We start from the raw sequence: 57,123 nt of genomic DNA, 5'->3' as shown, positions 1-57,123 counted from the left end.
CTTATTTTTCGTGCTCATGCCCGCAGCGTAGCGCCTAGCGGTTGTTGTGTGGCAGGAAGCCTCCCTTGTTCTGCCACACAACCCAACCCTTATTTATCGGTCAAAAATCTACTCTTCCCAAGCTCTTTTTATGCCTCACCGCTCGCCACAACCTGAGACAAACGACAACAGCGACCTCTTACCCGGACAGAAGCTCATTCTAGACGCCGGCTTCATGGAAAGTGGGCAATCCTGGCTACTCGAAATGCCGACTGGATCAGGGAAGACTTGGCTGTCTGAGCAAGCGATTAACCATGTGCTGCAGCAAGGACGGAAAGCGATTTACGTTGCGCCCATTAAAGCGCTGACCCAGAATCAGTACACCGATTGGGCGTACCGTTTTGGGGCAGACAACGTTGGCATTTTAGACAGTGACCATGAACTCAACGCGGAAGCGATCGCCGCGGTACAGTTGCTGGTCACCACGCCAGAAAGCTTGGAGTCCTGCCTACGGCAACCACAAGCACATTTAACGTGGCTACGGCAACTATCGCTCTTAGTCATAGACGAAATCGACCTGATCAACGACGGGTGGCGGGGTGCCCGCTTGGAAGGGGCAATCCTCCAGTTGCAGCTACTTAACCCCCTGCTGCGGGTGATCGGCATTACAGCCACATTGGGCGACGAGAGAGCCTTAAGGACATGGTTAGGAGCTGCATTTGTCCGCACCACCCACAGAGCCGTACCACTGGACTGGCAACAGATCCGCTTTTGGACAGCGGCAGAAAAGCAGTTACGAGCAATCCAGTACGTGCTGAACGCAGTCCAACAGCAACACCAATGCCTAATCTTCTGCCAGTCCCGTCAACGGACGGAGCTTTTGGGTCAAGTGCTGCTTGCAAAGGGCATACCGACGCTGTGGCATCATGCAGGACTTGCACCAGTCGAACGAGCCGAAGCAGAAGACGCCTTTCAATTTGGGAAAGTGCAAGTGCTGTGTGCCACAACCACATTGGCGATGGGGGTCAACCTACCAGCACGGGAAGTCCTCATTTACGACACCCAACGTCCAGATGGTAACGGAGACTTTGTGCCTATGCCTAAACGCGAACTCATTCAAATGGCCGGACGGGCGGGACGACCAGGTTTTGACGAACGGGGTACTGTCACGCTGCTCGTACATGAGAAAGAAGTAGGGCACTGGCGGGACGTGCACCAAAGCCTACTCCTGCCAATACGTTCAGCTTTAGCTGATCCGGCATTGCTCACTGAACGCGTCCTGACAGCCATTAATGGGCAATATGTTCGGACAAGTGCGCAACTACAGCGCTTCTTAAACTGCACGCTAGCAGCTCAGCAGGGGTTGTTGCCAGACGTTCCCGAGCTGCTTAAGGACATGCAAACGTCTGGCATGATTGCTGCCGTTGATGGGAAGTTTACGACCACTAGCTTGAGTGACTTAGCCGTACGGTACTACCTGCAACCGTCTACAGCCAGCCATTTCCAACGGCTGCTTCAAGTTGAGGAGCTGTGGTTGTTTGACCTACTTCTGGTCGTCTGCAGCTGTCCTGACTTTGCACCACTGCTGCCGGTGAGGCAAGAGCAGGTCAGCCAGAGTGAAGTGTGTTTAGCGTCCATTGCCACAGTGTTCTTGCAGTCCCAGGAAACATTGGAAGAGTACCTGCGGCTCCCTCAAGAGGCGCTGTTGAAGGTTGTCTACACAGCCTGTGCTTTAGACACCTGGACCGTGTGCGGTGACGTAGAAGAGACGGCTAGCACCTTGTATTGTGCCTACCCTCAAGACTTGCTGAAGGCGATCGCCTCCGCTCAACGGTTGCTCGCAGCATTCCTGGAACTCTGTACCGTCTTAGAGCTGCCAACCACAACAGTGAACCGAACAGAAGGCACAACACCAATCCGCCTGGAAGCGTTGTTGAAAATGGTAACGCACGGCTTCAACCCCGAAGAGGTCACACTGCTGTCAGTGCCGGGTGTCACTCCTGCTAAGGCCAAACAGCTGATCCGGCTTGGTATTCGTAGCGCCAAGCAGCTAGGGCAGACAGACCCACAGGCGCTCGTCCACTTGCAAGGGGTTGGCGCGAAGACTCGCACTAACTTAGTGCGGTACGCCAGAGCCGTCGCCAAGCAATTGCCCAACTTTAGTGAACCGCGCACCGTTGACAATTGCCAGCACAGCGTTAAGACCCTGAGACGACTGTGGATCAAGGCCCAGACTAACTGGAACCGTTAAGCCAATCTCCTTACAAAGCAACAATGATGAAAACGTTGGCACCGACAGCGCTGACACAAGCACGCCGTTCAACCGGCAGCAGTCCTTAGATTGAGAACCGAGTTTTAGCGACGTAACAACCAACTGGATCGAAGACTGCCGCTCAACCACTCCTCTCCCATGCCTTCCTAAGACCTCTCGCATTCAGACAAGGTCGCCTTTTATGGGAAATCGCCTTGCCTAGCCCCACAGAGCCTATAACACCCACAGAGTTGGTCACACGTAAAGGAACGGTACCGTTACCGCTCTACCTGCCAACCCTGTCACTTGGTCGGTTTGTACTGGACAAACACGTCCTACCGTACCTGCTGCCAGACCTGGCACCGGGTGTCATGGTCTCCCAGCGATACGTTGCCTACCTGGAAGCGCCGTTTGCCCAAAGTTTGTGGTTAGACAGTGGTGCTTATGCCCTGCTGTCAGTAGAGCAAGCAACTTGGTCGACTGGCCTACAGGGTCTGGGCCAAATCAGCCTGCCGCCGTCCCAGTATAAACACGCGGGATGCGATCAACTGCACCCCAAACAAGTGCTGGATGCTCAAGAAGCACTTGCAGAAGTAGGGTTTACACTCGACATTCCGATACCGCCGGAGTGCTCAGCCCAAGAAGCAAGTCAGCGGTTAGCAGTCACGCTTAAGAATGCAGCCTGGGCACTCCGCCATAAGCAGCGAAAGGACCTGAAGCTCTTTGCTTCACTACCGTTTTACAACTTGCAGCAAGCCCAACAGACAGCCAAAACCTACGCTCAAATGCACCTGAACGGCAAGCAGTTCGACGGCATTGCCGTAGGTGGGTTAGTGCCTCATCTAGCTGACGAAGCGCTGCTTCTAGCTATTGTCAAGACAGTGCGCGAAAACGCTTCCGGTTTGCCGATCCATCTCTTTGGTGTCGGTGAGCCAGCTTTGTGCCACCAGTTGTTTGCTGCGGGCGCGACCAGTACAGACTCAGATACCTTCCTGACGAGAGCGGCAAGGGGACAACGGTGGGGTAGTGAAGCTGCCATGTCTGAACCCAGTTTGTATGAGAAAGTGCATTTAGCACTGATGAACCTGGCCGAAGGGCAGCAGTCTACCTTGCCATTCAGTCCCTTTCTCCTGTCTCTAGCAACGTGGTACATGAGACCAGAAGTAAAGCGAAAAAGTAAAAGCTGAAAACGGTAAGCTGCTTCCCCTTCTACCGCTCAGCCCTCCTACCACTTTGTTACCAGGGTGAACGCTCACTTGTGCAACGCTATGCCAAACACTGACCCGCCACCGAAAGCGAGACGCAGCAATGGTGGTACTCAGACTCAAGCCCAAAAGACTACCAGCAAGGTCGCTACCAAAGCTGCTGCTGGGGCTACGATAGCTGACCAACCAGAAACGCCGACCCGCAGAGACACAGGTGCAGCCGAAGCAGCAGTGACAGCAGACACGCTCACCACAGCTGTTGAACCCGCTAAACCAGGCGACGACGCTGAAGCTCAAACACCTCAAGCCGCACTACCGCAGCCTGTTGACCCATTTAACTACGAAGAGTCGGTACTGACGCTCAGCTTGAGTTTCCTACCACTTGCAGAAGGCGCTGCCGGACGACAGGTGATTGTTAGCGTCCACAGCAAGAACGGCACTGGCAAAAGCGTTCTGCCTGAGTTCATCGCGCCTTTGCATGAGGGTGCTTTGCAACTTCCCAAGTCAGTCCTAGCACTCATAGAGCGTTACCGAACCGTTACCTTGCCAAAACGTAAGGCTGAAGCTGAAGCAAAAGCTGCCGCTCTGGCTGCTAAACGCCCTGTCACCCATAAAAAAGGGAAAGACTCACGACCCGAACATGTGACAGCCAGTGCCACCACCAAACGGATTCAAAGTACAACAAGCGTGAAGACACAACTCAAACTTAGTTTCCCCAAAGGAGCCAGCAAAACGTTATGACTAGCGAAACGACCGCGAATACAGGACAAGAGACAACTACAGAGACAGGTGTTGTTCTAGAACGGCTTATTGAAGGCGACGTTAACGTCACCATTGTCTCGCCGACTGGTGAAGAAAGCATTGCGGTACCGGCCGCGATCGCGGCTCAAGACGACTTACTCCGCTCCGTACTGACAGAGCATGGTGTGAGCATGGCTGCCAATGCGCTGCTAGAACGGGGCACAGACGGCGCGGTCAAACTCACGAAACAGGCAGATCGCAATGGCTGAGCTAGAGTCTCCCAACCCTTCAATTACGGTACCCATGACCAGAGCGAAACAGCTTTCCCTGGTTGTGGCAGCTCTGATTGCTACACCAGAAACGATTAACCCTTGTACCAGGTTGTACTACGAACTGTACCTGCAGTACACGTTTGGCAACCTGGACATTGGCACCTTATTCCTGCATAAGGACAGCTTGACAGCAACCATTGAGGCGGGCAAGGAGAGTCAGCAGACTGTCAAAGATAGCATCCAAAAGCTTCGAGACCTACCCAGTCGTAGCAGCCTGTATGCACCACTCTAAGCCTAGCCAGCTTCACTGCCTCAGCCAAGGTCTAAGCGGGCTGACTGAAGGCACAAAGTTCCACTCTGAACGACTCGAGTGGTTAGCACAGGCTCAAAACCAGTACCAGGCTACAAGTCCAGATTGGCTTTTTAGTCACATCAAGCTCCGCCTAACACTCTTGGAACTCTATCAGGACTACTTTCCCTACCAGTGGCAGCACAGCACCAAGTCTACAGAAGTAGTGAGCTTGGAATCTCACACGGAGCGTGAACTGGAGTTTTTTGACCTCTTGGACGAGTTTCGGTTTCCCTGTGAGCGTGCTTGTGAAGAGTTTTACGACAGCCTGGTAGTGTATGCCATCAAGCCTGACTGGACAGAATTGTCCTGGGACGAGTTAGACTGCCTCCTGCACTGTTATCTCGCCTTGACAGACGAGTTTTGTTGGGAGCAGCTTGTTAAGGTCTACCAACTAGAAGGTAGTGACCTGCAAAGGTCCGCGTCAGTGAAAAAAGTGACAGCTGAACGGTTGAAAAATGAGTGTGACAAACTAAACAGCCCACTCCGATACTTAGCCGAGGCGTTTAATCTCATCGAGTACAACTCAGATAATGTCTGGATCGACAGCAACGATATGGACCCATTCAATTGTGAGTGGTGCCATGAAAACATTGAGCATCTGACGCAAGAGTACGAAACGGCAAAAGTCGCTGTAGAGCATTTCAACGCACTTAATGACTGGCTGTCTACCAACCCTGAGCGGATCAAAGCGCTGGTGCGAGTCTGGAACGCCGCTGCAAATGACCCAGATAACCCGTACCAGCAGCTAGAACTACCGCTTGTCACCACAATCAACAGCACTGACTTTGTCCGCGGTGAAAGGCTCCGCGAGTTTCGCGAGACCCGGCGTCACTACGAACAACTGGTCTACGGGTAGTAACACGAAGTGACCACAAGGCGGGGTGATCGCTCGTCCCTAGCAAGCTCTTTTCTTTCCCCTTTCCCTTCACGCTTGACCACAGCAGTGATCAGGGGGACATTTACACTGCTGCTTTCGACTTATGACTGAAACTGAGACGACTTCAATGTCAACACCGCAGCTCATGCCGCCAGGGCTGCTGCAAGAAGTGCTAAGGCCACCACCACATGCACTTAAGGACGCAGTGGCTGAGCTGATCTTTCTAGAAGACGGGCAGCTACTGTTCTGTAGCCGTGAAAAGCATGTCCACACGTCGAAGTTCGTCAGCCCCGAAGATGTGAAAAGCGCCTTTAACGCGATCTTCAGTGACAGCGGGTGGCTACCGGCTAACGTTGTGCGTTGGGGGCACGGGCACGGCAAAGAGTGGGTTGTTCTCTTCAAACCAGCACAGGTCTACACTCTGAGCCTGGCAGAGCCCCAGCCGCAACAGAGCGTCCTACGCGTACCGTTACCCAGTCTGGTCATCCTAGTCGTTGACCACAACCTCTATGTCTGGGCAGTGAAGACAGCGGCGTTCAAGCCGGACACGTACGTCTTTCACGCACCACTCCCAAACGTGGCCCAAAATGGACGCGTTTGTTTTGGCGCCAACCAGCACCCGCCCGCAAGCCTGCAAACTGCTAATAGCAGTTGGGAAACCTGGATCAACGGTGCCTTTACAGCTGAGTCCTGTACAAACAGGTCTAAGGCGTACGCTGACGACGTGCGGTTACAGTTACGGGCAGTGGACGGTAAAGCAAAGTACCCTCAAGCCGACCTGGTGCGCTACAACAGCTATTTTGACAGCAGTGTTGAGGGCGTGATCAAGAAAACACTGGAGGAGAAGTAAATGCCACCCACAACGAAGCTTACGGCTGCTAAAACGACTCAGTCAGTACCGATACGCCTACGAGACGACTACCAGCAGCTCAAAATTGTTCTGGTGGGGTGCGGTGGTAACGGTTCACACATGGCGGAAGCGATTGCGCGCGTAGGCAGTCTGCTAACCCAGCAAGGTCAAAAAGTCGACCTCCTCTTTATTGACCCTGACCACGTTGAAAAGGGCAATATCCCACGGCAGAATTTTTCAGCGGCCGAAATCGGGCTCAACAAAGCGCAAACGCTAGCGCTTCGGTATAGCGCCAAGTGGGGCGTCACGATTAAGGCCATACCAGCAAGCTTTGAGAGTAACATGCTGCATTACTACAGTGAGTTGACCATACTCCTTGGGTGCGTTGACAACCCGGCAGGCAGAGCAGCACTTGCCCAGTGTTTAGAGCAGAACAACCAGGAACGCAGCCCTCGGGTCTGGTGGTTGGACTTAGGCAACGGCTTGGATACCGGGCAAGTTGTCCTGGGCAGCGCTAATCAAGTCGAGAGACTCAAGACCGCGTTCTACCTGAGTAGCGTTTGTACGATCACTCCGTCTGCTGCTTGTATACACCCGGAACTCGTCACGGAGCAGTCAAGTCAGTTAAAGACTAAAACAGTAGGAGAGCAGAGCTGTGCTCAACTGGCCATGACGAATGCACAAATGCCAGCCGTTAACCAAATGACCGCAGCGATCGGTGCTGCTATGCTCACCAAATTACTGGTCACCTGCGACCTGAAGTACTGGGCCAGTTACTTCGACCTGAGTACAGGGAAACAAGTGAGCTATGCCACTTCACCTGCAGCTATAGAAGACGCCTTAGTTAACGTCAAAAGCACCTGAAAGCTAAGCGAGTAGTGGTGTCTCGACACCACGTTGAAGTTGGGCTAGTCATTTCTTTTTTCTTGTTCCTTTCCCCTACCTCTGCCCACCGCTCGACTCGCTATCGCAGCTCAGGGCACAATTTACGATCGCACCGCTCATGACAGACGATTACAGCAACCTCATACAGTCAATCAGCAAGGCTCAAACCCCAAAACCAGACTGGCTCAAGCAGCATAGCGTTGTTTTCAGTCCGACCTACGGTAGAGGCGTGGTCAAAGTTCTGCTAGGCAACTTTGCCACAATCCTGTTTGATCATCAACCAGAGGCCTTTGACATTGATGACTGTTTAGAAGCCGTCAGCGCTGGCACATTACTGCCACCGCAGTCCAATCCAGCACTCACCACCAGTCGAGACATTGAAGCCATTCCCTATGCGCCATACCAGATGCTAGCGCAGGAGTGGGAGACTCAGTTACGCCATCTTAACGTTGCTCCACCCCGAGACGGTCAATACGTCTCAATCCCGGAGACTTTAGCAGCCCCACTCAAAACAGCTTTAGCAGCTAAAGGCATTAACAGATTGTTCTCCCACCAGGTAATAGCTTATAACGCCTTGAGAGACGGAGAAGACCTCGTACTCTCAACGGACACGAACAGCGGTAAAACATTGGCCTTCAGCTTGCCCATCCTGGAAGGAGCGCTAACTTATGGTCATACAACGCTCATGATCGTGCCGTCTAATCAACTGATGGATGACCAGTTTGAGAAAATGGCAACCCTCATGGAGCTGACTGGCGACGACAGCCTTGTCTGTGGCAAAATTCATGGCGGCATTGAACAGGAGCACCGCTTAAGCATGTTCAATGATCAGCCCCAGGTGGTTTTGATCAATCCAGACTGTCTCAATGGGCTCATCCGGCGGGCTAGAGACCCTAAATATGCGAAGTACACAGAGTTCCTGAGCCGTCTCAAGTACATTGTGATTGACGAAGGTCACGAAGAAGTAGGCGTCATGGGTGCCCATTTGGCGGGCATGCTCATGCGGTTGAGACTGAGCCTCAGCCAAGTTGGTGGTGACCCGTGGTCGTTACAGTATATTGTCTGCTCCGCAACGGTGTCTAACCAGGCAGAGTTAGCCAACACCCTCACTCAACGCAACCACCCACTGGAGCGGCCCCCAGTCCGCGTCATTGACGATGCTCAGAACGGTGCGCCGAGCCCAGGACGAGTCACACTGATCTTCAATCACCAGTCCAACTCTGCGAGCACTGTTGCTCGTTTGGTCGAGAAGCTACTCATCGATACGGATCTAGTTGGTATTGTCTTCTTTAACTCTCGCAACGGGAGCAAGAAGCTTATGGAAACCGTGGGTAGAGGACTCAAGCGACTGGGTCAAAGTGGGCTGTTGAACACAGTGAAATTGTTCAATAGCTCAGTCAACAATGACCTGAAGCGTCAAGTCATTCAAGGGATCAAAGATGGCGGCGTCCGCTTGGTGTTCTCCACCTCTAGCCTTCAAGCAGGCGTTGATATGCCTGAACTGGACTGTTCAATTGTCTGGGGCTTTCCAAAACTCTCAGACCTTCGTCAGCGGTGGGGACGTGCTGGAAGGGGACAAGTGCCAGGACTCTGTATCTTCGTCCCTAGCAACAACACGAACCTCGATTACTACTATGTAAGGCACCCTCAAGCGTTAATCAACGGTCAAGTCGAAGCGGCCCTTCTCGACCCACATTACCCCATTAGACTAGCGCAGCACCTCCTGTCAGCGGCAGCTGAAAGCGGTCTCAAGTCGGAAGAAGTTAGTCTCTTCTTTGGCGAAGCAGGCGAAGTGATTGCCGGGGAGTTGTTAAGACAAGGCAAGCTGCTACAGAGCCAAAATTTGGCCTATATGTATGCGAAAGGTCGTCCCTACTACGACATTCCTGTGCGCGGTAATCGACCCAACTCCATTAAGTTGATTAACACAACCAATGGCGAAGTACTGGAAACGCTAGCCTTTAACAACGCCATGCGGGAAGTCTTTCCTGGTGCAATTTATAAAGTGCAAGACGGCACCGGGAAACTGAACCAGTTTCGTTCACAAGGGCTCAGACCCGAAACTAATGCAGTTAAACTGGATCCGATTCAAGGCGTAAACCGCTTCACGCAGGCCATTGAGGAGTCTGACTTAACCGTGGCACGGAAGATCGCTCAGAAAGTGCTGAACTTAGGCGCTTTCGGTGCGCTCACGTTGCGGCTTGACTGGTCTAAAGTAGACTCGCGTGTCGTTGGAGCGCAGGAGTGGGAGGCCATTCAAGTCCTAAGCTGTGAGACCAACGGTTGCAAAAAGCGTGCCGTTGACCTGACTAGCAGTAGAGTTTCACGCTGTGAAGGTTGCCGACAAAGCTTAAAGCTCAAGTTGGTTAAGCAAGACTTACTGGCAGAAGTGCTGTTTGAACCAGAGGCAATCATTGGGTACAGCATTGAATGTCCCACCATGACCTTGGCGGCTAGCGAGTCACTCAAAGCACACTTGCGGCAATGGGTGAAGCAGCACAACCGGGGCGTAAAGCTTCAACATGGCGGCAAACTGCCATTACATGAACAAGTCTTGGGCGAAACCGACCCGATCGCACTCGGGCTGCACTCCTTCCTCCACGCGCTGATCATTGCGTTGCCGCTCGGTGATCGCTATTCAACCCAGGACATTGAAGATAGCCTCCAAACAAAAGGTCCCGGCATGGACGTAGAAAGCGTTCTAATGGACACGGTTGACGCGGGTACGGGGGCGACTGAATATATGTTTGAGCATATACAAACAGTCGCTCGCAATGCACTCCAACTCTCACAAGAATGCGACTGTCAGAACGTAGGCTGTCCTCGTTGCTTGACTCACACAAGTTGCCTGGATGACAATGAAGCGCTTTACAAACCGCTGGGTGTAGCGTTGCTTAAAGCATTCCTGGAAACAGAACAAACAGAAACGTTGGTCACTGTACCTGACAAGGCCAAGCCAGAAGCGGAAGCACAAGGCACAGCGGAAGCACAAACAGCTAGCCTAGAGGCAGTCTGAGCTTTAGCTAAGCCCTCTGGCTGCTTCAGCAACCAAGTCGTTTGCTAACCTGCGGACGGCAATAATTGGTACAAAGACGGGCTCTCGCCTGTTTTCTGCCACGCATTACGCCTTAGACCATGAGTCAGGTTGTTAGCCACCAGACGCGTTAGTTTTTTCTCCAACGTCTCGTCTTTCAGTAACGTTGCGCCATACAAAGTTTTCGTGATTTCCTTGGAAGTTAATGCCTTTGTCGGTTGGTCTTCAAGCACCTGCAAAATGGCTTCTGGGATTGACTTACCCTTAAACTGCTTCAGCAGTTTCGGTTGGTCGGCTAAAACTTCTGGTGCCGCTGACGGTGCAACCTCTGCTACAGGCGGAGCAACCTCAGCAGGCTCCGTTGTCTCTTGCGCTTGTGGCTGATCGTCCACGACCGTAGCTTTAGCTGTGGCCTTGCCGACTGACCGTTTGGATTCAGCTTTGTTGGTAGTCTTGGCTGTGGTCTTGCCACCTGTCCGTTTGGGTATTGTTCGAGCCGGTGGCGCTGCATCAGTAGAAGCATCATTACTTGCTTCTGTAAGCAAGACAGCAGCGCTAGTACCGTTTGTTTCTGGCGTTGACGCTGTCCCGTTTGGTGCGTCATTCGTTGTTTCCACAGATAACGACACGAGTGCCGCCAACGCTGCAAGCTGTTGTTGGTAGCAATTCAGCCGCTCTTGAGCAGCGCTAATCGTGGCTTCTTCCTGAGCAATTGCGTTTTGTAAGACCGTCCTCACGTCCGCAAGCGTGGAAGTTGGTGAAAGACCTAATTGAGTAACCATGCTTAAAACCCGTCAACGTAAGACTCTATGAATTGATTGTGGCACAAGCTACAAGCAACACCAAACAATTTACAGCGTGCGGAACGTTCGCTACAGCGGTATGAAAGACAGCCTGTGAAAGCACTAGCCACAACAGTTTGTCACTACTCCTTCCTCTCCCCTCATGTCACTTGCTGTCGCAGAGGGAAAAGACGCGACGCTCCGACGCTTAGAGTTTCGAGTATAGCCACCGTTTGAAGAACCTGGTCAGGTAAGGCATGATCAGGTAAGTGAGCAGGGCGACGACCAGTCCGGTAGTGATTAATTGATTGAGCAATATTGGTAGGTTGGACAGCAGCGGAGCGAGTAAGCGACTGACGACAGCCAGAGTGACAAACACACCCAGCCAAGTCACCAGTGCCATCTTGTATTTCGGTGGAGGAGCCTTGATGGTTTTGTTTGGGAGGGTAAACCAGGTTTCCAAGCCAGTTAGGGTTTGAATAGCCTCCGGTTCTTCAATCAGGGGTTGTAATCGTTCAAGCCATTCGTGCCGAACACCGGACTCTAGCCAGGCTTTGAGGTTGTCATAGCGATCAAACTTGAGGATCACCACATACTCAGGGTGGGAATGATCCTGCGGTCGAATGGTGCTGACACCCAAATGTCCTTTAAACTGTCGGGCATCGGCGGCGATGCCATGAAACCATGCTTCCATAGCCTTGTTCCCGCCCAGGACGCACGACATGAGAGATAATTGCCGTGACTGGAGCGTCTTCCTCTGTGCTAAGGGTTAGCGGTTCTTCCACCATCGAATTTATCCCTCCTGATGACCATGTTCAAAACAGAAAAACAGTTCTCACTGTACCAGTGACGATCGTGCCATTTGCATCTTGATTCCCGGCCTTTGTGATCACCTGAATCGTAGGTGTGATGCGAATATTGCCATTGAGAGGAAAGTTATAAAATGCTTCAAAATTGGTTTGAGTCGCGTTACCAATCGCAGAGGCAATGAGCGGTTGACCGGCGGCAATGCCCGCGATCGCCCCTTGCTTAAACAGGTTGGGGAAGGCAACACCAGCCATCCAGTAAGCTAAAGTGACATCGTCAAATACTGTGTTGTGATAGGTGCCCACACCATATCTGCTAAAGAGAGCGATTCCAGGCGTGAGGCGAGCTTCTACATTCACGCCAAAGACATTAAAGCGACGGTCAAACACTTCTCCACCGCTGTACTGCAAGCGAATCGCCAGATGGCGGGAGGGGGCGTATTCAACTTCCACCGTGCTTTGATGGGTAGATCCAAACAAGCCACGTTCACCTTGTGTCTCCAAAGGAGAATCGCCCAGTGCTGCTGGATTTGTCACACTGGTGGGATATAAAACTCGCGTGAAAGAAGACGTGCCTCGAAGGGGTTGTCCAGTACCAGGATTGGCAGCATCGGCGGCAGCATACAAAGCACGCAGGCTGAAGTCCCCCAGTTTCCAGTCGATCGCCGCCCCGGCACTGGGGCCATTGACTGGAAACAGAATGAAATTGTTGACTAGTGCTAACGTGCTGAAGTCTCGAAAACTAGCGTTGGCGTAGCTGTTGCGATCGACATAATCAGTAGTGCGAATATCGGGACCGATGGAGACACTCAAATGCCGCAGCGGTTGAAAGGTGTAGTACAGCCGCCCAAGGCCAACGTTGCCATCGCTGGGCGGTTTAACCGAGTAATCTAACACGCTGCCAAAGCTTGGCTCTAAAACCCCTGACACGTTGTCGTTCGCGCCATTGCTGCCTGTATCAATCCGAATTTTGAGTAAGTCGGTGCCAGTGAAACTGGTGTTTAGATCGAGGGCAACTCGATAGAGGGCTGTTGGATGCAAGTCCTGATCCGCCAATACTCTCCCAGTTGGATCAATGATGCTTTCCCCAGCAAAATCGCCGCCATTGACTGAGAAGAGAACCTGTCCAGTAAGTTTGGTAGTGGTCGAAAATTGTTGAGCTTCTAAAGTTGCAGTTCGAGCTTCAAGAGTGTCTACGCGTCCCCGCAGTGTTGTCAGTTCAGCAGCAAATTCTGCTTGAAGTCGTTGCAAGGTTGGTAGAGCGTCTGTTTCAACTAACTCTGCTGTGGCGCTGGCGAGTCGCTGATTCAGTTGAGCGAGACAGGCATTTAACCCGGCGGCAAACTCATAACGCGTCAGCGATCGCTGCCCACCAAAGGCTGGGTCGGGATAGCCAGCCATACAACCGTAGCGTTCCATCAACGATCGCAAGGCCTGAAACGCCCAATCGGTTGGTTGTACATCGGCAAGCTGGCTCACCGGTAGCATCTGACTACTCATTGTCTCCTGAGCCGCGGCAGACCCTAGTAGAGTTTGTGGTATGAGAGACATTCCAATCATTAAAGAAGGTAGGATCAACCGAGAGAAACGTTTCATCTGGAACAACCATCATAGAGACAGCAAATGGTTAGGCAACTTTAGGCAGCACACCTTGAATGAGCCATCAGTGCGATTGCAGGCAAACGACTAACGAGACACCAACACTTTTAAGGCCGATTGAGCCTTGGCGATCGCCGGCTGACGAGCCTCATCTCCACCCAGCAGATGATCGGCGTGAATCACTTCAACATCAGTGATGCCAAGGAAGCCAAAGATGAGTCGCAAATAGGGTTCCTGCATATCGTAGGGATAGTAAGGCATATCTTTGGGATAGGAACCGCCCCGCGCCGTAATAAGCAACAGCTTTTTGCCCGTAACCAAGCTTTTGTAACTGCCATCGGCTGCAATGCTAAAGGTACGACCGACGCGCACAATTTGGTTAAGGTAGGCCTTAAAACCTGCGGGAATGCTGAAGTTAGACATGGGGGCGCTGAAGACATAGCGATCGACTGCCAAGAATTCATCCATGCAAGAATTCATCCACGAGTGCATTGGAGGAACGAATGGCGGCGGCTTGTTCGGGCGTGTGTTGGTCAGGTGCAGAGTAAGCGGCAGCGATCCAAGGTTCATCAACCAGGGGAACGGGATGATACCCTAAATCACGATAAGTTACTGTGTCATGAGGATGTGCTACTTTCCAATTAGCGACGAACGCTTTTGAGAGCTGGCATGAGATGGATCTTTCACCACGCAGACTAGCATCAAGCTGAAGCATGTGAGTCATGTCTAAAAGCGCTCCTAGTAAAGATCAAAGAAGAACAATTTCTCATTCACAGTTGTTCAGAGCCGGAAAACAGAGCAATTAAGGCCTGAGAGGGTACCTGGTTGCCCCGTGCCATCAAGTCTTTGCCCTGGAGTGCCACCGCTACCCGCGCTACATTCGCACCATGATGATAAGCACACTGAAGCATCTCATTGGTGATGCCGACTGGCTCCATATTGGGTCCGCCGCTTCTGCCGTGTGCACCCCAGTGACTGCCAGCAACACCGGCTCCAGGTGTAGTTTTAGGCAAGGGGACTAAAAGCATGCCTGCCGCTGCCATGGCTGCCAGCAAGCCCAGTTGGGCAATTTCTACACCCGCCCCGGCATTGCCATAGCCGCCGCCCACGGAGAACACACCGCCCACTTTACCCACCAGGTCATCAGTGAGCCAAAGAACTTCGATCGTGTTCTCAATAAACTGTTTTACCCGGGCATCCGCCGACCGATGCCGTAGGGGCGTACCCAACAACAGTGCGTCACACACCCGGACTTCTTCTCTCGTTGCCTCGGTTGCTTCCCGCAGAAGCACGCTTGTGCTTTCGAGCGATCGTGCACCAGCGGCAACGGCCTCAGCCATTTTTTGGGTGTTCCCCAGTGTTGAGGTGTAAACGACCAGGATATTTGTCGTCGAGGTCATCTTTATACCTCAACTAACTTGGCAAGAATTTCTTGATACATGATGGTCTGGATGGTCTGTCCAATCCCTTCGGACCAGAAGTTCGCCAGTTCTGCCATCACTTGATTGGTGGAAGTTAGAGTGACCCCGTGCTTTTCCATACGTCTCAGAGCCGTTTCGTCCGCCAATGTTGTCGGTGAACCGCCCGCATCCACCACCACCTGCACTTCAAACCCATCCTCGATCGCGCTCATAGCGGGATAGACGATGCAAACATCATTCGTCAACCCTGCCATAATGAGCTTTTGCCGACCTGTGGCAATAACTGCACTTTTGTACTCATCATATTCCCAGGCATCCACCACACCAGGACGTTTAACGCGATGTTTGTAGGCTTCAGGGGCCAGTTCCTGTAAATCATTCAACAACAAGCCCTGAAAGTGGTCTTCCATGCTGATGGTCAACACCAATGGCATTTCACTTTCGACTGCCGTGCGTGCTAGAGCACGAGTGTTTTGTACAATTTCTGCGTAAGGCAAGTTACGGGCAAGCTTGATCGTGCCCTGTTGGTGGTCAATCAACAGCATTGCCGCATTCTCGACGGTAAACTTGTTCTTCACTGGATGCTCCTAAAGTTTAAAGTGGTTCTACGGCAGTATTTGATTAGAAGCAAGGAGGAAGACGGAACTATTTTCCTTCCCCCTCTCCTAAAGCTTAGGCATGAGCTATTGCACGCGTTTTCTCATTGCTTGGTGGCGCACCATGTACCATCGTGTAGGCATACTCAACGCCCACACCGTAAGCACCAGAGTGTTCCTTGACCAGACCAATGACAGCATCATAGGTTTCCTTGCATGCCCAATCGCGCTGGTACTCTAGCAGCACTTGTTGCCAGGTGACAGGCACAGCATCCGCCCTACCGTGTCTCTGGGGCGGGACTAGCACCCAGCTGTGCCTCTGGAAACGCTTCAGCTTGGTAAAGTAAGATGGCTTCCGCTTCGGTTAACACCCGTCCACTCGCTTCAATCAAGGTAGGGACTTTTCCCGCCGGATTGACGGCTAGAAACTCCGGTTCACGAGTTTTGCCACGCTCGACCCAGGTCAAAGCGTTTACCAATCCATTCCATCACAATATGAGGGGCAAGAAAACAGTCTCCGGGCATGTAAAACAGTTTCATTAAGGTTTCCTGGGGACAATGGTGAGTTTAATGGACTGAGCGGGAAAAGGGCAGGGGAAAGGCAAGAACAGTGTGATGTTAAATTCTCCTTTCTTCTTTCTCCTACCGCCCAACTACTTAGGCCGCCATGTCAAACAACAGGACTTCACTATCATTCGATGCACCTTCCAGAGTGATCTGTGCTTCTTGGGTAATTGCTGCCCCATCACCAGCCGTCAGTATTTGATCATTCAACTGCACGGCCCCTCGCGCCACCTGCAACCAGGCAACTCGTCCCTTGACGAAGGGATGAATGACGGTATCGCCTTCCTGCAATGCGGCAGCGTAAAGGTCAACATTTTGGTGAATTGTAATGGAGTCATCTCGTCCATCATGCGACCCAACGAGGCGCAATTTGCCGCGCTTTTCTGCCTCGGTGAATGTTTTCTGCTCGTAACCGGGTTTAATCCCTTTCTGTTCTGGCAGAATCCAGATTTGCAGAAAGTGAACTGGCTCGGTTTTCGAGGCATTGTATTCGCTGTGCTGGATGCCTGTGCCGGCAGACATCCGCTGCACATCTCCCGGACGAATCACTGAGCCAGTGCCGATGCTGTCTTTATGCTCTAATGCGCCTTCTAACACATAGGAAATGATTTCCATATCCCGGTGCCCGTGCGTACTGAAACCTTGTCCAGGCGCTACTTTGTCTTCATTAATCACACGCAAATCAGCAAAGCCCATGTGCTTGGGGTCGTAATACTCACCAAAAGAGAAGGTGTGACGACTATCGAGCCAACCAAAATTAGCAGCGCCACGGTCTTGAGCGGGTCGAATTGTAATCATTTTTGGTGCCTCCGAATGGTTAAGAGTTGTTTGTTTAACCACACTGTTATTATGAGATGAATCCAAATAAAAGACAATACGTTATTTTAGAGGCAGACTGTCTCTGAAATAGCTACAATAACTGCACGATGGATAAGTTTGAAAGTATGCGGGCGTTTACTCAAGTGGTTAACTCTGGAGGCTTTGCGGCGGCAGCAAGAGCGATGGGAATGTCTCGATCGCAAGTTAACAAGCTCGTCATTGCCCTGGAAAATGAACTGGGTATACAACTGCTGCATCGCAGTACGCGAGTGGTAACTCCCACTGAGACAGGGTTGGCGTTTCATGAGCGCTGTGTCGAGATCTTGGCAAGTTTGGAAGAGGCGGAGCGATCGCTGATCCAACTGCAAGCGGAACCAAGAGGCCGGCTGAAAGTGAATGCGCCGATGACCTTTGGCACGATGCACTTAGCTCCTGCTCTTGCCGATTTCATGGTGCAGTATCCCGATTTACAGGTGCAGCTAACGCTGAACGATCGCTTTATTGACCCGATCGAAGAAGGTTTTGATGTCACGGTACGAATTGCCAAACCTCAAGAGAGTGCAAGCTTGATTGTGCATCCGTTGGCTGCGGCACCCCGAGTGTTGTGTGCGGCTCCAAACTATCTGAAGGCTCACGGCACTCCGACTTACCCAGAGGAATTGCGTCACCATTCCTGTTTACACTATGGTCAATTAGTAGTGGAACATCAGTGGACACTGATCGGAGCCGAGGGAGAACAGACGATTGCGGTGAAGGGGGTGTTGTGCTCTAACAATGGCGAAGTGCTCAGGGATGCGGCAGTGCAAGGGTTAGGGATTGCGCTACTGCCGATATTTATTGTCAAGCAGGAATTGCAGCATGGGGTGCTGCGAATGGTGTTGCCCAACTATCATCCACCTGAACTTTCGATTTCGGTGATTTATCCGGTCAATCGTCATCTATCAACCAAGGTAAGCTTACTAGTTGATTTTCTCCAGGAGCGATTTGGGGCAATGTCAACTTAACCGAGTGTGTCCAAAATTAAGCACAATCATCCTTAGCTTTCAGCGTTGCCCAATTTGACGCAGCAACTTTTAAGCAAGTGCTTTCTCGCCAATCCTCCAAGTGCTGGCGCCGCTGTTCTCGGTAGCGTTTTGCACTGAGTTCATGTTGCTTTGGGTGAAAGTGCCCTCGCATCGGGTCAAAGGCAGCTCAAAAGCGTGGCGCTTGCCTTGGCGCTTTGCATCGCCGCATGTGCCTTGCTCTGACTCGTGTCGGTTGCTGTAAGTTTTCGGCACGGTTGTGCCATCCCTGCTGCTGTCGCTGCTCCACACGCTTCATCACCTGTTGCTTTGCCGCTTCGTAGCACTTCCGTTTAGCGATGATGCTGCCCTGTGGCACGAAACCTTGTTGCTTCAGGAGTTGGCGGAAAACTGGGACTGCTTTCAGCAAACTGAAGGTCACTATCCTGGTTCACTGGCAATCTCACGGTCTGGGAAAATTATGCATGCGGGCTTGAATGCCTGTCGCAATATTGCGCTCAAGTTCTGTGAGCGCTATTACTCAAAGCCGCTCCTAGTAACAGGACGGTGTGTTAAGCGTTCTATACAAATAGCAAGCGGCTAACTTGCTTGAACGCTAATACAAGGGCAGTGTAACCCCCTATGCCTTTCCTACTTCACTACGTCCTGTCAGTGTGAGCAACGCTCTAAGTGCTGACAGAAGCGACTACAGAGGAGAGGCAGTGAGAGCAGATTCCGGTTTACTCCGTTTTCTCGCTACACAGAGGCACTGGAGCGACTACAAGTACTAGCTGCAGAACATGGGCTGAGTGTGGAGCGATCGGACTACGCCTACCGTGTTTGGGTGCAGAAACGCGCTGAGACAGGCATTTGCACAGAAACTATGCTGGTCGTTTGCCCAGCCGTTGTAAACGAGTACCACAGACCAGGCTTTGAAGCGAGGTGGTCGGAAGTGACGCTGGCACTGAAGCAGCAACGATTACCACAGAGCAAAGCCACAGTTCCCGCACCACAAAGCGAACCGCTAGTGCATATTGTGCGACCTGAAAGCAGAGGCAAGGATGGATAGCACGCTCTTCGCCCTTGCCCTTACCTTTCGCCCCTTTCGCTGTTAGCAGCAGGACGCTTTCCAAGAGACCAACCTTATGATCTGTTGCTTCTATGGCAGTGACGAGTATAGTCTGCAGCTTGCAGTACGGGTGCTGATGGCAGACCAGACCTGCCAAAAAATACCGCATACTACAGATGACGATCTGAAAACAGTTATGGCAGCGCTCAGGCAGTACACGCTGACACATGGGCAGTGGCTCTGGTTACAGGACACCACAGTTCTGCAGCTAGGCAAAGTCGCGAAGCCACTGCAAGACGAGTTTAAAGCCGCATTGCAGAGCATGAGACCAGAAAAACGACTGCTGCTAACTTGTTTGCAGAAACCGAATGGCACGTTGGGTCTTACTAAGTGGCTACAGCAAAACGGCACAGTGCAGGAGTTTCCACTCACACCGTCTTGGGACAGCACCCGACTGACCCAGGAGACCGACCAAGACACGCGGGACTATGGAGTCAGACTACAACCCAATGCCCTCGCTTACCTAGTCGAAGCCGTGGGGAACCAGCGACGAGAGCGCTTTCAAGCCCTCGAACGTCTCCTGCTCTACCAGGGCGAACGACCAGCATCACTCACTACCACCGAAGTAGAGGCGATTGTCCAAACTACTGCGTCTACAGCGCTACGGTTAGCCAGTCAGATCAGAGAACGGCAGACCCAGGCAGCGCTAGGAACGCTGCACCAACTGCTTGATCGCAACGAAGCGCCACTACGCATACTGCAAAGCCTGGTCACGCAGTTTCGTACCTGGCTTTGGGTCAAGTCCATGCTGCAAGAACGACGACACTCTGACCTAGTAATCGCTCAAGCTTCGGGTCTTGGCAACCCCAAGCGGCTGTATTACCTAAAGCAGGAATTGCAAGGGTGGCAAGCACCGCAGTTAGCAGCGGTCATGGAATGCCTGCTGCAAGCAGAGTGGTCAATCAAGCAAGGTGTTGACGCGCTCAGTACCTTGAAAACACTGCTGTTTCAGCTCGGGGCAGTATGAACACAGTTTTTCTAGAAAGCCCCTTCGGCGCAGTCTGCATCACCTTTCATAGTGAGACAAGCTGTGTTGCCAACCTGTGGGAAGCGCCAAACCTCATTATGAACCAAGTTGCCGTCGAGGGCTTGTTGCAGTTCCGCCGTATAAGCCATACCTGGCAATGAAACGATTCGTTTACCCGAAATGTTTCTTTATCCTGGGAAGTTAACCCTCGTAAGTTTGCTCTGCAAGGACTCCTCACTCACTATCCCAACCATCCCATAACGCTTGAACTTCTAAACGACAAAGCCGTCAATGACCAAGATGAACAACTGCGAGAATGGGCGCAGCAACAGCTTGAGACCCTGGAAACAGCGGATCTAAATCAGGCAATTTGAGCGATCGATTGATTCACCCGTGGCTTGCCAAACCGCTCCCAGGCATTACCACCCCGCAAAAAGAGTTCCATCCAGCGTAGGGGTTCTCCCCCATCAGGGGATGACCAGCCAGAGCTACCGGGGGCAAATGCCAGTGTTCCTTCAGACACTTTGAAGCTGCCATCGGAATAAACGGCATCGCTAACCACATCGCCAATGCGGATCACAATCTTGCTTTCAGGCTCCAGGCTGAGGGTACCTGCCGCAATGGTAGTCTTGATATTCCCATAGCCATCAATCCAGGCAACCCGACCCTGCGGCACATCCGGGATTTGCTTCAAACTTAGGTTGTCGCCTAGGAGACTAAAGTTATCCTGCATGATGGCAGCAGCAGCGGGAGGGAACACATCCCGTGAACGAAACTGGGATCCACCCTTGGAGACGTTGACCACTTGCAAGACTTTGGCATGGTGCTTAATAAAGGAAAGGGTATAGCCTGCATTCACCCCTACAACCTTGACTCCATTGGGCAGTAGGGCATAGGTCAGCCCTTCCCCTTCATTGTTGCGGCGGGCTTCCGGGTCATCCTGGCGCGGGGCGCAATTGTGATAGATCAGGCGATCACTCGGACCAAAGTTCAGTCCCAATTGAGCAATCCAGAAACCTGTTGCAAGCGTGCTGAAGGGAGGCACTGAAAGGGTATGAAGTTGAGCATCAGGCAGCGCTGCCAGCAATCGTTGAGTCACTTCAGCGAAAGCAGGGTCGCCCGTCCCGTAATCTGCAATGATGCTGATAAACATACTGCCTCCACATGAGCAAATGAGCTAGCAATCGAACAGGGAGCGGTTCGGTGTCAAAGGTTACTGAACAAACTGGTTCATCAGCAGTTTAGGTGCGATCTAAGTCATTCACAATGTTCTAGGATACTTAATCGATCCCGCCATGAGCCTGATGCGTTTCAGCATCCTGTCGCTCGCTCTCTATCATGCCCCCTCAACCTGTTCAATCGGATGGCATGGCGACGATGCCCAAGCACTGTGCGCTCGCCACCAGATAGTGGCTAGGAGCAGCGGCGCGGTGCCCAGATAGCAAAAGTGACTTGGTGCCACCCTACCAGAAGCGCCTAACACACTCCGCGAGCTGACTGGCACGAAGCCACACCGCTCAATAAAGTAATTCGACGAGCAGCTTGCTAAACGGAGCTTTGAATCGGGAGTGAAGCGAACGCCCCCACTCTCAGTAGACTCACAAACCGAGCGATCGTCAGGTTCTACCCATTGACCGACTCACACCTTATAGCGATACGTTAAGTTATATTTACAAAAGTTTATTTTATGGGTCGGTGACGATGATGCCTAACCTGTTTGAGGCAACCAACACTTACTGGCGCGAATTAGACAAGCTGGAAGCCGCTTATCAGCGGCATGAGCTTTCCCTTCAGGAAGTTGATGCCAAAGTTACCGAGTTAATGATCGCATTGGGTCAAGAGCGTCGAGCCGCTTTCGCTTCGTTTCGTGATGGTTTGCGTCACCTATGGCAGAAGCAACAAGAACCGCTCTTGGGCATGAGCCTCTTAGGGGTTCTGACTTATGCTTGGGTGACATTTAACCATTTGTCTTAAGACTACCCTGTTCCGGCTTCGCTTTAAGTTGAGCAAGCAAGTGAAGAACCTAGCCCTAGTGCGAGAGTTTGGATTCTGACCGCTCTCATTAGTTAAAGTAATGTGCAAGCCTTAGCATAATTGGGTAGGTACTCTAAGTCAGTCTCACCCGGTCTTAGAGCTGGGCTTTTTGCTAGGGAAGATTTCACTACCACGGCTATCGCCCGTGACGCTGGATACTACCAGAGACACTTTGAAGGCTTGCCGTTGGTTGTGCTGGCAATCGCACTCATTTCTGTACTGTACTGGGCATTAAGAAGCAGTCAGAAGTCAGGGTAGGTATAGGCTCTCATCAGTGTATGAACTATGCAGCTACTCAACTATTTGCTGTACTACAAAACACTCTGTAACTGACCTACAGGACACAGGACATGAAAAAGCGATCGCGTATGAGGGCGATCGCTTACTGTCCTCGATTACACGACAGAGCCAGACCTTTGCTTCACGGAAGGCGATTACAGCATTGTCGATCACCACACGCAGTACGGTGGTGTGCCCCAGTATGCCAACGGTCATGTCTGCGCGATTAAGTTCAAAGGGGAGGTACTACAGGCGTTCAAGCAACAACTCTTTGGCGATCGCTTAGTCGTGTCGCTCATACAGTACAACGCAGACGAACTGAAGCGACTGGATAAAGCACGAGAATATGGCGGCAACCACCCCAATATGGTCACGCGCTTCCCACCGGTGGAAAGGAGACTGGGACGGGCTGACACTGAACGCATAGCGTCTACAGTAGCAGGCGAACCGTATGAACGCTCTGCTTGCCTCATTAGTCCCGTTTGGGGTGTCGGCAGACAGCCGGGCAGAAACGCTCCAGCGTCACTGGGACGATACTGAAGCCAGTGCTGAAGCGTTGCTCATGGAGTACATGGCGCTCGCAATGAGCCCCCGACAGTCCCTTTTTAAGCGACACATGCTGCGATCGCTGCTAGAGCTAGACAAGAACACAATCGCCCTGACGTTATACGAACAAACCCTGAACGCCCAAGCATGGGCTATTTACCGAGTCCGCAGACTGAAGCTCGGTAAAAACCAGTACTGGTGGAGTCTTGCTGTTGTGAGTACAGGTAGTCGTGTTGAATGCGAACAAACCATACACGCTATGAACGGACAAACAGCTTCTACCGCAACGCATGCCCGTCATGTCCTGGAAAGCCGTTGGAACGGAGACTTACCGTGGCGAGAACATTTCCTTGTTGCTGCCCCGCACCTGGTAGCTGCCAAAGAGTGACCGTCGTTCGCAGAGCGCTGGTTCCAGAGTTACCAATTGAGGCTGAACTTCAAACGTTGACAGGGGCAGGAAACAAACCCCTTCCTTCCTGCCCTCTCACAAGCTCCTGCAAGCAGTATGACCTTCAGAGCAACCCCAATGGCAACCCGGACTTATACGTTCACGGACGACGAAAGCGCCCAGTTCGATCGATTAGTAACGCTTGGTTTCGAGAGACAAGACCATTTCGAGGGCATAGACAACTCACAAGTGGTGTTTTTGCACAAGCAAGAAGGCGTTGAGCTTACCTTCCACCCAGAATCGTATGTAGACGACGCAGGCAGAGAATACTGCTGGGCAGTTGAAGTACACGGTAAAACAGCCGGTGGCTTTGATTGCATAACGAGTGACGCTTGGCTAACCATGACGGAGTTCAGCTTCGTGATTGAGCCGGATCAATGGGGTGACATGCTGTCAGCCCTGAAGAGTTTGAAAACCCTAAAAGACTGGCAAAACATTATGCACCCACGACTGCAAGCAGCCGTTCACACTAACCCTAGACTTTCCGCTCAGTAGAACGTCTCTCTTGGTTCTGACGAACCAGGAGACAAACTTCACTTCAAACTATAATGTGCCAGATCTCCAAGACAGCCAAAAGCAGCTCCAGAATACAATTCAGCGATCGCAAAGACTACGACCTGCCAGACGACTTTCCCACAATCGAGACCATGACTAGTACATGCTTCCTTACAGTAGAGTCAGACCCTGACGCGGAGGAAGCATGGAAGCGGTTTAGCTGCAACGACACAGTGAGGCTCACCAGTCCCGACTTTCGCAAGTCCTTGCAGCAAATGTTCGCTCATAAGCCTGCTGGGCAATACCTGGTCAAGGTTACAGCAACGCTCGAACTGTCACAGTTGGACTTTGAACCGCAAGTAGTACCGCCTGCTTCTAACCTGGAAGAGCCCGACAACTGGTATAACGCTGATCACGCCACAACGGTTTGTCGGCACCCATGCGGGCAAGTAGAGGCAGAGGAAACCTCTGACCTGCCTTGGACTGAAGACCCACAAACAGCAGTGGCAGTGGGACAAACTGAGGGGGACGACTTTGACCCTGAGCGACACTTCTAAGCTTCCTAACGACCATGGAGTACCCTCGTAGAGTACTTCATGGTTTTCAGTCAGACATCGCCTCGAAAGTTTTTTGCGAAGCTTTGCAATTTTTTGGCGAAGGATCAGCGAGTCATTTCCCTGCTGACGCAGCATTAGTAAGCATTTAAGCAGAGCAGACGCATGTCCCATCAACCGATCGAAACAACACCAGTGGAACTTGAAACACCGCCAGCAGAGCTTAAAAAAGTCTCTGAGGCAGTCCAAGCATTAATTCAGCGAGGTAATGTTACCTGGGAAGAGTACGAACGTTTCAGCCTGAACGGGTTTGAGCGGGACGCGCTTTACCCACACTTGACGACAGAAGCGCTCTGCAAAGCCACAGAGCAGGTCAGGTCTTTTTGCCTGCCACAGTGACACTTCCCCACACTAACCTACGACGAAACGCTCATACATCGGCTGGTGCCGTTGCTCATAGCTCAGCTACTGCAACGCGTTCGCTCCATTGCTGCGCCTTAATCCCCATCTGCTACGCGAGGATGGGGAAGTGCAGGCTAATCCTGTTTAACACTGAGAGTGAGTATGGAAATCGTCATCGAAATCGGGTTGTTTATAGCTTTCTTCTGCTTTTACAATCGTCTAGTAGACAACTGGCAGAGCGAACGTAAACAACTTGCACACCACACTCCAAACAGCTGACGCTGCGTTGGAGTAAACTTTCCACAATCAGCATTGAAGAACCATGGAAGACACTCTTTTCAGCTTTATTTTGTTCGTAGGCTTCTACTGTCTGTACAGCAAAATGTTTGCTCCCAACCTTAACGACACAACCGATGTCACCCAAGTTAGCACCGTCCTTACAGCAGCGGTCGTCAAAGCAGTTGAACCTCTGACCGTAGACCGCGCCACCGCTACACGTGCGACAAACCACAACTCAGTCAAGTCAGAGCAGCAGACCGCAGAACTAGCACCAGACCGTGACCGTGACTCACTGACGATCGCTTTCAATCAACCGACTGGAGTCAGCAGCAAGCAAACAGCGACTTCAGCAACAACTAGAAACACTCGCAGCAAGCAGGCTGGTCAATCGAGGGCGATTGCTCAGAGCAAAACTAGCTAAAGGACATACATTCTAAAGTCGCTCAACCGTAGCGTTAAACACCTGCTGGTAGATGAGGAACAGGACTTGAGCGCGTTGGTCAGATAAGGTAAGCAGTAAAGCGCTTAAGCGAACTGGTGTCGGGACGTTTAGACAAGCTTTAAGATTTCAAGGGCATCGGTATGAGACCGAAGCCAAAGCATAAGGGTGCTGTCGCTTCACAATCGGCACCCTGGCTTGGTTGTGGTTAAGTAAGATGAGCCGTCGCTAACAAGTACCGAACCATCCCGACCTATTGACTACACTAGGTCACACGCATAAAGCCCTTTATACTCACTCTGTCGAGTCATAAGACCGAATTTCCTACTAATTTCACAGGAGACCTTATGACAAGTAGTTCCAGTCGACGCACCAGCAGACCAAAGCCACCTGAAAGTGACGAAACCAGCCTCGTCCCGGAGATCGAGGCATACTCAGACCTTTCTGACGTAACAGCAAACGTGTCCGCGATGCCCAGCAGACAAGTACACGTCGATCCGCCTGCGATCCCTGAACTCGATGCACCAGAAACGATTTCGGGGACGGGCAATCGACGGCAACCGTATGTCAACGCACTCATGCCGGTCATGCGCCGCATCAAGCGCCAACCCCCGAGTGAAGTACCCGAGGCAGAAATGAATGCGCTCTATGGGTTCCTTGGGGACGAAACTGGGGAAGTGCGAGTGAACTCAGCATTCCTGTCTGAAGCGTTCACGTTCTTCGCTGGAGAACTCTTCGAACGCTATTCTCGGACATCGCTGACTTTGGCGATTTACCTGGGCAAAAACGGTGGCATGGGCGTTTCCGCTGCCAAGCGCGAGATCAGCCGTGCCACTGGTGTAGTCATTGGAGAGTCCGACATCAACGGGTTCCCACGTCACCTCGGCTTGCGGTATACCCCTCAGCAATTGACTGACGCTGTCGCCTACCTCAACGAAGGCTATGGAGAGAACGGATCGATTGTCCCTGGGGCGATCACAGCTGCGAACGAAGCGCTGCGTCAGAAGAACGAAGCAGCCGGACGTACCAACCGCTACTAACTCAAATTTTGACTGACCGCATTCCTGAAGCAGCCGCTTTGGGAATGGGTTTTTCAGCCGTTTTGCGCGGATTACGGACACGCGCGACAGTTTGGCTTGGAGACTTAGAGACATTTACGGAGAACGGCATAAATCGTTCTTGAGAGACTGGTATAGCAGTCTTCTCGTAAATATTGACACATGAAACCCGCAGAAACTGGCACAGAAGAGCTTCACCAGGGCGATTGGGTTTGGGTGGGCGAACCCATAGAAAGAGACATTGAACCCAGACAAATTGTCGAGCCGCCGCTAGACCAACTGCATGAAGACGAGTGGGCATGGCTCTTAGTCTATAAATACCACGAGTGGCTAGAACTCAACGCCAACTTCAAACCGCCACTGATGCGCCAGGAACCCCGCACCCCTTTTGAAGTGAGGGACGCTGCCATGTGGAAAAGCAACTTTGCCTTCGTCAAAACCATGTATGACCAAGGTCTACCGCTTAGTGCTTGGAAAAGTGCGATACCACACCCAGCAGCCAAGTATGTCTACCTGGACAAACGGTGTTCGGAAGCCCAAAGGGTTTTCCTACAAGAGGTTGCGTCTGGTCAAATTTACCCTTTTCCTTTTGACGACGAAGAGTAGCCGTTGCCTGAAGACTTTACTCCCGCACCCGCACCCCACCCTCGCTCCCTCTACAGCTGCACCACAGCAGGTTAAGCCCTGCTCTCGCTCCTTCACTCAACTTCTTACAAGGCCTCTCCATGCTGTCATTTCTTGAGCTAGATCCAAAGACTGACGAGACCCTCAATCTACCGCCTAAAGTGGTTAAGCATACCTACTTAGAGGTCAAACTAGGACTGGCAGAGCGATTGGAAGACCCAAACCTGAAACTCTACACTGCCAAGCTGTACGATGGGGTGACAGAAGCCGACCTTATTCGACTTAGAGAAGAACAAGGGCTACACTTGCTGTTCAGCAATGCCCGCACAGCCTACTTTGGCGACGCAGAGACGTGCCAGCTGGTAGACGAAGAAATCCTACAGAACTTTTCTGACGCCGTCGCTTACGGGTCTCTGCCCGTGTCTGACGCAAACGCCAGTACACTCAGAGCCAACCGACGGGTACTCATCATTGACGACGAAGCTGACCCCAAAGACACCACAGCGGTTTGGGGTGACGTACCGTTGCTCAAACAGGACGGGACACAAGTTGATCCGCTAACCTTACTTCGTGCTGCGTCTGCACTGGGAGACTCCTTTGGGCTTATTGCACCGGCTTTGCAGCGGGAACTAACGGCACAGGAGACGCTACAGACGCTACAAGGTCGATTGGCAGTAGCACAAACACTCAGTTTTAGCGGCACAAGCCTGGATGCAGAGGGCATTGAGGCGCAACTTAAACCGCTCTTGCATGAGCAACTGTGGGACGTTGCAGCATTCCAGCAGCAACTACTACCAAATACTGAGTACGGAGACCAGCTCACACTGCAAACAAAAGTACGACCTGACGGCAGCGCGATCGTCCAGTGGCGCTACACCACGCAGGAGAACCCTGACGCACTCCTGAAAGGTAAAGCGTTAGTAGGTACTTCAGCCACTGACGGCACCTACCAGGTAACACTTTTAGGTGGCACAACAGCTCAGCAAGCTGTTGCCAATCAGGAGTTCAACAGCCTGGTACAGTCCCAAAACACGCCCTTCCAGTTCCGGGCAGGTGTCCCAGAGTGGCAGGGAGTGATCAAGGGGACGTGTCGCGCCAGTAACCTGTGCCAAGAGTTAGAAGTAGACGCGATCATACCCAAGTCAGCCATTAAAGGGGACGGCAAAACTACACCAGTGGGACTCCATACCGTTGACCACCTCTTCTGGAGCTGGAAGGCGGAAGCTCAGGTGCGGCAACAGAGGCTCGGTGCCCAGGTGCTGGTCAACTTACCAGAGGGTACGCGGCTTGACATTGAGCCTAAAGTTGAAGCAGCCTGCGTTGTTCTAGAAGCCGCAGTCAGTGATCCACGGTTAATTGCCGACCTGTATTGTGCCAAATACGAACGACGAAAGGAGCTCTTAGAAGCTCAAGCCTTTGAAGAGACTGAAGCGCCCGAACGGGAGGACTGGGTCTACCGCGTCCTGAAAGCCGACGCACGACCCACAACAGTGGTTGAAAGTCTTCAGTCAGTAGAGTTGCAAACGGTTCTACCGGAAGCCACTTGGGCACAGCTCCAAGCAATCGCTGCTCAAGGGCTGACAGTCACCGAGTTTGTCGAACAAGCTAACGGCGTACTAGAAGCAGAGCCAGCAGCAGAGTCAATCAAGCGCTTTACCGTAGACGAAATTGTGAGTCCAGTAGAGAGTGACACGACTTACCCCACTACCTTCGGTACGGTGCAGAGAGGCGGTTATGGGCAGCTGCTAGAGCATGAAAAAGTCGCTGACGCACTCAACCGTTTTCTCCAAAACGAGTGGCGAGAACTAGCGTTGGGCGGCATTAACGTACCGTCTGCCCTGGCACAGCCCCACGCCCTGCTACAGGAAGACGAAGTTTGCTTTAGCGGTATGCCGCATGGTGCCAAAGTAGCGATCTACCGCTCTCCAGTGTCTAATGTCAGCGCGTTTACTGTGTTGACTAACAACCTCGACGTCATTCGCGAACAAGACCGGGAAGCGTTTCGCCAAAACGGGGTCACGTACCTGAACCCTGCTACAGCCAAAGCCCAACTTATTGACTTTGACGGGGACACCGTTGCTCTTATACCAGAACTGGAGCTACAGAAGGTCAAAGCGCAGCCGTTCGAGCGCCTTAAACCCAATGAGGTGTATGTCCCTGGGCTGGCTCATGGTCAGGCTGTTACCCTTTACTACAGTGGGAACCGGGTGTCTGAGTTCGTCAACAACACCACACTTGCTGAACTGCCAGAGCCAAATACCGAACGAGACAGACTTAACCAGGTCTACGTCCACCCGGACGCTGGTATTGACCCAGAGCAACCCCTACAGTTAGGTTACTACGACGGTCTCCACGGTTTTAAGGCACTCCACACTGAAATTACACAACTCAACCTGCCAGAGCATCGACCTGTCCAGACGGAGAAAGAAAAGAAAATTCCACGTAATGCCTATGACCCCAGCCTAGCGAAGTTGTCACCAGAAGACCAGGCAATGGCAGCACGGTTTACGACCAAAGAGAGTGCAGCGTTGGACGCCGCTGACAACCCTACTGGACTCATAGCCAACGTCGGTATGCGACTGGAAGCGCTACGGACAGAGCTAAAAGCACTATCTAACGACCAAAAAGCGGCGTACTTGAGTGAAGCCAAAACAGGGATCAGCAAGTTGTACAAACGCGTAAGTGATCCTCAAAGCCAAAACCCGCTTGTTGCCCCACAGCCCACTAAAGATGGGTACGATTTTGTGGCAGAACTGCAAGACCTTGCTCAGGGTGCCACCGCTCCTACTGCTGCTAACCCAGTAGAGCGGCTGGAACAAGTCAACGCTCAGCTAGCAAAGGTCGAACGCTTCTTGTTTCAAGTAGAAGGGCTGAATGCAATTAACCTGCAACGTGGTGTTGACACACCCAAGTCAGCCCGCACAGTGAACCAGGACTGGCTAGAGTTCTCCCGTGCTGCTGTTTACAAAGACGTGGCGTGGGTAAACCATCGCAAAGACAAAAACGTTTACTTGACGCAAAGACAGAAGTTTGGTGAAAACACGATCGCCACACCAAAGCCCTTAGCCAACAACACTCAGGACGCCATCGGGCGTCTGGTTGCCCTGACTAACAAAGCCTTTAGTGCTGACCCGTTAGACTACCAGGAAGCGAAAGCCTATGATGCGTTTCTCGTCACATCGCCTCGATCTTCAAAAGACCTAGAAGCTATACAGACACAAATTCAGGCATATAAAAGCGCCAATGCCAGAGCGACGGCACTGGAGCAAAAAGCGCAGACTGAAGAAGGACCAACACTTCAACTTCAGACCAAAGACGGTGCCATTCATATCACTAACCTGACGCGCTTTGACCCCGAAGGCACGTCGCCGCTTTGGGACGCAGTACGAACAGGCGAACCGCTAGAAATCAACGTTGTCGATAACGACAGGACGAAAATTACTCAGGGCAAAGCCTGGCAAACTCAGGACACTAAGCAAGGCAACCGCGGTAGCCATGACTATGCGGTCATGGTGTCTGTGAATGGAAAAAGCCTGGGTGCTGTTGGCACACTCTGCAACATCAGTGCTGAAAAACTAGCAGAAGCAGTACTAAAACGTGCTAACCCTAGTGTGCTTTACCAGCTCCAGAAAGACCATGCGAAAGCACCAGAAGGGCTGCCAAAGGCTGTTTTTGCTCGGTTGAAGCACGAAACAGGCAGCTTGACTGAGCGACAACCGGAAACAGTACAGGGTCAATTCACTCATGCCGGGGACAAAACTGAAGCCAAGGCACTGAGACAGGCAGCAAACGCTGCTCGTCAGGAGTGGGCAGCGACCGTACCACCAGAAGACCGGGAGTATTGGGCACGGCTAGCATGGTCGAACCAGGGGCAAGGCTTTGCTCTAGCTGCCTTCCCAGACGTTGTGAGCCGACAAGCTGAAACGTTCCAGTTCACGCAAGCAACCGTGATTGGGTTGCAATACGAAGACTGGGAAGGCGTTGACTGGACACAGGAACCGACGCTACGCATTGCCATTGGCACCGAGCCTGTTAACCCGGACGTGTCAGGGAAAGCACAAGACCCCCATTACGGCAAAATGATCCTGCAAGCCCAAACAGACGACGGGTGGAAGCTGGTCGGCACCCTGAGCTCCTCTATGGGCAAAGGCAATCAGAAAGACTTTCAGTACCCCGTAGGACTGTTAGCAAAAGGTACCCTGGAGACGCAAACAGATACCCTGATTGCTACAACAGAGAGCGGTCTTAGCCTCACGGTCAAGCCCGTGGACGGATCACCCTTGAAACCCACTGAAGAAGCAGAGCGGCACGACATCAGGTTAATCAGTGAAGGGTACGGCAGTAAGGCTATAGGCTACATTGCCAGTTGGGACGGTGAAAAGCTAGGAAAGCTCGATAAAGAATCGTACACCCTTGTAACCGAACAAGAAAAACAGTATGGCAAAATTTTCAATCAAAATCGCCGCAGCTCAGTTAGCGTCGTCCCTGGGGTGACAAAAACAGCCACTCTGGTACTCAAACCTGAGACCGTGCAAGTGCCTGAAGTCTGGTCAAAGCATAACGTCGACAGTTGGCTCCGCACTCTGAGGCAAATAGGCGCCGAAGTCGGGCAAGTCACCAGCGAACCCGGTGTCAATAAAAACGTATTGACAAAGGTTACCGCAGTCGTAGAAACCACGCGAAGCCAGCCGCACGTTGATCAGGTTTCCTTCAGTTCCACAAAGGCTGCCGCTACCACAGAGACTCAGACAGCAAAGCCTGCCAAAGTGCTACCGACTCCTAGTAGACTTCGAGGATCAGAGCCAACCACAACGGCCGTCGCCGCCTCAGCAGCACCGACCGTTCAACAGGCTCTCAAACCACTAGAGGCACAGTACAAGGAAGCTCAGGCACGCATTGGTGAAGTGTTTGACGCGGCTGGTTGTACACCCACACCGGAGCAAGTTGACCAGGCGATCGCTACGTCCATTTATCGGGAAACACCTGATTTAGCCGAAGCGACAAAGCGCTTACAGGTACTCACCAAGTCGCCTGTCACCCAACGACTGTTCCAGGAACAAGGGTTTGAGGCTGCCACTGCTTATGTCACGGAGGTGACGGTCAACGCCTACCAGCGAGTGCAAGCGACCAAAACTAAAGCCGTAGAACGCAACGGTAACGGACGATACTGAAGAAGACTTGGAGGACGGAAGCCAACTCTTCCTCCCTCTGCAAACCCCTAACGCCACCCCAAGGGCGAGGAACACTCCAGTTCTTCACCCTAATTTTTTGTGCCAAAACATGCGCGAGCAAACAAAAGTAAGCAAAGCCGCCATAGCAAGCGAAAACAGCCTCTCTGGGGCGATTTTGGCTCCTGTCAGTGTAAAGTCAGCAAAGCTGCTAAAAGCGTCGCCTACAGAGTATATAGCCTTGCCTTAGCTAATGTGGTACTAGAAAGCGGCTAGCATACCGCCATTCACAACAAAAAACCTGCAAAACTCTGCAAATTGGGTCAAACGGTTTACTACGAACCGTTGTAGTGAACTATAGAGCCAACAAGCTGTACTTTTGGACGGGGAAACGCCGCATATTATCGAGGTGCAGTTCGGGTTAGACGGTGAGCAGTTAGTGTACGAAGACTCAGCCGTCTATGATGCCTCGGCTGAGTAGCGTTTAAAGGGACAGAAGAACATAAACACCAACCACTGGCACTAACAGGCTACGGCAGCACACAGTACGCACGAGTGAATGTGCTGTTATAACGTCTAGATGTTAAGCAGTGTCCTAACCGCCTTGCTCATGCTGCTGCGCTGGAAGCTTGCAGGAAGCGCTCGCGCTCGGGTCAGACTGTCGAACTTCTGCCAGCACCGATCCAGATTGGGGCAGCCTGCGTCAGGGCGAAAGCAGGGTGACGCTGGGCTGAATCGTAGTCGCTTGCCAGTTTTAAGCAGATAAAGCAGTTGGATACGTTCTTTGACAGAAGTAATCTTTTGGCTTCTAAGCCGTTGCTTCAGGTCGGCTTCCGTTTCGATGCTAACTATTTTGTAACGCCTGCCATGGCTGCTTGCTTGAATTCCATAGCTGCCTTATATCATCTATAGCCTCACCTAGAGAGATGATATAAGCTTTCTAAGATTGGAAGCGTTAGTGCCAGGAAGCTTCTAGACAGCCTTACTGGGTTAAAGCTTTCATTGTTTAGTGGAGTCTATGGTTAGGGCCAAAGTATGTCGTTCTACTCGCTTTACTGCCTTGAGGGGCGCATGGAACTTTATGCCGTAGAGCTAGAGGCGCTGGCTGTTAATCAAGGAGGGCGTTTAATCTCAACCCAGAAAGGCTATCAGTGTGCTTATGAGTTTGCCGTGACCTTAGCCCAAGCCAAGCAGCTGCCCCTGGTTGATCATGCTCAAGCACATGGCACCAGCACGACACGCTAGGTCAGTCTGGGTAGCATTGGTCTACAACCACCAGCGTCAGTTTCAACGTTGTGCCTGCTGGACGTTCTTCGCCTGTAGGCACAACTGGCAGCAGCCGGATGCTGTCCAAGTGGCGCTTTCGCAGCAGGAGCTTGAGTCAAGTGAGCCGTTGCGCGGTGGCTGGCTATGCTTGCACCAAGCGGTCAAAGGGGGTGAATGAAGCCTAGAACTGCTTCTGGGCTTCACGTTGGTTTTGCTCCCAAAGCGACGGGAACGTTAACATGCGCTTGCAGAGGCTGTTGTAGACGGCGGGTCTGCACTCCCAGGTTATGAAGAGTGGTGTCAGCATAAACACGAGCTTCACAAGTAGGCTTGAGCATACGACATTGAAACTTGACAGTTGAAACTCAATCCAAACTGATACTCTGCGTGGGAATGTCTGGACAGCGGTTCTATGGCACCTGTTGTGTAAGCATAGCGCTCTAGTAGGATGCCATCTGCTTCCCATGCATGGACTGAAATTTGTGCTGCTTTGGTTGCCAGAAAAGCGATTTAAAGTGGCGTCCCCCAGAGAATCGATCGGTTAACGTTCCGACTGACAACTTAGCAAGCTAACGGTAAGCGTCACCGGCGGTAGATTGCGTTGAAGTAAAGCAGAACTGTAAGTCCGTCTGGTGCCCGCAAGGGTTAGCGCGCTCGCGCGCTAGGCATTGTCTACCCTCTATCGCCTCGACAGCTTCCGTATGAAACCTTAGTTGGACATTGCGCCCTATCAACATGAGGCTAGCTTCCTTAACTTCCTCTAGAAAATAAGGGTACGCCCTTGCTCTTGAGCTTGTCCTTTGGTGTAACTCACTCTATGCACTACTTGTCCATCACGGTTTAGCAAACGAATCTCACCGCCTTTATTTGATAATTGAATTGAGTTTTTAGGCAAGGTGATAGAGGTTGTAGCAGCAGGAGCCATGACGTTGGATTGGTCTGATAAGACATATCGGTTGTTCATCGCATCTAACAGAAACCAGCCCTCAAGTGAAACGTTAGCTGACCCAGTGTTAATCAAAGTCACCGTCTCTTTCCCTTCATCGTCTCCTAAAGGATTGACCAGCGCTGCAATAATCCTTACCGGGCTATCTACAGTAATTGCAACGGGTGACTGTTCCACATCTGGGCGTGTTGTCCCTCCTGAGGAAGCATTTGTATTGTCTCCTGCTGGTCCCAAATATACAGGGTAAAAAGTCCGAATGTTTTGATTGTTGGCACTTCGGAACATTTTTAGGTCGTATCTAGCACCATTGATGACAGCTTCTTTTGGTGCCCGTGCGCCTATATGAGCCCGGACTGCTCCGATCGCCATGAGTCCTTCAACGCTGCAGCCAACAAAAAAACCGCCTATTGGTTTAGTTAGAGGACGAGTGGCTCCACGCTCATAATCTGGGGCCTCCCATTGAAAGGAAATAGTGACCGATTCAGGGAAGTTCTCCTGACCATTGCCATATTTACCCCGCAGGTAAATAATCCCGTCATCTTTGAAGCCTGGTAAACGGTGACGGTCTATAGTGGAGGCAAGACCATCATCCAGATAGTATTTATACCAAAAGTGATAGCCTTGTACCTTTGCGCCCTCTTGCTCACCGACAAAGACATGTTCAAACCCTGACAATTCAGGATCGCCACCTTGGGAGAAACGCCGGAACCAAAGTTCTAGCAACGTCGAATACCAACGTTCGCTTGTAACGACGGTGTTTGTGGATTCTTCCACATATCGTCGAGCGACTTGCATCGGTGCCGAGTCAACAATTGCAGACAAAAGGTTGTGCACCTCCTCACGCTCTTGAGGTGTCTCAACTTCAGGGTCCGCTTCGTCAAGGGCATAGTTGTCAAATAATGCCCGCACAAGGTCATAAGTCCGCATTTTTGACGCGGGAATTTGGACCTCTGGCAGTACCTTAAAGTCTCGTTCACCCGTCGCTACCGCTGCCACCTTGACGTAGCCTTGTCCTGAATCACCATCTTGACTATCAAGGATGGGTTTAACACCACTACCAGTTTGGTCGGCATCCCAGATTTGCTGATAAATGTCCATGTTTGACTTCCTTTGTAAGAATTTCAAAATTACGAAACGTTGCACTAGACGCTGATTGACTTGTTGCTTTCACTACACACTCAACATTTGTGCATCTGCCATTTCTATAAACACCTCTACTCGTTTACGCTTAAGGCTTCCTGTAGAATACTTATCTAGCCACTGATCGGTCTCTTCAAGAAAAAGGCTAGGAGCGTTTTGGGGCGATCGCTTTGATTAAGTCGAGATTGGACAGAGCGGAAATAGTAATGAGAAAATAGCCGATTGAATTCAGTCAAATAAATATCCGCAACCCGCTGATTGCCTCGGATCACTACCATATTTTCGTCGTTGTCATTGGTAGAAGCTGCCGAAAAATTTGCTGAACCCGTAACCACAATTGGATCATCACTCAGTGGATCTTTTAACAGGAATTTTGAATGGATGAAGCTGACATGCTGATTGAGACCCAGTATCTTGGCGCTAGTTTCTTTAGCCCATTGGTGGATTGGCTCTTTTAAGTATGAGCCAAAAGCCATGTATGTATTATTTTGAGCAGATAAGCGAATAAATGCGTCTGGGTTATCTTTATCGGGTTTGTCTTCTCGTTCAAGTAAGAAAAACGTCAGGGCATTACGGTGCGTATTATCAAGCAATCGCTCCTTAAATAACTTATTGATACCAAACGCTAAAGTAATGCAAGCCAAGCCCTCAGCTTCATCCAGTAAGTTCGCATACATTTCTAAAATCTTCAAACCGGATCGTGGACTGAAAATTGGTGTGACTCCTGTTGGGAAATCTCGCCACTCAGAAGGAGAAGCATCAATTGCTGCTACAGCTTGCCGTAACTGGTTATTCTTGCGGCGAGTTTCGGCTGGAGTATCGCCTCTTTGAGCACCTGGATCATTAGCCAGTAGCTCCCAGTAGGCTTTGAATTTGGCAGCAACATCAGCCTTACGAATCCAGTGTCCAACATTTGTTTGACCGTGAATGCCACCGATAGACAGATTGGTGGAACCCGTCCAAACAGCACTAGGGTCTTGACTTGACCCTTTCAATAGAACCATGAATTTATTGTGCTGAATTTCGTTCTTGCGAGCTTCCCGTAACAGCACTTGGGTGCCAAGCTTCAGACCAGCCTGTTTAATTTGCTGAAGATTCTCCTCTCTAGGAAACGCCTTCTTAGTAGAGGTTTGATTTTCCTTAGCATCAACAATGAGTTTTAAGGTAACCTTTCGCTCTACAGCGGCACGCCTCAAAGCCTCAATAACAGGTTCATATCGAAACTCGTAAAAACAGCCTAGTAAGGTATCGCCTGTTTCTGCCTGGTCAATAAAACGTAGCATGGCATCATCAAGATCGCGACTGAGCCAATTTAGGGCCTCTTTTGCTTTCTGTGCCTCACCTGCTTTTTTGAGTTGTTCTGGACTTTGATTACCAAAGCGCCGTTGATATGCCTGGCTGCTGGCTACACCTCGATTGAAGAAGATATCGTGTTCGAGCTTAGAGAATGTAGATTCTGTCTCAATGGTGATTGGAATAGGCTCAGCAGAACGATCCAGCTTTTTGGGCTTTCCCTTAATTGGATGGAAGTAATAGGTATAGGTTCGTTCAGGCTTTGCTGTGAAGTCATCATAAACAAAGCTTTGTACTGGATGATCTCTGGTTGAAATAGAAAGATCGGGAGTCGGTACAGCAACAACAGATCTGAAAACTTTAAACCCATAGAGGAAATATTGTTCATCTTCTTGGGGGTCATGACGTTCAACTGCAAAGCCTAGCAACCCCTGTGTCTTAGCTTTGGTAAAGTCGATCGCAAACGAAACCGAATTCGTGCCTGTAACAGCAAAGATTTGATAACCACTAACCTGAATCGACTTAAACCGCATTGAAACATCCTCTAAAGATGTAATGGGATAGGGGCAGATGATTACTAAAACAGGGGCTACATCTGCGGTATCCTAACCGCTATTTTGACAGCGCCTAAGTGTCGCTACCCTGTTAAAAATAAAGAAGGCGTTTAGTAAGTTGAAGGTTCTAGTGAACAACATCGAGAACGTTCAGCATCACAGTAAGCTTAACCACTGAGCTTATTAAAAGTTTCGCAAATGCTCCTGGCTTTTGGCAGTACCCGTGAGGGTACCTCTACATAACGCCTTAAAGTTTGTGAGCTAACCTTCTCCTTCCGTAGCGGTATACAACATTGATGACATAGCACCAATGTTGTATACCACTGCGGCAAGGGGCTTATGAGCTCAAGCTTTAGTCTTTCGCGCTTCGACAAGGCTTTGACAAGCGTGTTGCATTGTCTGTCTCAGCCAAAGGTTTTCCGGGTTCTGGTCGTTGAGTGTACTCCACACCATTGTTATGGACCAAGACGCTAAGTTAAGCGGAAGATCAAAAGCCTGGAGGGCGTAATGTTGAGTCACCTGTGCCGCCAGGCAGGAGGGAATAGCTACTAACAAATCGGAAGACGCGATTGCCGAGGGTAAGGCAAACCAGTAGGGAACCGTGAGGGCGATGCGTCGGTTTAACTTCTGCTTTGCCAGGGCTTGGTCGATGATCCCGGTATCGTCTCGCCGTGCAGTAAATAACGCATGGGGAAACCCGACAAAATTCTCTAGGCTCATGACCCCATCCTCCAGCGCCGGATGGCCACGACGGGCAAGGCCAACAAATTGCTCTGACAGCAATGTTTGTTGAAGAATGTAGGGCGGTAAATTAGCAAACGTACCCACGGCCACATCTAATGTGTCCTTTTCGATGGCCTCTACCAGCGATTCCTTTTCCACCGGCAGCAACCGCAGATTAACCTGTGGCGCCTGCTGGCTTAGAAGACCTAACAACGCTGGCAGAACCATGCTGGCAAAATAATCTGATGTGGCGACAGTGAATGTTTGCTGTGAAGAGGCTGGATCAAAGGTTTGCAAGTCAGCTAACGTCGCTCGGATCGTGTCTAAAGCCGACAGCACCTGGGGAGCGATCGCCACTGCTCTGGCGGTCGGCTTCATTTCTCGCCCTACCCGCACAAATAATGCATCATCAAAGAGCGATCGCAAGCGCCTCAGTGCTGCACTCATTGCCGGTTGTCCAATGTGGATACGCTGCGCCGCAAGCGTCACGCTTTGGTAGCGATACAGGGACTCGAAGGCAACGAGGAGATTGAGATCAACGGCACTCAAGTCAATTGCTTTCATTGATAGGAAGCATCTCTAGAATCAATTTGATTTATCCTGATTCTGCCACTATCTTGAGTTCTAAACCAGTTGTTCTAGAGGCAGGAGTGAGACTTTTCATCACTACCTGTAGAAAACAACCTGATTAAGCGTCCACCTAAGGCTTTTAAGGTCGAAACAATGCCATTACCTGCAATCTATGCTGACATGCCTGTTGCTTTGCTGCCTGCCCAGCCCATGGCGACGTTTCCGGTCAATACTTTTCTGGAAAATTTGGCGATTCTCCCCTCCGGTGACATCTATCTCACCAACCACGAAGTTGGAGCGGTCGTCCAGCTCGATCCAGACGGTAACCTGACAACGTACGCTCAGCTGAGCGGCAAGGTCAGCGGCATTGCCTGGATTGAGCCCAATCAGTTCCTCGTCAATGGCTGGAATGCCGAAGGTGTCCCCTTTGTTGCTGTACTAGCGGACGGGGCGGTGCAATACCTCCAAACTTTGCCAGAAGCACAGTTCCTCAATGGCATCACACCCTTGTCTTCTCGCTCTTACCTCATGGCCGATGCCTATCGGGGTGCCATTTGGTCGTTTGATGTCACGACCCAAACCGTCGAGCTTTGGTTGGAGCATCCCCTCCTCGCTCGTAGTGACGAGACCAGCACGTTTCCAGCCGTCAACGGCCTAAAGCGCTTTGGCAATCGTCTCTATGCGTCTAACACACAACGGCTGTTGCTCTTACAGATGCCGTTGGATGAGCGCCTCAAACCACAGGAGCCGGAGATTCTCATCGAGGGGACGAACCTTGATGACTTTGCTTTTGATGTGCACGGCAATCTCTATGGAGCCACCCATGTGTACAACAGTGTGATTCGCATTGACCGTGACCGCCGCACAACGATCATTGCCCAGGCGGAACAGGGGGTAACCGGTTGCACGGCGGTCGCGTTTCACGGCACTGACTTGTATGTTGTCAATAATGGCGGGATGTTCTTACCCCCTGCCACTGGCGTGGAACCGGCGCAAGTGGTGCGTCTAGCCGTTGGTGTGAGTGGTGCACCCTTATTAAGTCAGGGCTGAAGTCATGCACACCGATCCTGCGGTGACAGTAGATGTCGTACAGCAGGTCACAAGGGGTAAGGAGCAAGCCTTTGAAGCGCTATTAGAGCAGATGATCAGCACAGCCAGCACCTTTGAAGTGTATTTAGGTGCCTCTGTGTTTCGCCCAAGTGGTCAAGACGAGCACGAATACCGAATTGTCTTCAAATTTGACCATTTGGAAAATTTGAAGCGGTGGGAACATTCATCTGTTCGTCAGCGTTTCCTGAGTCAAGCTCGCTACCTCACAGTGGATGCTGGCACCTTCTCAATCATGACTCGGTTAGAAACCTGGTTCACTCTGCCTGCCAGCCGTTCGACCCAAACTCGTTCCTCCTACAGCCGCCCAGCTTAGGGACACCTCACGTTGTTACCGCGATCGGGAATAAGCCAGCGTGGGAATTAGTCGTTGCTGCGCCCAGTACCCTTGCTTGATTGGTTGCCACAGTCAGAAGGCAAGAAAGGGCAAACCCACTGGTGTGAATGAGCAAAAAATATGGCGCAAGCGGTCAACGCGACTCTAAATAAGCGTTCTAGCTTCTAACAGCTTGGGATGGCTTAGTTATAGCAACGGACAAAAGGTGGTCGTCAAGGCTAGAAGGCTCATGAGATAAAGCTTTCAGCGGTTGCTCCGTTTTGGTGGCAGTTGGGTTGAACTGCCCCATCTTGAGCCATAAATGGGGCGGTCTCAACCACAGAGAACGATTTTGCGCCATTACAGGCTTCTTAGCAGTGCTCGGTCAAACCTCGTAAATGGGACAGTTCATGTTAACTGCTCACTAACGACCAGAATTTTTCCGCTGCTATAACTAAGCCGGTCTGCACCTCTAGCTACAGCGGCGGTCTGCATCTCTACTTCCCCTTTGACACCGAGCAGAAGACTTGGGCGATCGCCCTGGCAGTCTCCACACTGCTGGAAAATGCTGGGTTCAAACTGGCACCCGGTCAGTTGGAAGTCTTTCCCAACTGCAAAGCCTATGTCACCAGTGGCGAGCATAGTCTCTACAACGGTCATCGTCTGCCGATGCAGGCGGGGTCGTATCTCTTGAATCAAGACCTCCAAATGCTTTGGGGTAACCAGGAGACCTTTGTGCAGCACTGGCAGTTTGCTCAAGGTCGCAACAGCCTCGATACCAAAGCGTTGGAGCGGATTCTGAAAGCCGCACGACGGCGACAGTTTCGGGTCACGGGTAAAGCCGATAAATTCTTGAATGACCTCAATGCCGAAATTGAGCAGGGTTGGACGGGCCCCGGACAAACCAATCGGTTACTCGGACGCATTGCCATGCGTTCTTACATCTTTGGGCATGTCCTCTATACCGACAAGCCCTTAGAAGGACAGGCCTTAGTCCATGACATCGTCACGATCGCCCAGAACCTTCCTGGCTATCACGACTGGTGCCAGCATCACCATGAAGTCGAGAAACGTGCTCAAGACTGGAGGTTCGCCATTGAACAGAGCCACTACTTCCACTACGGCACCGACAAACGCCCTGTTGATTTAAACCCCGATCAACCTGACACAGCAGAGCCAAGCTGGAACCAGCAACAACAAACAGAAGCGAGAGCACGCATTCGACAGGCAGTCGCTGACTTACTTGAACAGGCAGCACTGCCTGCAGGCATCACGGAACGCTTTGATGCGCTCGTGACTCATGGCTTGAGTGGAACGACACTCTATCGTCATCGAGATTTGTGGCATCCGAGGCATTTACAAAACACAACAATGGGCGCGCTTCAGAGTGCGGCGGGGCTGGATTGCTCGTGGGCGGCATTCAGCCCCGCCAGTCACACAAACTTATTGGGTGAAAGTGGGTGTAATACTTTGTCTGAAGGGAGTTCTGGGGCTTTGGAATGTGTAGAACTGCAGGCAATTGGGTGTAATAGCTTGCCTAGTGCGGCTTTGAGTCAGGCAGAGACCAGAAATATGACCCAGGAGGAGGGCATTGCCTATATTAAACAGGTGTTGCACCAGATTAAAGCCAGACGCCAGGTGGAAACAGCGCAGAAACGTCAACGCTTGGCTGGGCAAGACCAGCTCTTGCTCCCGTTTGGCGAAGGTCTAGAGTAACCTCTGGTACCACTGTGCTTCAGGGTTGAAGCCACGTCAGTTTGAGGCGCGCTGGTACTGGAGTGCGGAACTGCGGCTTGCGGCTGGGTAGTCTTAAGTAAAAGCTGCTTTCGTAAGGTTACAATCATGCCGCCTCAAATCGATACTGGCGTCGCTTACCTACTTTGGTGTACCTGTTTGTTCGGGTTCTGCGGTGGGCAACGGTTCTACGCGGGTAAGTTTGGCTCTGGCTTGCTCTACCTGTTCACCTTCGGTTTATTCGGTTTTGGGCAACTGATTGATCTGGCTTTGATTCCCGGTATGGTCACTGAGCGCAATCAGACTCTACGCGGTCGCTATCTTGATCAACCCCATCAGTCAGTAGCGACCGCGAGTGTCGGACCTGTACCTGCAGCAACGCCACCCATGCAGAAGCTCTTAAAGGCTGCAAAGGCGAACGGTGGGACTTTATCGCTGGCGCAGGCGGCTCTGCACACGGAGTTAGAACCAGCGGCGCTCAAGGCGTTGCTCAAAGAGGCGCAAGAATTAGACTATGCCGAAGTCACCAATGATTCGCAGACAGGCGCCGTGCGTTATCGTTTCGACGTTTAGGCCTCTAGTTGTCACTGGGCTAACTGCTAAGCGCAGCAAAAAAGCAAGGAGGGGGTACCAAGTGACCAGCTTGCTGAGAGAGCATCGTTAAACTCAGAAACGTCCGGATCGGCGCTTGCTAAGAAGACGAACTGTAATTCTTCTTAATCCTATGAGCTTGAAATGACAGTCTCTCGTCGTGATGTCTCTCTCAAGGTTTGAAGATCATACAAAGCTGAGGTAAGGCCCCCATGCTTCAAAAGCAGCAGCTTTTGCAAGACCGTTACCAACTCCAGACCCTTCTAGGACAACATGCTGGACGGGAAACCTGGCTCGCGGTTGATCGCCAGACGCAAGCCTCAGTCGTGGTGAAATTACTCACCTTCAGTGATCGTGTGCAGTGGGAGCAGTTACGCTTATTTGAACGTGAGGCACAAGTCCTTAAACATCTGACGCACCCTCAGATTCCCCACTATCACGCGTTCTTTTGCCTGGACGAGCGGCTCTACTGGTTTGCCCTCGTCCAGAGTTACATCCCCGGACCTTCGCTCCAGCAGTTGCTGGAACAAGGTCACGTGTTTGATGAAGCAGCGGTGCGCCAGTTAGCGAAACAAATCCTGCAAATCCTGCTGTACCTACACGGGTTAAGTCCACCGGTGCTGCATCGCGATATCAAGCCCAGCAATCTCATTTTGGCGACTGATGGCACCGTTCACTTAGTCGACTTTGGAGCGGTCCAAGATCGAGTGGCGCAAGCAGGTGCGACGTTTACGGTTGTCGGTACCTATGGTTATGCACCCTTAGAACAGTTGGGGGGACGCGCCACACCCGCCTCGGATCTGTATGCCCTGGGCGCAACGCTGATCCATTTGCTGACAGGAGTAGCACCAGCGAATCTGCCTCAGGCAGACGGACGCTTGCAGTTTACGGCCGGACTGAACCTCAATCCAGGCTTTGTGCGCTGGCTCTGGCAACTCACGGAAGTGAACGCAACCCTGCGGTTTCCCACTGCCTGTGCAGCCTTACAGGTCTTGCAAAAGCATGAGGTTGCGATCGCAAATCTCGCGGCAACCAAGCCAGTCAACAGTCAGATTCAATTGCAAAAAACGCCCCAAAGCTTAGAGCTGTTGATTAGCCCCAAGCAGTTTAGTCTGCAGACCTTCGCTACCTCTGTCCGGTTTGACAGCCAGCGTTTTGAACTGTGCTGGCGTTGGTGCGGTCTCAGTCAACGGGTTCAAGGTTGGATTACTGATATTGATCAGGTTTCTCCGGGTGAGCTGCAGGGTCGGCACAAAACCTTTCTGGCCGTGAAGCTGACGATCGGGGTGCATGAATATCTCATCACTGCGGTCAAGCCACCGCTGACTGAAGCAGAACGTGATTGGCTCCTGCAAGACATCCGGCAGTGGTTAGGACTCGAGTGAGCCTGGTTCAGACTAATTGAGCGCATTTTTAATGATCAAAGGCGGTGCATGATGCCACAAGTAGGACAAGTTTTCCGGCAACGTTATCAACTCATCCAACGGCTGGCAGAGCACGCTGGTCAGCAAACCTGGCTGGCGACAGACCTAGACAGTCCAACCCAGCCGACTGTGGTCATGAAATTACTGGCCATGAGTCCGCAGTTACAGTGGGAGGAAGCCAAACTGCTGGAACGGGAAGCCCAGCTGCTACAGAAGCTCTACCACCCCCGTATTCCCCGCTACTGCGATTACTTTCTGCTGGAGCAGCTCACTGATTCCCGCTTTCCCTGGTTCTGTCTGGTCCAAAGCTATGTGCCTGGTGTGTCCCTGCAACAGCTCCTGGATCAAGGACGACATTTCACCGAAGCCGAAATCACAACGATTGCGAGCGAAGTCCTCTCGATCCTGGTCTACTTACATGAGTTTGTGCCGCCGCTTCTGCACCGTGATCTGAAACCGAGTAACCTGATCTGGGGCGAGGACAACCACCTGTACCTGATCGATTTTGGCTCTGTGCAAGACCAGGCAGCGCTGGACGGTGCCACCTTCACCGTGGTGGGGACGTATGGCTATGTGCCGATGGAACAGTTCGGCGGACGGGCAGTGCCAGCCTCGGATCTCTATGCGCTGGGTGCGACGCTGATTCACCTGCTTACGGGGACAGCACCCGCTGATTTGCCCCAGCACAATGCCCGCATTCAATTTGCTCAGCAGGTCAGTGTCGAGCCAGCTTTAGTCAATTGGGTCAGCAAGTTGACCGAACCGGATCTAGCCGAGCGCTTGAGTACGGCGCGTCAGGCGCTGGAGGCTTTGACCCAGCGCCAGTCCCTCTCCTTGCCCACGGTCAGGCGTCAGCCCAAGGGCAGTCACATTCGACTCCAGAAAACCAGCCAGCAGTTGGTGATCCACATTCCGCCGCGCGGCTGGCAAGCGGTCAGTTGGCTGTACTGTTTAGGCGTGCTGGGCGGTTTCTGGACTTTGCTGTTCCAGTTGCCCAATCTAGTGTTAAATCCCGGTCTGAGTTGGTTTTACCTGCTGCTGCTGCTAGCCTCTTTGCTCTCTGTCCTTGTGCCAGCCTGGAGCCAAACCACCATTCAGGGCAATCGCACCCATTTCACTGTCCGCTGGAAGCTGTTTAGCCTCACGCTTTTGCAACAACGTGGTCAGACGGCCAAAATTCATCCTGTCATCGGTCTGTACGAGCAAGAGAAGCCAGGTGTGAAAGGGATTATGATTCAGGCTGGTAAAACCGTACTGCTAACCAATCCGATGGCAGAAGTGGAACGCCACTGGGTGATCCAGGAAATCCAAGACTGGCTCTGCCTTGGTCAACCCCAACGTAGCTTCGCAGAGGGGCAGCCCGTCCTGCCGTTTCAGAGCGACCGGGTTACAGTCACCGAGTCTGCCGCAGCCTTAGTGATCCAATATCCCGGCAGCGAGAAATATTGGACGCTAGCGGCGGTGCCCTTGCTCTTACTCTGGCTGTCTCTGACCTGGGTCACCTTCCCATGGCTTACCTTTTTCGCCCCTTGTGTGAGTACTGGACTCACTCTGCTTACGGCTATAGTGGGTGGACGGCTTTACAGCAAACGTGTTCCCACGACGTTGCGATTTAGTCGCGATCACTTCGTGGCTTACAAAAAACTATGGGGTTACACCTGGAAGCTGTTCAGCGGCTCCAACAGCCAAATTGATGCGATCCAGGCGGAGATTCCCGCCAAACTGCAAGCTCAAGGACTCTTCCTGCAACAACTGGTCATCCGCACGAGCGGTCAAGCTTACCCCTTTGGTCTCGGCTTGACTCAACCTGAACGGCATTGGGTCATGCAAGCAATCAACCATTGGCTGCGGCAGCCTGATCAAAAGATCTAGGGGCTGGGCGGACATACAGGCAAGAAAATCAGTGCAATAGCAATATTAGGCTTTCCAGCCTCGTCCTGCCTGAGTTGTAGAGACTTGATCGCAGCGCAGCGTTAGTCCTTCTGACGCGCGCAGCAGAAGCGATTGTGTTGAAAGTCAAGCTTTTTTCGCCACATCTGGACGCCAAGGCACTCCAGTTTTCGCCATAGCATTCAGGATAATCAACAACTTGTGCATGCAGGCGGTCAAAGCGACCTTCTTTAACTTGCCCTTGGCACACAGGCGCTCATAGAAGGAGGTGGATGGGTCTTTGCTGCCAGACGAGGGGAGAAGCAACTGCGGCTTCGTACGCATAGCGACACACTCATTGTCCGGCACATCAAAGTCCAAGGCAATCGCAGTCCCTTCGATGGCGACTGGAGCTACTGGGCGACTCGGATGGGCAACCATCCAGAGCTACCGACTCAGATTGCCAAATTGTTGCAACGCCAACGCGGCAAATGCGCTCACTGCAAATTGTATTTCAAGTCAGAAGACCTGTTGGAAGTCCACCATCTGGACAAGAAGCATCAAAACCACAAGTGGGAAAATCTGACGTTGATGCATCAGCACTGCCACGACCAAGTTCATTCCGGTATGCATGACAAGCACCCAGTTGTTGAGGAGCCGTGTGAGGTAACAAGCTTCAAGCACGGTTTTGCAGACCAGCGGAGTGGGTGACTGCTCCGCTGAGTTTAACTCAACCTCTAGTCAATTTTCTTGAAGTCCGAAATCCGACAGTTACCAAGTGTAGCTCTAGGCTGTTCACAGTCCCAATTCAAATTTTATGATTCAAGCAACAACTAAAAATGTGTCACTTTGCCTATTTTGTTTGTCTTTACTGGTTGTTGGTTGTACGAGTAGCAACTCTAGCAACAGAGCGGACAAGCGAGACAACCAAACAGGTGCACCGCAAGAGATTGTAGCTTTTACTACTAACAACGAAAACGAATTACGCGCTCGCATTGAACAAATCGCTCAGGCTGCTCAAGGGCGGGTTGGGGTTACAGCCACAGTACTAGAAACTGGGGAATCAGTAACTCTAAATGGCGAGCAGCAATTTCCAATGCAGAGTGTTTATAAGTTTCCCATTGCAATGGCTGTTTTGGCTCAAGTAGACCAAGGAAAACTGAAGCTGGATCAGAAAATTCATGTTGAGGTCAGCGATGTTCTTCAGGGTAGTCGGATTCTCGACAAGAAAGCGCAGGGAAGAAAATTCAGTCTGGCTGAACTCCTGAAGTACATGGTTTCTGAAAGTGATGGTACGTCTTGTAATGTGCTGTTACGACTCGTCGGTGAGCCAAGGATGGTCACGGAGTATTTGCGTCGTCTTGGCGTCAACGATATCGTTGTTGCTAACACGGAAAAGGAGCTAGCACAAGATGCAGCAGTGAAGTATCGTAACTATGCGACACCTGATGCTACCGTCGTTTTGTTACGCGCTTTTCATGAGGGAAAAGGGCTTTCAAAAGCTAGTCAAGCCTTATTGCTGCAATTGATGACAGAGACAAACACAGGTCCAAAGCGCCTTAAAGGACTGTTGCCCGCAGGGACAGTTGTGGCACACAAAACGGGTACTTCATCTACTGTAAATGGAGTGACGGCGGCAACCAATGATGTTGGACTGATGACGTTGCCGAATGGGCGACATCTAGCGATCGCAGTTTTTGTTTCAGATTCGATGGCTAACGAGACGAGACGCGAAGAAGTAATAGCAAAGGTTGCGCAAGCAGCATGGGATGAATGGAGTAAATAGGTGCAAGACAGTACTTCAATTAGTCAAGAATGTGAGATGATCTGAAGTCACTGTCGCTATCCAAAAATCCACTTTGTTTTGCAGGTTTCGTATAAATTATCTGCCGCAAGCCTGACACCCCTAGTTCTGTTTGTCGCTGTGGATTCTGCCATGCTTGACAGTATGTTTTGAGGCATAAATGGGACAAGAAAGCTAATTGCAAGACCGAAAAACTTAAATAGCAACATCAACTATTCTTCTATCCTTACTTGCTTAGGACTATCGAGAAGTAGTTTCAAAACTCGACGGCTCACGGCACACTCGCCATCTTCACCTCAAGTTAGATTTGTCGCCAACTTCAATTCAATCCCAACTACCAAAACTTACGTGATTACAGCAATTTCGTTGCTTGAATTTGCCTGAACTATCAGTTGTAGAACATGACTTTTGTCATCTCGAATCAATGACTTGCGTCTGAACGACATTGCTTTCTAGTTCCTTATACTGCTGTTTATTGTAGTGATTGAGACTTAAAGCGATGAAAGACCTAAACTGGTTTTACAGAATGAGTTTTCTATCATTTGCGTGGATTACGATTAATGCAATTTCTGCTCAAGCAGAGCCTGCATCACTTTTCAAACCTATTGTTGACGACATTCAACGGCAATTACCGAATGGATTGAAAATGCGATTGCCAGCTTACCTCCCTCCTGAGGCATTGGCCTTGCATCCCTTTGTTCAAGCCAATGCAAAGGGGTTGCAAGTCTATCTTTCTCCTGAAGCGAACTGTAAGCAACCGAAATGTTCAGTCGGTGGCATTGCCGTGTTTACACAGGAAGGGTTTTCTCCGTGGTCGCGTCAGTTAAAAAAGGGGACTCCGGTTAGTTTGCCCAATGGCATCCAGGGCTATTACTTAGCTTTGGGCAAAAAGGATACAGACCACTATGTGCTATGGCAACAAGATGGGTTTGGCTTTGTCCTGGGCACGGATCGGCATAGTATTTCTCAGCAGGAACTCATTCAAATTGCTGCCTCTACCGTTGTCGAACCACCGCTTGGTGGACTGGATCAAGGAGCTGATGTGTTGATTCTAAGCCAACCCAATGCCACTGGAGCTACTCCAGTGACTCGACCTTTTCCTTAACAGCCAAGTTTGCCCTATTGAGCAAAAGTCATGCTAAACCATGGCTTTAGTCATGGGTTGAGGCGATCGCTGACCGCACCTGATCAGGCAGAATAAAGAATGCTATATGCACCGATCACGAGATAACTGAATCAGAGATGAAACTGCTGCTGCCTCAACCCTTTCCGTTACTGCGGCGCAACCTCTGTTATGTTGATTGGGTGTTGCTTGCTGTGAGTGCACTGCTGGCAATTCTAAGCACTTATTACGATGCCTTTGATCGCCAAATTCAAGCACAACTCGCGGCCTTTCACGGCGTCTTTTTTTTGCTCAGCTTAATCACTCCAATGGAGCAACCCCTTGACGCACGCCGCAAGTATGTTTGTTCCTGTATGGCAGTTTTCGTGATTGCAGCAGTGTTTAATTTCCGGTTTGATCTGCTGATGTATTGGACAATTGCAAAAAGTTGTCTACTGTTGCCCCTAAAAGAGGTCGCTGCAGCGACCTTCTTGTTAGGAGCTGGCTACCTTGCAGGCTTAACCTGGAGCTTACCAGGGCGGATTGAACGCACGTTAGCAATGATTACAGAACAGGGGGCAACAGGCTATTTTGCGCCCTCCAAGTTAATGTTCTACCATTTCACGTTTTATCTGGGTGCCAGTTCCTTTGCCATGGTCGTAGGCTATCTACTCATCGCGGAGCGCAAAAGCCGTTTACAAGCTGAAGCATTAACTCAAGAAGTAGAACAGTTAGCTGCAACACTAGAACGCAACCGGATTGCTCGTGATATTCATGATTCTCTCGGTCATAGCCTGACGGCCTTACAGATTCAATTAGAGGTAGCACAAAAATTACGCGAACACGATCCTAATCAAGCTTTACAAGCCCTCGATCTAGCAAAATTACTGTCAGGTGAGTGCCTTCAAGACGTGCGACGGTCACTACAAACCTTACATCGCTCGCCCTTTGACTTGCAGCAAGCTTTAGTGACATTGATTGCACAGGTAAAACAGCATCAATTCTTTCAAGTGCAGCTGGATATGCAACTGCCGTCTTTACCCTTACAGACCAGCCATCAATTGTATTGCATTGTGCAAGAAGGATTAACCAATATTCAGAAGCATGCCGATGCGACCTTAGTTGAGGTGAGAGCGCAGTTTAGCGACCGTGAAGTCGTCCTGGAGTTAATGGATGATGGCAAAGGCTTTGACCTGAACCAACCCTCTACTGGCTTTGGACTAAGGGGAATGCAAGAACGGGTGCAACTCTTAGGTGGGCAAATCGAGCTTCACACGGCTCCGAAGCAAGGAACTGTCATTCACATCACCATCCCAAGATAAAAGCCAAACGCCTATGATTCGCCTCCTACTCGTTGATGACCAACCGCTTTTTCGCCAGGGGTTAGCTTCCTTACTAGCCCTAGAAACCGACCTAGAGGTTGTAGGACAGGCATACGACGGACAAGCAGCGCTTTCCCTTGCGGCTCAACTGCAACCGGACGTGATTCTCATGGATGTACGAATGCCGCTTTGCGATGGCGTAGAAGCGACTCATAAAATTCATCAACGCTACCCCTGGATGCGGATTCTAGTATTGACTACGTTCGATGAGGATGAGTATATCTTGCGATCACTTCAGGTCGGGGCGTTAGGCTATCTGCTCAAAAGTACACCTTCAGTTCAGGTAGCAGCTGCCATTCGCAGCCTTTATCAGGGCTACAGCCAGTTAGGACCAACCATTGCACCTAAAGTCTTTGCCCAACTTAATGCCATTCCAGCAGTAAAGCAGAGCGAGCAACCTAACTTTAGTGAGCGAGAACAGGAGGTTTTAGCCCTCATTGGTCAAGGAAAAAATAATCGAGAAATTGCCCAAATACTTCATCTGACGGAAGGCACTGTGAAAAACCATGTGACCCGTATTCTAAATCGGCTGGGGCTGCGTGATCGGACACAAGCTGCTTTATGGGCACAGCGTCATGGCAGCAAGAAGCACCATTGTCGTGGAATCGAAGCTTAAGCAGAGCCTTATGGATTCTTCTGTAATTTATAACATTCAAGAGCTTGTTAAGGTTTATCCGGGGCAATCCAGACCTGTGAATGACCACATCAGCCTGCAAATCTGTCAAGGCGAAATTTTTGGCATCTTGGGGGATAACGGGGCCGGTAAAAGTACGCTTGTGCGGCAGATGGTGAACTTGTTGACAAGTAGTGCCGGTCAAATCGAGTTTTGGGGCAAAAATATCACTACCATTCCTCACGTTGTACAGATGAATGTGGGCTATATGCCCCAGGAAAGCGGTGCAGTGAAAAACCTAACGATCGCAGAGAGCCTTTATTTCACCGCCCATTTACGCGGCATGAGTCGGCGTGGGGCCCGTCAGGAATGCGATCGCTTACTCCAGCAATGGCAAATGGTCGATTGGCGCGATCAACCGGTGGCGCGGCTTTCGGGTGGGCAACTGCGGTTACTGCGCTTAGCAGTGGCCATAGCAGGTTCGCCGCCAGTCCTGATTTTGGATGAGCCGACGAATGACCTCGATCCTCAGCGTCGCAGACTCGTGTGGGATAATTTGCGCCAATTGAACCAGGAACAAGGAACCACAATTATCTTGATTACTCACGACGCGATCGAGGCGGAAAAAGCAATTCAACGGGTCGGCATTTTGCGAGAGGGGAAGCTAGTAGCGATCGGTCGTCCTAGCGACTTGAAGCGACAGGTGGATCGAATGTTGCGCTTGGAGCTCTTCTTTGAACCTGAAAAGCCGCCGGTCTTACCTGCAGAACTTAACTGCGATCACCGCTCTCCGGGACACTGGCGCGTTTTCCTCGAATGGCATCAGATCGAGTCAACACTCAACCGCCTCGACCTCACTCAGATTGATGATTTTCGCCTCTACTCTGCCACGTTAGAAGACCTGTATCTGCACTATGCAACCCAACCGTAAACCCCTACCACTGCTTCTACAACTATTTGATCTGCTGTGCATGGAGTTGAGCAATTGGCGCTGGTCCTGGCAGGTGATGGTGCTAACGGCAACGATTAGCCCGGTGTTAAGTATCATTGCTTTAGGCAGTTTTGTCTCCAGGCATGATGCTGAATCACTCAACGCTATCCTCTCTGGTAGCTTGGTGATGTCCCTTATGTTTGGCAATTTGGGAAATGTGTCGTCCCGGTTTGCCTATATGCGTTTCTCCGGCGCCTTAGACTATTACGCCACGTTACCCATTCGTCGCTCGCTGCTAATTATTGCTGTTGTTCTGGCGTTCTTTGTGCTGTCGCTTCCGGCCGTATTAGTGACCATTGGCTTTGGTGCCTGGTTTTTGCATTTGCCCTTCATACTTCACCCGTTGCTTTTGTTAGTCATGCCGCTGTGTGTTTTGCCGCTAGCTGGCATTGGAGCAGCGATCGGGACAAATGCTCCGAGCCCAGAAGTGGGAGGAGGGTTAACGCTCTTGGTAACGCTGCTGGCACTGTTCATTGGTCCAGTTTTGTTACCAGCCAGCCGCTTACCAGAGCTTGTGCAAATAGTGGGCTATTGTAGTCCTGCAACCTATGCAGCATCAGCCTTGCGACAAACCTTGTTACAACCAATGACGCAACGCATTATCGTTGACTGTGTTGCACTCACAGGGTTCTCCTTCTTAACCTTCTGGCTAGCGTCACGCAAGTTGGTTTAAAGGCTTTTGAAAAAAAACGTCATCAGAGCCATAACAGTCGCTTGTAAGCAATCATCTACTGCTATGTAAGAGAGAGACCCACTATCCTCCAACTGGATGAGAACCGTAAAGTGGAAAAGCTTGTTTATTTAGTTATCAATTGAAAAACAATGCAAAGAAAACAGCTTTTAGGTAGTTGGCTTCCCCTAGCTTTATATATTGTATTTCTGCATCTTAGTTGGGTCGGCGCCTGGTTGGTCTTTATTTTCCTCAAAACAAGTTTGTTTCCCGCTCTTAATGACGAAAAGCTCTCTGCACTTTGGTGGTTCATCGTACAATTTTTTGTCTGGTTACCGCCTGTCTTTGCCTATATCTACTATATTGAACATCAAAATCCCTTATCTTATCTTCGGCTAACAACTAATCTAGGTAAGGGAATGAAGTGGGGAATTATTTTCAGCTTACTCATTCCCCTCATCGCTCTTATACCTTTAGGAAAGAAGCCAGACCCTCTCTATTGCAATAACTTACCTTTACTATTCAGTTCATCGTTGCCTGCACCAATGACTGAAGAAATTGTCTTTAGGGGGTTCCTGCTTGAGCAATTCAAGACTCGTATGGGTTACCTTAAAGCGACTATCGTTTCTAGCCTCTTATTTTTTACAATTCATTTGGTAGGATGGTTTTTTTCCGGTAGCTTTCCCTCCTTTAGCTCTCTTTTAGTGCTGCTATTTTCATTGTCAGCCTTTGGAATCTTTCTTTGCTACCTTAAAAGAACATCCAATTCACTTGTAACCAGTATGATTTATCACTGGAGTAATAATTTTTACTATCGACGTTTACCCTGTTTTTTCAAACTTTAGTAATTCACCGTTGCGGTTATTGACCTTTAGAATATAAAGTTCTGGTAGCGCTCAAGATGTAATGGTAGAGAAGTAGAGTTTGTTGTTGCTTCCCTATGCCTGACTACAAACAGTTAAGAGCAGAGGAACTGGGTGTAGCTTGCGCCATCTTAAGAGGCGCTGCGGCTCCGGACTGCCTAGTGAAACCACTGGCGATCAAGACGCTGCGTTAGGGGGTAAGCTGCCAGACACGAATCACGTTCCCCTCTTCATCGGTGTTGAGAAAAAAGCGACCGTCGGGGCTAAAGCGTAAGAGCTGAGGACCGGAGGCATTGGCAGGCAGGTTATGGAACAAGCGATTGGTGTTGAGGTCCCACAGGCGGACGTGGTTGTAGTAGCCGATCGCCAAGGTACGACCATCAGGGCTCATCGCGATCGCCTTGGGCTGAATACCACGAAAGAGCAGGCGGTTGAACCTTCCAGTTCTAGCATTCCATTGTTTGATGGAACCGTCAGTGTAAGTAACAATGAGTGATTCGGCATTCGGCGTAAGCGCGATCGCCATTGCTCCAGCGGTAGCACTGATGGGTAAGGTGCTAACAAGCTGCCCATTGCGAAGATTCCAAACTCTGGCAGTGCCGCTATTGCTGGCAGCCGCTAAGATGTAGCCGTCAGGCGTGATCGTCCATACATCGGCCCAGCTGCCAGAAAGCCGTTGTTGCTGTTGCTGAGTGGTGAAATTCCATAAAGTGATACTGAAGTCGCCGCCCCTTCCTGTGGCATCCACCAGCGTCTGTCCATCGCGGGTCAGAACCACAATGCCGACCCCACGAGTGCGAGCGGGAAAGAGCGATCGCACTGCACCGGTTTGAGGCTCTCGAAGCTGAATTTCACCCTTAGAGTCAGCCGTAACGAGTGTTTGACCATCGGGTGAGAGGAATGCCGAGGTAAACCAGTCATTGGGATTGCTAGCAGTGAAGCTGAGTTGTTGCTTACCCGATCGCCAATCCCATAATTTCACTGATTTATCGATCGTGCTACTGGTTGAAATCAGCGTTCGCCCATCGCAGCTAAAAGTGAGGGAGTACACAAAGCTGGTGTGCTCAGCCAATTCTTGCACTAGCCTCGGTCTAAAGTTGGTGGGCTGTGGAGAGGCGAACTGCGGGCAGGGAGACTGTGATGAAGTTTGAGCAACGGCAGTGGCTCTGAAGGTGAGGCTAAGCAAGGCTGTGATCATTATTGGGGAAGCAAACAATATTGGGGAAGCAAACAATTTACGAATCATTGGAAACTTATTACTTAGTAAAGAGTGCCGTAATGTCTCCACGAAACGGCGCTGCTGTACAGTCAGAGCGATCATCACAGGAGATGTTAGCTTGGAAGGTGCGATTGTCTAACCATCTGAAGCTGCTCAAATCAGCCACGGCAGACGTTTGCTCAAACAGCTTGGTCTCTCGGGTCTGCAAATCAAGCACTATAAACCAAGACACGCCTTCCATCGCTTCTGTAAAGACGGCATAGCGCTCATCGCCCGACCACTGCACCCAGTTTTGCCCGCCATATTTGGCGATGCTGATTTTCGCTGCCGTTTTGGCTTGGCGATCGACCAAAAACACTGCCCAACACAATCCCGATGCTTCGGTCGTGCCTTCACAGGCTTTCACAACATTAAATCTGCCTGATGGAGAAGGATCAGAAACAAATAAGCGTTGAGCATCGGTGACATTGCCATCGCTGACATAGCTGACTGGAATTCCAGTCAGAAGGGGTTTTTCCTGATCCAATAGTTTTCCGTCGTTACTGAAGGTCAGTCCATGTGCAGATTCACCCTTTAGGATTGCTGTCCATTGCTGCACACCCGGTATCCTGGGTGCCGATGGGCTAGTAGATGGCGCTGGAGAGGCTGCCGTTGTAGCTAGAGGTGACGTTATGGCTTCAGACTGTTGCTGCGTCGCTGCACACCCCGCGATTGTGCTACCGAACATTAAACATCCTGCCGCAAGGAACAGGAGCGATTGAATTTTGCTGTCATTTACTGTCATTTTGGTTGTTCTAAAAAACTCATAACAAATCAATGCGACTGTCGTGAATCCAGCAGTTGCCGTTGCGGTTATAAAACCAGGCTTCACGCTGGCGATCAACTTGGCGGCGATCAATTTGGACAAACGCATTTCCTGCAAAACGGGTCAGAACTCTACCCCACGGTGCCACGCGGCAGTTTGTTTGTTCCCGCTCATTGCCAGCGATTTTTCCCATACGCGGAAAAACATCAGCATCATCTGGCAAGTGATTGTTTTCGTGATAGAGATTATCTAAAGGAGCGTCGCTTGCATTTGGTGCTCGCCCAGACAGGGCGGGCAGTTGAATGAGTCCGATCACGACTCCTAAAATGGCGCTGCTCCAAAGCAGTTTTCCAAAGCAATGTGTGACTGTTTGCGGCATCATGGCTATCCGTTAGAACTCGAAGATTTTCGATTAACACAGAGCACAACTGAGCAGGAACCGCAGTCAAAGCCATCGCATCGAAATTGAGTTTTAACCAACCGATGCAGCTCGAACCCCCTGCTTCTGGTGTGTCGATCTACAGTTTGTGCATGAGTTGCAGATCCCAGAACGAAGCTTCAATTTTATGACCATCGAGATCGCGCACAAAGCACCCATAATAGGGCGCACCATACTCTGGTCTTTCACCCGGAGCACCATCATCTCTGGCTCCAGCTGCTAACGCTACCTCATAAAAAGCATGTACGGCTTCCTTTGTGGGAGCGATAAAGCCAATGTGCGTTCCGTTACCCATCGCAGCCGGCTGACCATTCATCGGTGTTTGTACCCAAAATTCTGGATACTGCTTGCCGTAAGCGACTGCGCCAGGATGTTCCATCATCCGTTTACAGCCTAGTGTCGGTAGTACTTCGTCGTAGAAGGCAACAGCCCGTTCAAAGTCATTTGTGCCAATTGAAATGTGAGAAATAATACTTGGATTTTCGTCCATTGCTAAAATCTCCGTTTGTTGCCGATGAAGCAGCCTCTCTAGAAGCCCAAGCCAACGTGACTTCAGCAGCAAACTTGAGGTTTCCAGCTTCATGACACAATTTGTAATTCAGTAGTTTGTGTAAAAAAATTGGTTTTGTTGCGAGGATGATAAAGTTGGAAGGCTTTATTTTCTCTGACTTCAATTCAAATAGTGTCTCTATCTTGATCTCTGTTACAGTAGCGCCACTGTCTGCCAAAAATTATTCTGCTGAATGTGCGATGGTATTGCTGTTACTCCTTAAGCTGTAGCTACACTTCCCTAAAGGGTCGAAATTTAGAGGAGCAAGTAGCTTTTGGACTAAATGACACGCCAAAAGCTACTTGCTCCTGGGTTTAAGCCTTTGAGTCGAGCGCACCTCCTTTGGCATTGATCTGCTGCGTGTCCGACAACGAAAGACAAAGCAAGTGAACCTTAGTAGAAGTGATCGCCTAAACTTCATGTTGATGCCAGGGCTCACTTTGACACGCATCGTTACCAGACTCCAAGGAGGCGACAGCATGATTTCAGCTGAAGCACCCTGAGTTGTGGCTAGTTGGACTAATAAAGCAGCACCATGGCCTTTTGAACCTCTTGCTTCTGTCGTTGGTTAGTTGCAGAACCCGCAACGGTGCAGGGGGGTGGAAAAGGAAAAAAGCGGCGGCGTAAGGGTTTGAGTGGTTGTGCCAGTTGGCAGCTAGTCCAGAGTGAGAAGGGCGATCGCTTGGTTAGCCAAGC

At 51.0% G+C, this 57,123-nt stretch carries 58 protein-coding genes and 3 pseudogenes (1 of these 61 only partly in view); 39 read left to right on the top strand and 22 right to left on the bottom strand.

Going from position 1 to position 57,123, the window contains the following annotated elements; translation table 11 throughout:
* From H6F76_RS03370 to H6F76_RS03325, 10 genes are all read left to right on the top strand, one after another.
* Positions 1-31 carry the 3' portion of a hypothetical protein gene (locus H6F76_RS03370; protein ID WP_190505923.1) on the top strand. 1,349 nt of this gene lie to the left of the window's left edge, so only the last 31 of its 1,380 coding nucleotides appear in the window; its start codon lies beyond the left edge, outside the window; its stop codon occupies positions 29-31.
* Positions 32-130: 99 nt separating this feature from the next.
* The gene (locus H6F76_RS03365; protein ID WP_190505922.1) at positions 131-2,230 is read left to right on the top strand and encodes a DEAD/DEAH box helicase; all 2,100 of its coding nucleotides are present in this window, start codon (positions 131-133) and stop codon (positions 2,228-2,230) included.
* Positions 2,231-2,445: 215 nt separating this feature from the next.
* A complete protein-coding gene (locus tag H6F76_RS03360) occupies positions 2,446-3,417 on the top strand; it encodes a hypothetical protein (protein ID WP_190505921.1) in 972 nt (323 codons plus the stop codon).
* Positions 3,418-3,498: 81 nt separating this feature from the next.
* Entirely contained in the window at positions 3,499-4,176 is a 678-nt protein-coding gene (locus tag H6F76_RS03355; protein ID WP_190505920.1) for a hypothetical protein, read from the top strand.
* Entirely contained in the window at positions 4,173-4,445 is a 273-nt protein-coding gene (locus H6F76_RS03350) for a hypothetical protein (protein ID WP_190505919.1), read from the top strand. Before H6F76_RS03355 ends, H6F76_RS03350 begins: the two co-directional genes overlap by 4 nt.
* Before the next feature lie 34 nt (positions 4,446-4,479).
* On the top strand, positions 4,480-4,740 hold the full coding sequence (locus H6F76_RS03345; RefSeq protein WP_190505917.1) for a hypothetical protein: 261 nt from the start codon (positions 4,480-4,482) through the stop codon (positions 4,738-4,740).
* Complete coding sequence (locus H6F76_RS03340) at positions 4,727-5,656, top strand: hypothetical protein (RefSeq protein WP_190505915.1); 930 nt, start codon at positions 4,727-4,729, stop codon at positions 5,654-5,656. Before H6F76_RS03345 ends, H6F76_RS03340 begins: the two co-directional genes overlap by 14 nt.
* A gap of 148 nt (positions 5,657-5,804) precedes the next feature.
* Positions 5,805-6,527 carry a hypothetical protein gene (locus tag H6F76_RS03335; RefSeq protein WP_190505913.1) on the top strand — a complete coding sequence of 241 codons (723 nt, stop codon included), beginning with the start codon at positions 5,805-5,807 and terminating at the stop codon, positions 6,525-6,527.
* Entirely contained in the window at positions 6,528-7,391 is an 864-nt protein-coding gene (locus H6F76_RS03330; protein WP_190505911.1) for a ThiF family adenylyltransferase, read from the top strand.
* A 139-nt stretch (positions 7,392-7,530) separates the two neighbouring features.
* Positions 7,531-10,428, top strand: coding sequence for a DEAD/DEAH box helicase (locus H6F76_RS03325; protein ID WP_190505909.1), 2,898 nt, complete (start codon positions 7,531-7,533; stop codon positions 10,426-10,428).
* Positions 10,429-10,472: 44 nt separating this feature from the next.
* Here the strand turns inward: H6F76_RS03325 and H6F76_RS03320 are convergent, their stop codons facing one another.
* From H6F76_RS03320 to H6F76_RS03280, 9 genes and pseudogenes are all read right to left on the bottom strand, one after another.
* Positions 10,473-11,228 (bottom strand): hypothetical protein, encoded by a 756-nt coding sequence (locus tag H6F76_RS03320; protein ID WP_190505907.1) that lies wholly within the window; start codon positions 11,226-11,228, stop codon positions 10,473-10,475.
* 208 nt (positions 11,229-11,436) lie between these two features.
* Entirely contained in the window at positions 11,437-11,922 is a 486-nt protein-coding gene (locus H6F76_RS03315) for an antibiotic biosynthesis monooxygenase (protein WP_242036499.1), read from the bottom strand.
* 121 nt (positions 11,923-12,043) lie between these two features.
* Positions 12,044-13,534: an iron uptake porin gene (locus H6F76_RS03310; RefSeq protein ID WP_199305321.1), complete on the bottom strand. Its 1,491-nt coding sequence runs from the start codon at positions 13,532-13,534 to the stop codon at positions 12,044-12,046.
* Positions 13,535-13,720: 186 nt separating this feature from the next.
* Positions 13,721-14,357: pseudogene (locus tag H6F76_RS31330) on the bottom strand (NAD(P)H-dependent oxidoreductase).
* A 46-nt stretch (positions 14,358-14,403) separates the two neighbouring features.
* A complete protein-coding gene (locus H6F76_RS03300) occupies positions 14,404-15,033 on the bottom strand; it encodes a flavodoxin domain-containing protein (RefSeq protein ID WP_190449716.1) in 630 nt (209 codons plus the stop codon).
* A gap of 2 nt (positions 15,034-15,035) precedes the next feature.
* Complete coding sequence (locus H6F76_RS03295) at positions 15,036-15,632, bottom strand: isochorismatase family protein (RefSeq protein WP_347275972.1); 597 nt, start codon at positions 15,630-15,632, stop codon at positions 15,036-15,038.
* Between the two features lie 94 nt (positions 15,633-15,726).
* A pseudogene (locus tag H6F76_RS03290) lies at positions 15,727-15,930 on the bottom strand (hypothetical protein); the annotation flags it as partial.
* Positions 15,929-16,117, bottom strand: a complete 189-nt coding sequence (locus H6F76_RS03285) for a glutathione S-transferase N-terminal domain-containing protein (RefSeq protein WP_190505905.1) — start codon at positions 16,115-16,117, stop codon at positions 15,929-15,931. The pseudogene H6F76_RS03290 and the gene H6F76_RS03285, both read right to left, overlap by 2 nt.
* Positions 16,118-16,307: 190 nt before the next feature.
* On the bottom strand, positions 16,308-17,012 hold the full coding sequence (locus H6F76_RS03280) for a pirin family protein (protein WP_190505903.1): 705 nt from the start codon (positions 17,010-17,012) through the stop codon (positions 16,308-16,310).
* Between the two features lie 128 nt (positions 17,013-17,140).
* Between H6F76_RS03280 and H6F76_RS03275 the strand changes: the two genes are divergently transcribed.
* Positions 17,141-18,037, top strand: coding sequence for a LysR family transcriptional regulator (locus tag H6F76_RS03275; protein WP_190505901.1), 897 nt, complete (start codon positions 17,141-17,143; stop codon positions 18,035-18,037).
* A gap of 187 nt (positions 18,038-18,224) precedes the next feature.
* Here the strand turns inward: H6F76_RS03275 and H6F76_RS03270 are convergent, their stop codons facing one another.
* Entirely contained in the window at positions 18,225-18,476 is a 252-nt protein-coding gene (locus H6F76_RS03270) for a hypothetical protein (RefSeq protein ID WP_206754319.1), read from the bottom strand.
* Positions 18,477-18,915: 439 nt separating this feature from the next.
* Positions 18,916-19,167 (bottom strand): hypothetical protein, encoded by a 252-nt coding sequence (locus tag H6F76_RS03265; protein WP_190505897.1) that lies wholly within the window; start codon positions 19,165-19,167, stop codon positions 18,916-18,918.
* 12 nt (positions 19,168-19,179) lie between these two features.
* Here H6F76_RS03265 and holA point away from each other — a divergent pair, with 12 nt between their 5' ends.
* Positions 19,180-20,130: a DNA polymerase III subunit delta gene (gene holA, locus H6F76_RS03260; protein ID WP_190449726.1), complete on the top strand. Its 951-nt coding sequence runs from the start codon at positions 19,180-19,182 to the stop codon at positions 20,128-20,130.
* Positions 20,127-20,291: a hypothetical protein gene (locus H6F76_RS03255; RefSeq protein ID WP_190505895.1), complete on the top strand. Its 165-nt coding sequence runs from the start codon at positions 20,127-20,129 to the stop codon at positions 20,289-20,291. Before holA ends, H6F76_RS03255 begins: the two co-directional genes overlap by 4 nt.
* Before the next feature lie 200 nt (positions 20,292-20,491).
* Here the strand turns inward: H6F76_RS03255 and H6F76_RS03250 are convergent, their stop codons facing one another.
* On the bottom strand, positions 20,492-21,283 hold the full coding sequence (locus H6F76_RS03250) for an SAM-dependent chlorinase/fluorinase (RefSeq protein WP_190505893.1): 792 nt from the start codon (positions 21,281-21,283) through the stop codon (positions 20,492-20,494).
* A gap of 548 nt (positions 21,284-21,831) precedes the next feature.
* On the opposite strand from H6F76_RS03250, the gene H6F76_RS03245 reads away from it, so the two are divergent.
* The 8 genes from H6F76_RS03245 (at position 21,832) to H6F76_RS03210 (ending at position 26,646) form a co-directional block, all read left to right on the top strand.
* Positions 21,832-22,104, top strand: coding sequence for a hypothetical protein (locus H6F76_RS03245; protein WP_190505891.1), 273 nt, complete (start codon positions 21,832-21,834; stop codon positions 22,102-22,104).
* A 531-nt stretch (positions 22,105-22,635) separates the two neighbouring features.
* On the top strand, positions 22,636-22,983 hold the full coding sequence (locus H6F76_RS03240) for a hypothetical protein (RefSeq protein ID WP_190505889.1): 348 nt from the start codon (positions 22,636-22,638) through the stop codon (positions 22,981-22,983).
* Positions 22,895-23,377, top strand: coding sequence for a hypothetical protein (locus tag H6F76_RS03235; RefSeq protein WP_190505887.1), 483 nt, complete (start codon positions 22,895-22,897; stop codon positions 23,375-23,377). Before H6F76_RS03240 ends, H6F76_RS03235 begins: the two co-directional genes overlap by 89 nt.
* 138 nt (positions 23,378-23,515) lie before the next feature.
* Entirely contained in the window at positions 23,516-23,932 is a 417-nt protein-coding gene (locus tag H6F76_RS03230; RefSeq protein WP_190505885.1) for a hypothetical protein, read from the top strand.
* Positions 23,933-24,084: 152 nt separating this feature from the next.
* Positions 24,085-24,489 carry a hypothetical protein gene (locus H6F76_RS03225; protein WP_190449740.1) on the top strand — a complete coding sequence of 135 codons (405 nt, stop codon included), beginning with the start codon at positions 24,085-24,087 and terminating at the stop codon, positions 24,487-24,489.
* Between the two features lie 162 nt (positions 24,490-24,651).
* A complete protein-coding gene (locus H6F76_RS03220) occupies positions 24,652-24,885 on the top strand; it encodes a hypothetical protein (protein WP_190505883.1) in 234 nt (77 codons plus the stop codon).
* A gap of 325 nt (positions 24,886-25,210) precedes the next feature.
* Positions 25,211-25,588 (top strand): hypothetical protein, encoded by a 378-nt coding sequence (locus H6F76_RS03215; protein WP_190505882.1) that lies wholly within the window; start codon positions 25,211-25,213, stop codon positions 25,586-25,588.
* A gap of 365 nt (positions 25,589-25,953) precedes the next feature.
* The gene (locus H6F76_RS03210) at positions 25,954-26,646 is read left to right on the top strand and encodes a hypothetical protein (RefSeq protein ID WP_190505881.1); all 693 of its coding nucleotides are present in this window, start codon (positions 25,954-25,956) and stop codon (positions 26,644-26,646) included.
* A gap of 1 nt (position 26,647) precedes the next feature.
* Here the strand turns inward: H6F76_RS03210 and H6F76_RS30850 are convergent, their stop codons facing one another.
* Positions 26,648-26,776 (bottom strand): hypothetical protein, encoded by a 129-nt coding sequence (locus tag H6F76_RS30850; RefSeq protein WP_277881178.1) that lies wholly within the window; start codon positions 26,774-26,776, stop codon positions 26,648-26,650.
* Between the two features lie 50 nt (positions 26,777-26,826).
* On the opposite strand from H6F76_RS30850, the gene H6F76_RS03205 reads away from it, so the two are divergent.
* The 4 genes from H6F76_RS03205 (at position 26,827) to H6F76_RS03190 (ending at position 33,900) form a co-directional block, all read left to right on the top strand.
* The gene (locus H6F76_RS03205) at positions 26,827-27,270 is read left to right on the top strand and encodes a hypothetical protein (RefSeq protein ID WP_190449748.1); all 444 of its coding nucleotides are present in this window, start codon (positions 26,827-26,829) and stop codon (positions 27,268-27,270) included.
* 119 nt (positions 27,271-27,389) lie between these two features.
* Positions 27,390-32,459 carry a hypothetical protein gene (locus H6F76_RS03200; RefSeq protein ID WP_190505880.1) on the top strand — a complete coding sequence of 1,690 codons (5,070 nt, stop codon included), beginning with the start codon at positions 27,390-27,392 and terminating at the stop codon, positions 32,457-32,459.
* A 1,032-nt stretch (positions 32,460-33,491) separates the two neighbouring features.
* Positions 33,492-33,701 (top strand): hypothetical protein, encoded by a 210-nt coding sequence (locus tag H6F76_RS03195; protein WP_190505879.1) that lies wholly within the window; start codon positions 33,492-33,494, stop codon positions 33,699-33,701.
* Positions 33,679-33,900, top strand: coding sequence for a hypothetical protein (locus H6F76_RS03190; RefSeq protein ID WP_206754318.1), 222 nt, complete (start codon positions 33,679-33,681; stop codon positions 33,898-33,900). The genes H6F76_RS03195 and H6F76_RS03190 overlap by 23 nt, the downstream gene beginning before the upstream one ends.
* 582 nt (positions 33,901-34,482) lie before the next feature.
* Here H6F76_RS03190 and H6F76_RS03185 read toward each other — a convergent pair.
* The 3 genes from H6F76_RS03185 to H6F76_RS03175 form a co-directional block, all read right to left on the bottom strand.
* Positions 34,483-35,766 carry a lamin tail domain-containing protein gene (locus H6F76_RS03185; RefSeq protein WP_190505875.1) on the bottom strand — a complete coding sequence of 428 codons (1,284 nt, stop codon included), beginning with the start codon at positions 35,764-35,766 and terminating at the stop codon, positions 34,483-34,485.
* 155 nt (positions 35,767-35,921) lie between these two features.
* Positions 35,922-37,529, bottom strand: a complete 1,608-nt coding sequence (locus tag H6F76_RS03180) for a phospholipase D-like domain-containing protein (RefSeq protein WP_190505873.1) — start codon at positions 37,527-37,529, stop codon at positions 35,922-35,924.
* A 471-nt stretch (positions 37,530-38,000) separates the two neighbouring features.
* Complete coding sequence (locus H6F76_RS03175) at positions 38,001-38,942, bottom strand: LysR family transcriptional regulator (protein ID WP_190505871.1); 942 nt, start codon at positions 38,940-38,942, stop codon at positions 38,001-38,003.
* Positions 38,943-39,101: 159 nt separating this feature from the next.
* On the opposite strand from H6F76_RS03175, the gene H6F76_RS03170 reads away from it, so the two are divergent.
* Both H6F76_RS03170 and H6F76_RS03165 read left to right on the top strand, forming a co-directional pair.
* Positions 39,102-39,998, top strand: a complete 897-nt coding sequence (locus H6F76_RS03170; RefSeq protein WP_190505869.1) for a gluconolactonase — start codon at positions 39,102-39,104, stop codon at positions 39,996-39,998.
* Between the two features lie 4 nt (positions 39,999-40,002).
* Positions 40,003-40,371, top strand: a complete 369-nt coding sequence (locus H6F76_RS03165; protein WP_190505867.1) for an antibiotic biosynthesis monooxygenase — start codon at positions 40,003-40,005, stop codon at positions 40,369-40,371.
* A 408-nt stretch (positions 40,372-40,779) separates the two neighbouring features.
* On the opposite strand, the gene H6F76_RS03160 is transcribed toward H6F76_RS03165, so the two are convergent.
* The gene (locus H6F76_RS03160) at positions 40,780-41,070 is read right to left on the bottom strand and encodes a hypothetical protein (RefSeq protein WP_190505865.1); all 291 of its coding nucleotides are present in this window, start codon (positions 41,068-41,070) and stop codon (positions 40,780-40,782) included.
* Here H6F76_RS03160 and H6F76_RS03155 point away from each other — a divergent pair.
* The 4 genes from H6F76_RS03155 (at position 41,062) to H6F76_RS03140 (ending at position 45,992) form a co-directional block, all read left to right on the top strand.
* Complete coding sequence (locus H6F76_RS03155) at positions 41,062-42,087, top strand: hypothetical protein (protein ID WP_190505863.1); 1,026 nt, start codon at positions 41,062-41,064, stop codon at positions 42,085-42,087. The two genes, H6F76_RS03160 and H6F76_RS03155, sit on opposite strands and share 9 nt — an antisense overlap.
* A gap of 126 nt (positions 42,088-42,213) precedes the next feature.
* Entirely contained in the window at positions 42,214-42,678 is a 465-nt protein-coding gene (locus H6F76_RS03150) for a TM2 domain-containing protein (protein WP_190505861.1), read from the top strand.
* A gap of 230 nt (positions 42,679-42,908) precedes the next feature.
* Positions 42,909-44,081 (top strand): serine/threonine-protein kinase, encoded by a 1,173-nt coding sequence (locus H6F76_RS03145; RefSeq protein WP_190505859.1) that lies wholly within the window; start codon positions 42,909-42,911, stop codon positions 44,079-44,081.
* 48 nt (positions 44,082-44,129) lie between these two features.
* Positions 44,130-45,992, top strand: coding sequence for a serine/threonine-protein kinase (locus H6F76_RS03140; protein WP_199321887.1), 1,863 nt, complete (start codon positions 44,130-44,132; stop codon positions 45,990-45,992).
* Positions 45,993-46,136: 144 nt separating this feature from the next.
* Here the strand turns inward: H6F76_RS03140 and H6F76_RS03135 are convergent.
* A pseudogene (locus H6F76_RS03135) lies at positions 46,137-46,274 on the bottom strand (IS110 family transposase); the annotation flags it as partial.
* Positions 46,275-46,418: 144 nt separating this feature from the next.
* On the opposite strand from H6F76_RS03135, the gene H6F76_RS03130 reads away from it, so the two are divergent.
* The 8 genes from H6F76_RS03130 to H6F76_RS03095 all read left to right on the top strand — a co-directional run bounded on the left by H6F76_RS03130 (position 46,419) and on the right by H6F76_RS03095 (position 53,396).
* The gene (locus H6F76_RS03130) at positions 46,419-46,700 is read left to right on the top strand and encodes an HNH endonuclease (protein WP_190505857.1); all 282 of its coding nucleotides are present in this window, start codon (positions 46,419-46,421) and stop codon (positions 46,698-46,700) included.
* Positions 46,701-46,806: 106 nt separating this feature from the next.
* The gene (bla, locus tag H6F76_RS03125; protein ID WP_190505855.1) at positions 46,807-47,775 is read left to right on the top strand and encodes a class A beta-lactamase, subclass A2; all 969 of its coding nucleotides are present in this window, start codon (positions 46,807-46,809) and stop codon (positions 47,773-47,775) included.
* A 544-nt stretch (positions 47,776-48,319) separates the two neighbouring features.
* The gene (locus H6F76_RS03120; RefSeq protein ID WP_190505853.1) at positions 48,320-48,898 is read left to right on the top strand and encodes a hypothetical protein; all 579 of its coding nucleotides are present in this window, start codon (positions 48,320-48,322) and stop codon (positions 48,896-48,898) included.
* A gap of 137 nt (positions 48,899-49,035) precedes the next feature.
* Positions 49,036-50,217: a sensor histidine kinase gene (locus tag H6F76_RS03115; RefSeq protein WP_190505851.1), complete on the top strand. Its 1,182-nt coding sequence runs from the start codon at positions 49,036-49,038 to the stop codon at positions 50,215-50,217.
* A gap of 13 nt (positions 50,218-50,230) precedes the next feature.
* Positions 50,231-50,893, top strand: coding sequence for a response regulator transcription factor (locus H6F76_RS03110; protein WP_190505849.1), 663 nt, complete (start codon positions 50,231-50,233; stop codon positions 50,891-50,893).
* 10 nt (positions 50,894-50,903) lie between these two features.
* Positions 50,904-51,821 carry an ABC transporter ATP-binding protein gene (locus H6F76_RS03105; protein ID WP_190505847.1) on the top strand — a complete coding sequence of 306 codons (918 nt, stop codon included), beginning with the start codon at positions 50,904-50,906 and terminating at the stop codon, positions 51,819-51,821.
* A complete protein-coding gene (locus tag H6F76_RS03100) occupies positions 51,805-52,554 on the top strand; it encodes an ABC transporter permease (RefSeq protein WP_190505845.1) in 750 nt (249 codons plus the stop codon). The genes H6F76_RS03105 and H6F76_RS03100 overlap by 17 nt, the downstream gene beginning before the upstream one ends.
* Positions 52,555-52,703: 149 nt before the next feature.
* Positions 52,704-53,396, top strand: coding sequence for a type II CAAX endopeptidase family protein (locus H6F76_RS03095; RefSeq protein WP_190505843.1), 693 nt, complete (start codon positions 52,704-52,706; stop codon positions 53,394-53,396).
* Positions 53,397-53,604: 208 nt separating this feature from the next.
* Here the strand turns inward: H6F76_RS03095 and H6F76_RS03090 are convergent, their stop codons facing one another.
* The 4 genes from H6F76_RS03090 to H6F76_RS03075 form a co-directional block, all read right to left on the bottom strand.
* The gene (locus H6F76_RS03090) at positions 53,605-54,612 is read right to left on the bottom strand and encodes a WD40 repeat domain-containing protein (RefSeq protein ID WP_190505841.1); all 1,008 of its coding nucleotides are present in this window, start codon (positions 54,610-54,612) and stop codon (positions 53,605-53,607) included.
* 58 nt (positions 54,613-54,670) lie between these two features.
* On the bottom strand, positions 54,671-55,417 hold the full coding sequence (locus H6F76_RS03085; RefSeq protein ID WP_190505838.1) for a hypothetical protein: 747 nt from the start codon (positions 55,415-55,417) through the stop codon (positions 54,671-54,673).
* A 19-nt stretch (positions 55,418-55,436) separates the two neighbouring features.
* Complete coding sequence (locus H6F76_RS03080) at positions 55,437-55,820, bottom strand: hypothetical protein (RefSeq protein ID WP_190505836.1); 384 nt, start codon at positions 55,818-55,820, stop codon at positions 55,437-55,439.
* 136 nt (positions 55,821-55,956) lie between these two features.
* Positions 55,957-56,367 (bottom strand): VOC family protein, encoded by a 411-nt coding sequence (locus tag H6F76_RS03075; protein WP_190505834.1) that lies wholly within the window; start codon positions 56,365-56,367, stop codon positions 55,957-55,959.
* Positions 56,368-57,123 lie beyond the last annotated feature (756 nt).

The organism is Leptolyngbya sp. FACHB-321 (genome assembly GCF_014695975.1).
Lineage (GTDB): Bacteria > Cyanobacteriota > Cyanobacteriia > Leptolyngbyales > Leptolyngbyaceae > Stenomitos.
Note: the sequence above shows the minus strand (reverse complement) of the source record. Positions and strands in the feature narration are given on the sequence as shown.

Excerpts from the sequence above, each read along its gene's own strand:
- H6F76_RS03365 (WP_190505922.1), top strand. The coding sequence starts at position 131 with ATGCCTCACCGCTCGCCACAACCTGAGACAAACGACAACAGCGACCTC.
- H6F76_RS03355 (WP_190505920.1), top strand. The coding sequence starts at position 3,499 with ATGCCAAACACTGACCCGCCACCGAAAGCGAGACGCAGCAATGGTGGT.
- H6F76_RS03350 (WP_190505919.1), top strand. The coding sequence starts at position 4,173 with ATGACTAGCGAAACGACCGCGAATACAGGACAAGAGACAACTACAGAG.
- H6F76_RS03345 (WP_190505917.1), top strand. The coding sequence starts at position 4,480 with ATGACCAGAGCGAAACAGCTTTCCCTGGTTGTGGCAGCTCTGATTGCT.
- H6F76_RS03340 (WP_190505915.1), top strand. The coding sequence starts at position 4,727 with ATGCACCACTCTAAGCCTAGCCAGCTTCACTGCCTCAGCCAAGGTCTA.
- H6F76_RS03335 (WP_190505913.1), top strand. The coding sequence starts at position 5,805 with ATGTCAACACCGCAGCTCATGCCGCCAGGGCTGCTGCAAGAAGTGCTA.
- H6F76_RS03330 (WP_190505911.1), top strand. The coding sequence starts at position 6,528 with ATGCCACCCACAACGAAGCTTACGGCTGCTAAAACGACTCAGTCAGTA.
- H6F76_RS03325 (WP_190505909.1), top strand. The coding sequence starts at position 7,531 with ATGACAGACGATTACAGCAACCTCATACAGTCAATCAGCAAGGCTCAA.
- H6F76_RS03320 (WP_190505907.1), bottom strand. The coding sequence starts at position 11,228 with ATGGTTACTCAATTAGGTCTTTCACCAACTTCCACGCTTGCGGACGTG.
- H6F76_RS03315 (WP_242036499.1), bottom strand. The coding sequence starts at position 11,922 with ATGGAAGCATGGTTTCATGGCATCGCCGCCGATGCCCGACAGTTTAAA.
- H6F76_RS03310 (WP_199305321.1), bottom strand. The coding sequence starts at position 13,534 with ATGAGTAGTCAGATGCTACCGGTGAGCCAGCTTGCCGATGTACAACCA.
- H6F76_RS03300 (WP_190449716.1), bottom strand. The coding sequence starts at position 15,033 with ATGACCTCGACGACAAATATCCTGGTCGTTTACACCTCAACACTGGGG.
- H6F76_RS03280 (WP_190505903.1), bottom strand. The coding sequence starts at position 17,012 with ATGATTACAATTCGACCCGCTCAAGACCGTGGCGCTGCTAATTTTGGT.
- H6F76_RS03275 (WP_190505901.1), top strand. The coding sequence starts at position 17,141 with ATGGATAAGTTTGAAAGTATGCGGGCGTTTACTCAAGTGGTTAACTCT.
- holA (WP_190449726.1), top strand. The coding sequence starts at position 19,180 with ATGATCTGTTGCTTCTATGGCAGTGACGAGTATAGTCTGCAGCTTGCA.
- H6F76_RS03255 (WP_190505895.1), top strand. The coding sequence starts at position 20,127 with ATGAACACAGTTTTTCTAGAAAGCCCCTTCGGCGCAGTCTGCATCACC.
- H6F76_RS03250 (WP_190505893.1), bottom strand. The coding sequence starts at position 21,283 with ATGTTTATCAGCATCATTGCAGATTACGGGACGGGCGACCCTGCTTTC.
- H6F76_RS03245 (WP_190505891.1), top strand. The coding sequence starts at position 21,832 with ATGATGCCTAACCTGTTTGAGGCAACCAACACTTACTGGCGCGAATTA.
- H6F76_RS03235 (WP_190505887.1), top strand. The coding sequence starts at position 22,895 with ATGAACGCTCTGCTTGCCTCATTAGTCCCGTTTGGGGTGTCGGCAGAC.
- H6F76_RS03230 (WP_190505885.1), top strand. The coding sequence starts at position 23,516 with ATGGCAACCCGGACTTATACGTTCACGGACGACGAAAGCGCCCAGTTC.
- H6F76_RS03225 (WP_190449740.1), top strand. The coding sequence starts at position 24,085 with ATGACTAGTACATGCTTCCTTACAGTAGAGTCAGACCCTGACGCGGAG.
- H6F76_RS03220 (WP_190505883.1), top strand. The coding sequence starts at position 24,652 with ATGTCCCATCAACCGATCGAAACAACACCAGTGGAACTTGAAACACCG.
- H6F76_RS03215 (WP_190505882.1), top strand. The coding sequence starts at position 25,211 with ATGGAAGACACTCTTTTCAGCTTTATTTTGTTCGTAGGCTTCTACTGT.
- H6F76_RS03210 (WP_190505881.1), top strand. The coding sequence starts at position 25,954 with ATGACAAGTAGTTCCAGTCGACGCACCAGCAGACCAAAGCCACCTGAA.
- H6F76_RS30850 (WP_277881178.1), bottom strand. The coding sequence starts at position 26,776 with ATGCCGTTCTCCGTAAATGTCTCTAAGTCTCCAAGCCAAACTGTCGCG.
- H6F76_RS03205 (WP_190449748.1), top strand. The coding sequence starts at position 26,827 with ATGAAACCCGCAGAAACTGGCACAGAAGAGCTTCACCAGGGCGATTGG.
- H6F76_RS03200 (WP_190505880.1), top strand. The coding sequence starts at position 27,390 with ATGCTGTCATTTCTTGAGCTAGATCCAAAGACTGACGAGACCCTCAAT.
- H6F76_RS03195 (WP_190505879.1), top strand. The coding sequence starts at position 33,492 with ATGTCGTTCTACTCGCTTTACTGCCTTGAGGGGCGCATGGAACTTTAT.
- H6F76_RS03190 (WP_206754318.1), top strand. The coding sequence starts at position 33,679 with ATGGCACCAGCACGACACGCTAGGTCAGTCTGGGTAGCATTGGTCTAC.
- H6F76_RS03185 (WP_190505875.1), bottom strand. The coding sequence starts at position 35,766 with ATGGACATTTATCAGCAAATCTGGGATGCCGACCAAACTGGTAGTGGT.
- H6F76_RS03175 (WP_190505871.1), bottom strand. The coding sequence starts at position 38,942 with ATGAAAGCAATTGACTTGAGTGCCGTTGATCTCAATCTCCTCGTTGCC.
- H6F76_RS03170 (WP_190505869.1), top strand. The coding sequence starts at position 39,102 with ATGCCATTACCTGCAATCTATGCTGACATGCCTGTTGCTTTGCTGCCT.
- H6F76_RS03165 (WP_190505867.1), top strand. The coding sequence starts at position 40,003 with ATGCACACCGATCCTGCGGTGACAGTAGATGTCGTACAGCAGGTCACA.
- H6F76_RS03150 (WP_190505861.1), top strand. The coding sequence starts at position 42,214 with ATGCCGCCTCAAATCGATACTGGCGTCGCTTACCTACTTTGGTGTACC.
- H6F76_RS03145 (WP_190505859.1), top strand. The coding sequence starts at position 42,909 with ATGCTTCAAAAGCAGCAGCTTTTGCAAGACCGTTACCAACTCCAGACC.
- H6F76_RS03140 (WP_199321887.1), top strand. The coding sequence starts at position 44,130 with ATGATGCCACAAGTAGGACAAGTTTTCCGGCAACGTTATCAACTCATC.
- H6F76_RS03130 (WP_190505857.1), top strand. The coding sequence starts at position 46,419 with ATGGGCAACCATCCAGAGCTACCGACTCAGATTGCCAAATTGTTGCAA.
- bla (WP_190505855.1), top strand. The coding sequence starts at position 46,807 with ATGATTCAAGCAACAACTAAAAATGTGTCACTTTGCCTATTTTGTTTG.
- H6F76_RS03120 (WP_190505853.1), top strand. The coding sequence starts at position 48,320 with ATGAGTTTTCTATCATTTGCGTGGATTACGATTAATGCAATTTCTGCT.
- H6F76_RS03115 (WP_190505851.1), top strand. The coding sequence starts at position 49,036 with ATGAAACTGCTGCTGCCTCAACCCTTTCCGTTACTGCGGCGCAACCTC.
- H6F76_RS03110 (WP_190505849.1), top strand. The coding sequence starts at position 50,231 with ATGATTCGCCTCCTACTCGTTGATGACCAACCGCTTTTTCGCCAGGGG.
- H6F76_RS03105 (WP_190505847.1), top strand. The coding sequence starts at position 50,904 with ATGGATTCTTCTGTAATTTATAACATTCAAGAGCTTGTTAAGGTTTAT.
- H6F76_RS03100 (WP_190505845.1), top strand. The coding sequence starts at position 51,805 with ATGCAACCCAACCGTAAACCCCTACCACTGCTTCTACAACTATTTGAT.
- H6F76_RS03095 (WP_190505843.1), top strand. The coding sequence starts at position 52,704 with ATGCAAAGAAAACAGCTTTTAGGTAGTTGGCTTCCCCTAGCTTTATAT.
- H6F76_RS03090 (WP_190505841.1), bottom strand. The coding sequence starts at position 54,612 with ATGATCACAGCCTTGCTTAGCCTCACCTTCAGAGCCACTGCCGTTGCT.
- H6F76_RS03085 (WP_190505838.1), bottom strand. The coding sequence starts at position 55,417 with ATGACAGTAAATGACAGCAAAATTCAATCGCTCCTGTTCCTTGCGGCA.
- H6F76_RS03080 (WP_190505836.1), bottom strand. The coding sequence starts at position 55,820 with ATGATGCCGCAAACAGTCACACATTGCTTTGGAAAACTGCTTTGGAGC.
- H6F76_RS03075 (WP_190505834.1), bottom strand. The coding sequence starts at position 56,367 with ATGGACGAAAATCCAAGTATTATTTCTCACATTTCAATTGGCACAAAT.